Source organism: Bergeriella denitrificans NBRC 102155 (assembly GCF_001592185.1).
In the GTDB taxonomy this organism is placed as follows: Bacteria; Pseudomonadota; Gammaproteobacteria; order Burkholderiales; family Neisseriaceae; genus Neisseria; species Neisseria denitrificans.
Genome location: NZ_BCWL01000003.1, coordinates 1 through 54,678, shown reverse-complemented (window position 1 = coordinate 54,678; position 54,678 = coordinate 1). Strand labels below are relative to the sequence as shown.

62 protein-coding genes and 2 pseudogenes (1 of these 64 only partly in view) are annotated in these 54,678 nt (G+C 57.4%); 57 read left to right on the top strand and 7 right to left on the bottom strand.

Annotated features, from left to right (window positions below):
- The 22 genes and pseudogenes from BDE01S_RS00980 to BDE01S_RS00885 all read left to right on the top strand — a co-directional run.
- Window positions 1–381 carry the 3' portion of a hypothetical protein gene (locus tag BDE01S_RS00980; protein WP_066076028.1) on the top strand. 102 nt of this gene lie to the left of the window's left edge, so 381 of the gene's 483 nt are visible here — the last part of the coding sequence; its start codon lies off the left edge, out of view; it ends in the stop codon at window positions 379–381.
- Between the two features lie 118 nt (window positions 382–499).
- Window positions 500–2,431, top strand: a pseudogene (locus BDE01S_RS00975) (transposase); the annotation flags it as partial.
- Window positions 2,432–3,337, top strand: coding sequence for an AAA family ATPase (locus BDE01S_RS00970; protein ID WP_066076021.1), 906 nt, complete (start codon window positions 2,432–2,434; stop codon window positions 3,335–3,337).
- Window positions 3,338–3,401: 64 nt separating this feature from the next.
- On the top strand, window positions 3,402–3,629 hold the full coding sequence (locus BDE01S_RS00965; RefSeq protein ID WP_066076018.1) for a hypothetical protein: 228 nt from the start codon (window positions 3,402–3,404) through the stop codon (window positions 3,627–3,629).
- Window positions 3,616–3,855 carry a hypothetical protein gene (locus BDE01S_RS00960; RefSeq protein ID WP_147283864.1) on the top strand — a complete coding sequence of 80 codons (240 nt, stop codon included), beginning with the start codon at window positions 3,616–3,618 and terminating at the stop codon, window positions 3,853–3,855. The genes BDE01S_RS00965 and BDE01S_RS00960 overlap by 14 nt, the downstream gene beginning before the upstream one ends.
- 149 nt (window positions 3,856–4,004) lie before the next feature.
- Window positions 4,005–4,478: an HI_1489 N-terminal domain-containing protein gene (locus BDE01S_RS00955; RefSeq protein WP_066076046.1), complete on the top strand. Its 474-nt coding sequence runs from the start codon at window positions 4,005–4,007 to the stop codon at window positions 4,476–4,478.
- On the top strand, window positions 4,475–4,876 hold the full coding sequence (locus tag BDE01S_RS00950) for a hypothetical protein (RefSeq protein WP_066076012.1): 402 nt from the start codon (window positions 4,475–4,477) through the stop codon (window positions 4,874–4,876). The genes BDE01S_RS00955 and BDE01S_RS00950 overlap by 4 nt, the downstream gene beginning before the upstream one ends.
- Window positions 4,869–5,402 carry a host-nuclease inhibitor Gam family protein gene (locus BDE01S_RS00945; RefSeq protein ID WP_066076009.1) on the top strand — a complete coding sequence of 178 codons (534 nt, stop codon included), beginning with the start codon at window positions 4,869–4,871 and terminating at the stop codon, window positions 5,400–5,402. The genes BDE01S_RS00950 and BDE01S_RS00945 overlap by 8 nt, the downstream gene beginning before the upstream one ends.
- Before the next feature lie 186 nt (window positions 5,403–5,588).
- Window positions 5,589–6,314 carry a hypothetical protein gene (locus tag BDE01S_RS00940; protein WP_066076006.1) on the top strand — a complete coding sequence of 242 codons (726 nt, stop codon included), beginning with the start codon at window positions 5,589–5,591 and terminating at the stop codon, window positions 6,312–6,314.
- Between the two features lie 248 nt (window positions 6,315–6,562).
- Window positions 6,563–7,162 (top strand): antA/AntB antirepressor family protein, encoded by a 600-nt coding sequence (locus BDE01S_RS00935; protein ID WP_255265788.1) that lies wholly within the window; start codon window positions 6,563–6,565, stop codon window positions 7,160–7,162.
- Between the two features lie 3 nt (window positions 7,163–7,165).
- Window positions 7,166–7,411, top strand: a complete 246-nt coding sequence (locus BDE01S_RS00930) for a hypothetical protein (protein ID WP_066076000.1) — start codon at window positions 7,166–7,168, stop codon at window positions 7,409–7,411.
- 128 nt (window positions 7,412–7,539) lie between these two features.
- Window positions 7,540–7,995: a gp16 family protein gene (locus tag BDE01S_RS00925; protein ID WP_066075997.1), complete on the top strand. Its 456-nt coding sequence runs from the start codon at window positions 7,540–7,542 to the stop codon at window positions 7,993–7,995.
- Window positions 7,961–8,389 carry a Mor transcription activator family protein gene (locus BDE01S_RS00920; protein WP_066075994.1) on the top strand — a complete coding sequence of 143 codons (429 nt, stop codon included), beginning with the start codon at window positions 7,961–7,963 and terminating at the stop codon, window positions 8,387–8,389. Before BDE01S_RS00925 ends, BDE01S_RS00920 begins: the two co-directional genes overlap by 35 nt.
- 157 nt (window positions 8,390–8,546) lie before the next feature.
- Window positions 8,547–9,032, top strand: a pseudogene (locus BDE01S_RS00915) (glycoside hydrolase family 108 protein); the annotation flags it as partial.
- Between the two features lie 154 nt (window positions 9,033–9,186).
- Window positions 9,187–9,345: a hypothetical protein gene (locus BDE01S_RS11205; protein ID WP_156472588.1), complete on the top strand. Its 159-nt coding sequence runs from the start codon at window positions 9,187–9,189 to the stop codon at window positions 9,343–9,345.
- On the top strand, window positions 9,342–9,596 hold the full coding sequence (locus tag BDE01S_RS00910) for a hypothetical protein (RefSeq protein WP_066075991.1): 255 nt from the start codon (window positions 9,342–9,344) through the stop codon (window positions 9,594–9,596). The genes BDE01S_RS11205 and BDE01S_RS00910 overlap by 4 nt, the downstream gene beginning before the upstream one ends.
- Window positions 9,583–9,984, top strand: coding sequence for a hypothetical protein (locus tag BDE01S_RS00905; RefSeq protein ID WP_147283865.1), 402 nt, complete (start codon window positions 9,583–9,585; stop codon window positions 9,982–9,984). The genes BDE01S_RS00910 and BDE01S_RS00905 overlap by 14 nt, the downstream gene beginning before the upstream one ends.
- A 1-nt stretch (window position 9,985) precedes the next feature.
- Window positions 9,986–10,171, top strand: coding sequence for a hypothetical protein (locus BDE01S_RS11010; RefSeq protein WP_245934282.1), 186 nt, complete (start codon window positions 9,986–9,988; stop codon window positions 10,169–10,171).
- Window positions 10,168–10,500, top strand: coding sequence for a hypothetical protein (locus tag BDE01S_RS00900; RefSeq protein ID WP_066075985.1), 333 nt, complete (start codon window positions 10,168–10,170; stop codon window positions 10,498–10,500). Before BDE01S_RS11010 ends, BDE01S_RS00900 begins: the two co-directional genes overlap by 4 nt.
- Window position 10,501: 1 nt before the next feature.
- Window positions 10,502–10,786: a hypothetical protein gene (locus tag BDE01S_RS00895; protein WP_082790378.1), complete on the top strand. Its 285-nt coding sequence runs from the start codon at window positions 10,502–10,504 to the stop codon at window positions 10,784–10,786.
- Window positions 10,783–11,007, top strand: coding sequence for a hypothetical protein (locus BDE01S_RS00890; RefSeq protein ID WP_066075982.1), 225 nt, complete (start codon window positions 10,783–10,785; stop codon window positions 11,005–11,007). The genes BDE01S_RS00895 and BDE01S_RS00890 overlap by 4 nt, the downstream gene beginning before the upstream one ends.
- Before the next feature lie 2 nt (window positions 11,008–11,009).
- Entirely contained in the window at window positions 11,010–11,516 is a 507-nt protein-coding gene (locus tag BDE01S_RS00885; protein ID WP_066075979.1) for a DUF1804 family protein, read from the top strand.
- On the opposite strand, the gene BDE01S_RS00880 is transcribed toward BDE01S_RS00885, so the two are convergent.
- Window positions 11,513–11,704, bottom strand: coding sequence for a hypothetical protein (locus BDE01S_RS00880; RefSeq protein WP_066075976.1), 192 nt, complete (start codon window positions 11,702–11,704; stop codon window positions 11,513–11,515). The genes BDE01S_RS00885 and BDE01S_RS00880 overlap by 4 nt on opposite strands.
- Before the next feature lie 12 nt (window positions 11,705–11,716).
- Entirely contained in the window at window positions 11,717–12,205 is a 489-nt protein-coding gene (locus BDE01S_RS00875) for a hypothetical protein (protein ID WP_066075973.1), read from the bottom strand.
- Window positions 12,206–12,223: 18 nt separating this feature from the next.
- Between BDE01S_RS00875 and terL the strand changes: the two genes are divergently transcribed.
- The 24 genes from terL (at window position 12,224) to BDE01S_RS00760 (ending at window position 34,361) form a co-directional block, all read left to right on the top strand.
- Window positions 12,224–13,858 carry a phage terminase large subunit gene (gene terL / locus BDE01S_RS00870; protein ID WP_066075970.1) on the top strand — a complete coding sequence of 545 codons (1,635 nt, stop codon included), beginning with the start codon at window positions 12,224–12,226 and terminating at the stop codon, window positions 13,856–13,858.
- Window positions 13,858–15,423: a phage portal protein family protein gene (locus BDE01S_RS00865; RefSeq protein ID WP_066076041.1), complete on the top strand. Its 1,566-nt coding sequence runs from the start codon at window positions 13,858–13,860 to the stop codon at window positions 15,421–15,423. Before terL ends, BDE01S_RS00865 begins: the two co-directional genes overlap by 1 nt.
- A complete protein-coding gene (locus tag BDE01S_RS00860; protein ID WP_066075967.1) occupies window positions 15,410–16,702 on the top strand; it encodes a phage minor head protein in 1,293 nt (430 codons plus the stop codon). Before BDE01S_RS00865 ends, BDE01S_RS00860 begins: the two co-directional genes overlap by 14 nt.
- A 143-nt stretch (window positions 16,703–16,845) precedes the next feature.
- On the top strand, window positions 16,846–17,265 hold the full coding sequence (locus BDE01S_RS00855) for a phage virion morphogenesis protein (protein ID WP_066075964.1): 420 nt from the start codon (window positions 16,846–16,848) through the stop codon (window positions 17,263–17,265).
- A 254-nt stretch (window positions 17,266–17,519) separates the two neighbouring features.
- The gene (locus BDE01S_RS00850) at window positions 17,520–18,590 is read left to right on the top strand and encodes a phage protease (RefSeq protein WP_066075961.1); all 1,071 of its coding nucleotides are present in this window, start codon (window positions 17,520–17,522) and stop codon (window positions 18,588–18,590) included.
- Entirely contained in the window at window positions 18,590–19,498 is a 909-nt protein-coding gene (locus BDE01S_RS00845) for a Mu-like prophage major head subunit gpT family protein (protein ID WP_066075958.1), read from the top strand. Before BDE01S_RS00850 ends, BDE01S_RS00845 begins: the two co-directional genes overlap by 1 nt.
- A gap of 63 nt (window positions 19,499–19,561) precedes the next feature.
- Window positions 19,562–19,981, top strand: coding sequence for a hypothetical protein (locus BDE01S_RS00840; protein ID WP_066075955.1), 420 nt, complete (start codon window positions 19,562–19,564; stop codon window positions 19,979–19,981).
- Entirely contained in the window at window positions 19,981–20,424 is a 444-nt protein-coding gene (locus BDE01S_RS00835; RefSeq protein ID WP_066075953.1) for a gp436 family protein, read from the top strand. The genes BDE01S_RS00840 and BDE01S_RS00835 overlap by 1 nt, the downstream gene beginning before the upstream one ends.
- A complete protein-coding gene (locus BDE01S_RS00830) occupies window positions 20,396–21,043 on the top strand; it encodes a phage protein Gp37 (protein WP_066075950.1) in 648 nt (215 codons plus the stop codon). Before BDE01S_RS00835 ends, BDE01S_RS00830 begins: the two co-directional genes overlap by 29 nt.
- A complete protein-coding gene (locus BDE01S_RS00825) occupies window positions 21,040–21,240 on the top strand; it encodes a DUF2635 domain-containing protein (protein ID WP_082790377.1) in 201 nt (66 codons plus the stop codon). Before BDE01S_RS00830 ends, BDE01S_RS00825 begins: the two co-directional genes overlap by 4 nt.
- Window positions 21,230–22,642, top strand: coding sequence for a phage tail sheath subtilisin-like domain-containing protein (locus BDE01S_RS00820; RefSeq protein WP_066075947.1), 1,413 nt, complete (start codon window positions 21,230–21,232; stop codon window positions 22,640–22,642). Before BDE01S_RS00825 ends, BDE01S_RS00820 begins: the two co-directional genes overlap by 11 nt.
- Before the next feature lie 47 nt (window positions 22,643–22,689).
- Entirely contained in the window at window positions 22,690–23,067 is a 378-nt protein-coding gene (locus BDE01S_RS00815) for a phage tail protein (protein WP_066075944.1), read from the top strand.
- A gap of 4 nt (window positions 23,068–23,071) precedes the next feature.
- Window positions 23,072–23,452: a hypothetical protein gene (locus BDE01S_RS00810; RefSeq protein ID WP_066075942.1), complete on the top strand. Its 381-nt coding sequence runs from the start codon at window positions 23,072–23,074 to the stop codon at window positions 23,450–23,452.
- A 32-nt stretch (window positions 23,453–23,484) separates the two neighbouring features.
- The gene (locus BDE01S_RS11400) at window positions 23,485–23,646 is read left to right on the top strand and encodes a hypothetical protein (protein WP_169798077.1); all 162 of its coding nucleotides are present in this window, start codon (window positions 23,485–23,487) and stop codon (window positions 23,644–23,646) included.
- Window positions 23,647–23,832: 186 nt separating this feature from the next.
- Complete coding sequence (locus BDE01S_RS00805; RefSeq protein WP_066075935.1) at window positions 23,833–26,160, top strand: phage tail tape measure protein; 2,328 nt, start codon at window positions 23,833–23,835, stop codon at window positions 26,158–26,160.
- On the top strand, window positions 26,157–27,488 hold the full coding sequence (locus BDE01S_RS00800) for a DNA circularization protein (RefSeq protein WP_066075932.1): 1,332 nt from the start codon (window positions 26,157–26,159) through the stop codon (window positions 27,486–27,488). Before BDE01S_RS00805 ends, BDE01S_RS00800 begins: the two co-directional genes overlap by 4 nt.
- The gene (locus BDE01S_RS00795) at window positions 27,472–28,644 is read left to right on the top strand and encodes a phage baseplate assembly protein (RefSeq protein WP_066075929.1); all 1,173 of its coding nucleotides are present in this window, start codon (window positions 27,472–27,474) and stop codon (window positions 28,642–28,644) included. Before BDE01S_RS00800 ends, BDE01S_RS00795 begins: the two co-directional genes overlap by 17 nt.
- Window positions 28,641–29,285 carry a phage baseplate assembly protein V gene (locus BDE01S_RS00790; RefSeq protein WP_066075927.1) on the top strand — a complete coding sequence of 215 codons (645 nt, stop codon included), beginning with the start codon at window positions 28,641–28,643 and terminating at the stop codon, window positions 29,283–29,285. The genes BDE01S_RS00795 and BDE01S_RS00790 overlap by 4 nt, the downstream gene beginning before the upstream one ends.
- 119 nt (window positions 29,286–29,404) lie before the next feature.
- Entirely contained in the window at window positions 29,405–29,752 is a 348-nt protein-coding gene (locus BDE01S_RS00785) for a phage GP46 family protein (protein ID WP_066075924.1), read from the top strand.
- 13 nt (window positions 29,753–29,765) lie between these two features.
- Entirely contained in the window at window positions 29,766–30,815 is a 1,050-nt protein-coding gene (locus tag BDE01S_RS00780) for a baseplate J/gp47 family protein (protein ID WP_066075920.1), read from the top strand.
- Window positions 30,815–31,387, top strand: a complete 573-nt coding sequence (locus BDE01S_RS00775) for a YmfQ family protein (RefSeq protein WP_066075917.1) — start codon at window positions 30,815–30,817, stop codon at window positions 31,385–31,387. The genes BDE01S_RS00780 and BDE01S_RS00775 overlap by 1 nt, the downstream gene beginning before the upstream one ends.
- Window positions 31,380–33,119 (top strand): phage tail protein, encoded by a 1,740-nt coding sequence (locus tag BDE01S_RS11510; RefSeq protein ID WP_066075913.1) that lies wholly within the window; start codon window positions 31,380–31,382, stop codon window positions 33,117–33,119. The genes BDE01S_RS00775 and BDE01S_RS11510 overlap by 8 nt, the downstream gene beginning before the upstream one ends.
- Before the next feature lie 35 nt (window positions 33,120–33,154).
- The gene (locus BDE01S_RS00765) at window positions 33,155–33,895 is read left to right on the top strand and encodes an HI_1402-related protein (protein ID WP_066075907.1); all 741 of its coding nucleotides are present in this window, start codon (window positions 33,155–33,157) and stop codon (window positions 33,893–33,895) included.
- Between the two features lie 10 nt (window positions 33,896–33,905).
- Window positions 33,906–34,361: a hypothetical protein gene (locus BDE01S_RS00760; RefSeq protein WP_066075905.1), complete on the top strand. Its 456-nt coding sequence runs from the start codon at window positions 33,906–33,908 to the stop codon at window positions 34,359–34,361.
- 171 nt (window positions 34,362–34,532) lie between these two features.
- Here BDE01S_RS00760 and BDE01S_RS00755 read toward each other — a convergent pair whose 3' ends face one another.
- A complete protein-coding gene (locus BDE01S_RS00755; RefSeq protein WP_066075902.1) occupies window positions 34,533–34,913 on the bottom strand; it encodes a YkvA family protein in 381 nt (126 codons plus the stop codon).
- Window positions 34,914–35,541: 628 nt separating this feature from the next.
- On the opposite strand from BDE01S_RS00755, the gene sdhC reads away from it, so the two are divergent.
- From sdhC to lpdA, 10 genes are all read left to right on the top strand, one after another.
- Complete coding sequence (sdhC, locus tag BDE01S_RS00750; protein ID WP_066075900.1) at window positions 35,542–35,919, top strand: succinate dehydrogenase, cytochrome b556 subunit; 378 nt, start codon at window positions 35,542–35,544, stop codon at window positions 35,917–35,919.
- Complete coding sequence (gene sdhD, locus BDE01S_RS00745) at window positions 35,913–36,254, top strand: succinate dehydrogenase, hydrophobic membrane anchor protein (protein ID WP_066075897.1); 342 nt, start codon at window positions 35,913–35,915, stop codon at window positions 36,252–36,254. Before sdhC ends, sdhD begins: the two co-directional genes overlap by 7 nt.
- A 5-nt stretch (window positions 36,255–36,259) precedes the next feature.
- A complete protein-coding gene (sdhA, locus tag BDE01S_RS00740; RefSeq protein ID WP_066075894.1) occupies window positions 36,260–38,023 on the top strand; it encodes a succinate dehydrogenase flavoprotein subunit in 1,764 nt (587 codons plus the stop codon).
- A 141-nt stretch (window positions 38,024–38,164) separates the two neighbouring features.
- A complete protein-coding gene (locus BDE01S_RS00735; protein ID WP_066075891.1) occupies window positions 38,165–38,872 on the top strand; it encodes a succinate dehydrogenase iron-sulfur subunit in 708 nt (235 codons plus the stop codon).
- 3 nt (window positions 38,873–38,875) lie between these two features.
- Window positions 38,876–39,124: an FAD assembly factor SdhE gene (locus tag BDE01S_RS00730; protein ID WP_066075888.1), complete on the top strand. Its 249-nt coding sequence runs from the start codon at window positions 38,876–38,878 to the stop codon at window positions 39,122–39,124.
- Window positions 39,125–39,250: 126 nt separating this feature from the next.
- Complete coding sequence (gene gltA / locus BDE01S_RS00725) at window positions 39,251–40,531, top strand: citrate synthase (protein ID WP_066075883.1); 1,281 nt, start codon at window positions 39,251–39,253, stop codon at window positions 40,529–40,531.
- A 284-nt stretch (window positions 40,532–40,815) separates the two neighbouring features.
- On the top strand, window positions 40,816–43,644 hold the full coding sequence (locus BDE01S_RS00720) for a 2-oxoglutarate dehydrogenase E1 component (RefSeq protein WP_066076034.1): 2,829 nt from the start codon (window positions 40,816–40,818) through the stop codon (window positions 43,642–43,644).
- 85 nt (window positions 43,645–43,729) lie between these two features.
- Entirely contained in the window at window positions 43,730–44,917 is a 1,188-nt protein-coding gene (gene odhB / locus BDE01S_RS00715) for a 2-oxoglutarate dehydrogenase complex dihydrolipoyllysine-residue succinyltransferase (protein ID WP_066075880.1), read from the top strand.
- Between the two features lie 281 nt (window positions 44,918–45,198).
- Window positions 45,199–46,029 carry a hypothetical protein gene (locus BDE01S_RS00710; protein ID WP_147283866.1) on the top strand — a complete coding sequence of 277 codons (831 nt, stop codon included), beginning with the start codon at window positions 45,199–45,201 and terminating at the stop codon, window positions 46,027–46,029.
- Window positions 46,030–46,127: 98 nt separating this feature from the next.
- Window positions 46,128–47,561 (top strand): dihydrolipoyl dehydrogenase, encoded by a 1,434-nt coding sequence (lpdA, locus tag BDE01S_RS00705; protein ID WP_066075873.1) that lies wholly within the window; start codon window positions 46,128–46,130, stop codon window positions 47,559–47,561.
- Between the two features lie 87 nt (window positions 47,562–47,648).
- Here lpdA and BDE01S_RS00700 read toward each other — a convergent pair whose 3' ends face one another.
- Window positions 47,649–48,497 carry an MBL fold metallo-hydrolase gene (locus BDE01S_RS00700; RefSeq protein WP_066075869.1) on the bottom strand — a complete coding sequence of 283 codons (849 nt, stop codon included), beginning with the start codon at window positions 48,495–48,497 and terminating at the stop codon, window positions 47,649–47,651.
- Between the two features lie 133 nt (window positions 48,498–48,630).
- Between BDE01S_RS00700 and BDE01S_RS00695 the strand changes: the two genes are divergently transcribed.
- Entirely contained in the window at window positions 48,631–49,569 is a 939-nt protein-coding gene (locus tag BDE01S_RS00695) for a GlxA family transcriptional regulator (RefSeq protein WP_066075866.1), read from the top strand.
- Between the two features lie 401 nt (window positions 49,570–49,970).
- Here BDE01S_RS00695 and BDE01S_RS00690 read toward each other — a convergent pair whose 3' ends face one another.
- The 3 genes from BDE01S_RS00690 to BDE01S_RS00680 form a co-directional block, all read right to left on the bottom strand.
- A complete protein-coding gene (locus tag BDE01S_RS00690; protein ID WP_066075863.1) occupies window positions 49,971–50,954 on the bottom strand; it encodes a siderophore ABC transporter substrate-binding protein in 984 nt (327 codons plus the stop codon).
- 4 nt (window positions 50,955–50,958) lie between these two features.
- Entirely contained in the window at window positions 50,959–51,990 is a 1,032-nt protein-coding gene (locus tag BDE01S_RS00685) for an alpha/beta hydrolase (RefSeq protein ID WP_082790376.1), read from the bottom strand.
- A 356-nt stretch (window positions 51,991–52,346) separates the two neighbouring features.
- Window positions 52,347–54,533, bottom strand: a complete 2,187-nt coding sequence (locus BDE01S_RS00680) for a FepA family TonB-dependent siderophore receptor (protein ID WP_066075861.1) — start codon at window positions 54,531–54,533, stop codon at window positions 52,347–52,349.
- Window positions 54,534–54,678 lie beyond the last annotated feature (145 nt).

Genomic DNA, 54,678 nt, shown 5'->3' with positions numbered 1-54,678 from the left:
GATCTGATGGGCGTTGAACTTAAAACTTATTACCGGTGGCTGCTTGAAAACAGCATCCCACTCAACCGGATAGCGCAATTTGAGGCGCTTGCAGGCTGCCATTATGTGAGCGAATACCTGTGCATCATGGGGGGAAACCGTGTTGTGATTAATATTCCGCGCGGCCGAAAAGGCAGTGCGAGAAATATGGCTGCAGTGAATACTCAGGCAGCTGATGCGCTGGCAAAACTGGCGAAATGGTATGAAGACGGCAGCGGCGTGGACGAAACTATCGAAGCATTAAGTAATTTATTGGCAGTTTTGGCCTATCAGCGCGAAAACTTAAAGTTGGCTCAAACCCCTGAACTCTGTTTTGGAGGCCAAGATGAGGACGACGAATAACCTGCTCTCGGCCGCCGATTTGGCAAGCATGAATCTGGCTTGTCTGCCCGCCACCCGGCAAGCGGTTGAGCACCGCGCAAAAAAGCAAGGTTGGCCGGTTGAGTGGCAAGATGGTATTGGCCGGGGCGGAAAAAAACGGATGTATCCGCTTACCGGATTGCCGCCTGAAATCCAAACCGCCATCCGCGAAAAACAGGCGGCGGAAATTTTGAGCCGGGCGGATCAGTTGCCGGTGGCGGTGGTTGGGAATCCGCCGGCGGCCAAGCCCAAAAAGCTCGGGGTGGCGCTGCGGCGTGAAGCGCAGCTGATGATCCCGCTGGACGACCTGATGAAAGGATACACCCAGAAGCAGAAAGACTGCGCCCATGCGCGGATGGCGTTGGCATCGGCGGTGCTGCATATCCACCGTGTGGCCGGTTTGGCGCTTAAGCCTGCGATTGCGCTCTTGATTGAACGCATCGAAACGGGCACGGCGGATGCGGTGTTGGTGGCGGCGGTGCCGCTGGCCAATGCCCGCAGCGGCGGCAAGGCTAAATTATCTGCCCGCTCGCTGATGGGCTGGGTGCAGGATTATAAACACGGGCAGACCCCCGCCGAGCGTCTGGCGCTGCTGGCACCGAAGACCACCAAGCAGGAAACGCCGATTATGGCCTACGGCTGGCTGCCGCACTTTGCCAAGGTGCACTGTATCCCGAGCGCACCGTCTTTGTCGGAATCGTATCGGGTGTTTGCGGCGGCCTGGCAGCGCGAGCAGCGGCCGGAGCAGCTGCCCACGCTGCGGCAAGTAACCCGGGTGTGGGGCAAGCTGCCGATGATTATGCAGGAGCGCGGCCGCAAGACGGGCGCGGCGTATAAGGCGATTTTGCCCTATGTTAAGCGCGATTGGGATGCGCTTAATCCCAATGATGTGTGGATCGGCGACGGCCACAGCTTTAAGGCCAAGGTGGCGCATCCGCTGCACGGGCGGCCGTTTAAGCCCGAGGTTACTGTGTTGATTGACGGCTGCAGCAGGATGGTGATGGGGTTTTCGGTGTCGCTCGCGGAAAGCTGCGTGGCGGTGGCCGACGGGCTGCGGATCGGCATCAAGCATTTTGGTGTGCCGCTGATGTATTACTCGGATAACGGCGCCGGCCAGACCGGCAAGACGATTGACCATGAGATCACCGGCCTCACCGCCCGTTTGGGTATCCACCATGAGACGGGCTTGCCCGGCAATCCGCAAGGGCGCGGCATTATCGAGCGCTGGTGGCAGGACAATCTGATTGCGCTGGCGCGGCAATATGAGACCTTTGTCGGCGCGGGCATGGACAGCAGCACGCAGTCGCTGATTTACCGCAAGATGGAGAGCGCTTTTAACGCGCTGGATAAGGGCAAGGCGCTGACCGATGAGCAGCAGCGCTATCTGCAAAAGCTGCCCAGCTGGAGCCGGTTTATCGCCGATGTTGCGGCCTGTATCGATGCCTACAACGCGCGGCCGCACTCGGAATTGCCGAAAAAAGCCGACGGCAGCCGCTACACGCCGGCGGAATACCGCGACAAGCGGCTCGCAGACGGCGGAATCACACCGGATTACCTGAGCCAACAGGAGCTGGATATGCTGTTTATGCCGCAGGAGATCCGCAAGGTGCAGCGCGGCTGGATTGATTTGTTTACCAATCAATATTTTAGCGAGGATCTGGCGCAATACCACAAAGACGAGGTGCGCGTGGCTTATGACTTGGACGATGCACAAACCGTGGTGGTGTATGACTTGGACGGCAAGTTTTTGACCAAGGCCAAACTCAACGGCAATAAGCGCTCGGCCTTTCCGCTCTCGCGGCGGGATCAGTTGGCCGAACAGCGCGCACAAGGCCGGATCAAGCGCTCGGAACAGGCGATTGCTTTGGCCAAAGCGGAGCTTAATCCCGCACTGGAGCAGGCGGCGGCGCTGGATGAATTGTTTGGGGCGCAATGGCGGCAGGCATCGGGCAGCGATGTGTTGATGAGCCGGCCATTGGTGGCAAGAGATGACGATATTGTGTTGTTTAAAACCGATTTGGAGGAAGAATAAATGGACCAAAAACTGCATGAGCAATTTGTCGAGCATTATCAAAAGAGCGGCTTGAGCCAAAGCCAGTTGGCGCGCGCGGTTACCGTGGCGCCGGCGGCGATCAATATGTATCTCGGCAAGAAATACCAAAAATACGGCGGCAATCTCAATACGATCGAAGCCAAGATCCGCGATTATCTGGAACGGGTGGCGGCCAACAGCGCGCGGGCGCAGCTGCATCAGGTGTTTGTGCCGACCAAGACGGCGCGCCGCATCCATGAAGTGATGAATGATGTGCATCATGATTGCGAGGTGGCGGTGATCTACGGCCAGGCGGGCTTGGGCAAAACCATGGCGGTGCGCGAATACTGCCGCGAAAATCCGACCGCGATCCTGATTGAGACCAATCCGAGCTACACCGCGCAGGTGTTGATGCGCAAGATTGCGGCGGCGGTGCGCGTGCCGACATCGGGCACGCTCAACGAGGTGTTTGAGGCGGTGGCCGAGCGCCTGCGCGACTCCAAACGGCTGCTGGTGGTGGACGAAGCGGAAAACCTGCCCCTGCGCGCTCTTGAACTGCTGCGCCGTCTGCATGATGAGACCGATATCGGGCTGGTGTTAAGCGGTATGCCGCGCCTGATTGTCAATCTGCGCGGCAAGCGCGGCGAGCTGGTGCAGCTTTATAGCCGGGTGAGCATTGCGGTGGCGCTGGGCGACACTTTGCCGGATGCCGAGTTGGACAAAATCGCCCGCGCCGCCCTGCCGTCGGCCGATGATGAGACGGTGGCGGCGCTGGTTAAGGAGAGCGGCGGCAATACGCGCCGGCTCAATAAGCTGATGCTCGGCGTGGTGCGCAGCGCGGATAAATTGCAGATGCCGATACAGGCGGGGATTGTCAAAAAATACAGCACGGTGTTGATCCGCTGATGGCCGGCTTATATTTTTTTGCCTTTTGAAAATTATAAGCTATTGAAATATAAGGAATTGCAAAATGGAAATGCTGATTGAGAAAGCCTGGCATTGGGCGGGCGCGCTGTTGGCGGTGTTGGCGGTAGCGCTGTTTCAGACGGCCTGCGAGCCGCAGCCGGTGGCGGCGGTGGCCGTGTCGATGCGGCCGGCGGCAGACGATGCGGCTCAAGCCGATGCCGCTTGGCGCAAGGCATACGGCGCGATGAGCGACGATGAGCGTATGCGCGGGGTGGTGTATGAGCCTGAGTAATCTTTTAGGCAGCGCGAAGTGCTGTGTGCAATGCGGCGAGTTGCGCGGGCTGGGGAGCTTTTTGGTGGACGGCCAAGTGCGCGATGTGTGCGGCGAGTGCCGAACCCGGGCGAAAAAAGAGATGGATAAGGTCAGGCAGCCCAGCTATGCGCTGGCTAAAGACGACTGGCCGCCGATGCCGGAAATCCTGAAAAACCAATACTGGAGGAGCCATGCAAACGATTAGGCGCAGGCAGACGGCCTGCTGGCAGCGGCGCAATGCCACACATTGGATGAACCGCCTGCAGCGACGGCGGGCGGCGGTAAGAGCGATACAGCAACGGTTTGGAAAAGGCGCCATCACGATGGGGGATGGGCGGATGATTGGAGCGCGAGATGAACACCAAATGCCCTAACTGCGGTGCAATCAACAGTTTAGACAGCCTGCTGGCCAATGCCGAATCTGCCGAGCTGCTGCGGCTGCTGGCCGATTTAAGCGATTTGGGCGCGCTGGCGCTGCGCTATCTGGGGCTGTTTCGTCCGGCCAAAAGCCAGCTCTCGTTTGCCCGCGCCGCCAAGCTGCTGGCCGAGATTGTGCCGGCGATCCGCGCCGGCGAGATCTGCCGTGACGGCGTGGTCTGCTCCGCACCGCCCGAGGCTTGGCAGCATGGTTTTCGAGCGGCGCTTGAGGCGCGTGATACAGGCCGTCTGAAACTGCCGCTTAAATCGCACGGCTATCTCTACGAGATTATCAGCCAATGGCGGCCGGAAAAGGCTTTGCCGGAACCGGCAAACCGATTGCAGGACAAGGCGGCCAAGCCCAGCCAGACGCTGCGCTCCGCCGCCAAACTTGAGGAGTTGAGACGATGAGCAAACTGCCTGCCCCGCTTTACAACGAGCTGCTGGACGGCCTGCAGTTGATGCTGGCGCTGCGCTTAAGCGGCGCGCCGGCGGCCGATACGGTGGCGGCGACGGCCACTGCCTGGGAAATGGCCTTGAGCCATGGCCGAGCGTGGGATGAGGCGGCCGATCAGGGGCGTTTTCAGACGGCCTTTAGGCAGATGGCCGCCGAAATGACTTGGTGGCCGGCGCCCGCCGATTTGCTGGAGCGGCTGCCTCCGCGCCCGCCGCCGGTGCAGTTGGCGCATCACTACCACCCCACAGCAGCGCAGCGCGAAGCCGCTGCCGAAGTCATCCGACAATGCCGCCAAGTGCTGGCGGCGAAAAGAATCCATCAACCCGACCAAAAGGAAAATCAAAATGGCTAAAACCAAAACCCGCATTAAACAGCCGGCGATTGCCGCTGCCCAAGACCGCGCCGAAGTGACCGCGCATATCCGCCGAATTGGCGACTTGCAGCGCGAAGTCAAACGCCTGGAAACCGAGGCAGGCGATAAAAAAGCCGCCATCGAAGAAGAGTATGCCGCGCTGGCCGCGCCGTACTGCCAAGAAATCCTGGCCTTATCGGAGAGCGTGGCTGCCTATTGCGAGGCGCATAAAGACGAGCTGACCGAACAAGGCAAGACCAAAACGGTGGATTTTGTGACGGGGCTGGTTAAATGGCGTATCCGCCCGCCGAGCGTTAAGGTTACCGGCGTGGCCGCCGTGCTGGCCTGGCTGAAAGACAAGACCGCCTACGCCCAGTTTGTGCGCACCAAGCACGAGATCGATAAAGACGCGATCCTCAATCAAAAAGAGCGCTTTGCCGACGGCCAAGTGCCGGGGATTAAGATTGTGTCGGGGGTGGAGGATTTTGTGATCGAGCCGACGGAGCAGGAATTGGCAGGTGTCTGACATCCAATAGTCGTAGGTCGGGCATTGATGCCCGACGCAACACACCGCAATTCTGTCGGGCATCAATGCCCGACCTACACCGCCTGAAACCCCAAATCCAAGCGGATTGTACGCAGCCCGCTTCAGTTTGGCGTTTTGCCCTATAATGAATGCCTTGAATGACATTTGCGTGAATTGGAGAAGGTCATGAAAGCGATTCAAGGGCTGTTTATGCTTTTAGGTGTGCTGCTGATGTTGTTGGTGAAATGCTTCGAGTGGCTAAGCGCGTATCGGAAACATCGAAAAGCGAAACCGCAAACAGAGCAGTGCAAGCAAGCAGAGCAGCAGCGCAAGCAAGCGGAGATTGCCGCATGGCAGGCTGATTTGCATGCCAAAGCCAATGCAATCAGGCAGTCAAAGCAAGAGCAGAAAGAGCGCACGGCTGCTGAGTGCGCGCAGAAATGCGAAACACTGAGCGGCTATCTGGAAGTGAGGCAAGCGCTTTATCATGAAGTGTTGGGTCTTTTGAATATTTTTTCCGGCAATTACCGGATGGATCCGGATACCCGGACACAACAAGTGATTTGGGAGTCGGTAAAAATCATTTTGGAAAGCAAAAATGCCAAAACGATAGAGTCGCGCATCAATGTGATCCAACAGTACTCTGAAAGTCTAGGCTATCCTGTTGTGGATGACTATGTGTTTAAGATATTGCATACCCATGGTTTCTTAGTTCAGATTGCCGCTTTGCAGGACAAAAAGGAAAGCTATAAAACCCAAGCCGCCAAAAACAAAGCGGATACGAAGATGGAAGAGCTTTTCGAGCAGGCGCTTAGCGCAGAGACGGTTTACCGGCAGCCTTTGCAGGAGTTCCGGCTGCTGTGCAAACAGCAGGATACCGAAGCGCTTGCCAATCTCGGGATTTTGCCGTAAAGTAAAAAAAGGTGCTCAAAACACCTTGATTACTGTACGGATATAACGCCCCGATAGTGCGCATTTTTTACGCCTATCAATTACAGATGGCCTGATTAAGGCCTTCTGTATCCCAGCCTATGGCCGGGCGTGCGAGGAATACAATACCTGCCCTGCAGGGAATAACTCCGCCGCTTACAGTACGGTTTTGAGCACCCGGCCGCCCTTTTCGGGCAATTCTCAAATTTCCTATCAAAAAGGATACTGTAATGAACTCCCAATTAATCCCTACTGTTTCCGGTCAACTTGACGGTCAAACTCAAGCGCTTGTTGATGCACGCGAATTGCATGATTTTTTAGGTGTAGAAACCCAGTTTAAAGACTGGATTAAACGTCGGATTGCTGATTATGGATTTGTCGAAAATGTAGATTTTTCTTGCTGCTCAAATTTGAGCAGCGGAGAAAATCAAAGACTTAGGGGATTTTTCGGCGGGCATAACCGCATTGACTATCTGATCTCCCTCGACATGGCAAAAGAGCTCTGCATGGTCGAACGCAACGACAAAGGCCGCCAAGCTCGCCGTTACTTTATCGAAATGGAAAAACAGGCCAAAGCCATTCCCGATGCCGTGCTGTGGCGGATTGACGCGCTCGAAGACGCCTATTTCCAAGCCGCGCCTGAAATGCTCAGTCTGCTGCGCTACCGCAATATGGGTCTGAACCTGACCGAAATCGGCAAACTGTTGGACTTAAACCCCGGCGCGGTGTCCTACCGCCTGAAAAAGCTGAATGATTTGGGCTTTGTGCAGTATCAGGCCAATCCGCAAATCGGCCGTTATGCCCAACAATCGTTGTCTTTGGAGGGCTGAATCATGGCACAGCAAACCTATACCCTGACTTTCAGCGACGACGATCTGAAACATCTGGATATTGCCTACTTTACGCTGAATTATCTGGCCGGTACCGGCGCTGATTTGGACCTTATTCAGGGCGGTTTGGCAGCACTTACCGAAACTGCCTGCCAGCATCTCGAACATTTGTACGGCGCCATGTATACCGCTGCCTGCGAAGCCCATTGCCGGCCCGGGCAGACAGGCGGATCGGCAAAGGCCGCTTAGTTCTCTCTGATGTCCGAAGGCCGTCTGAATTTTCAGACGGCCTTTTTGTTATCTTTTGTAAAGTGTTTGACAGTTTTTTAAGCCGAAATATCATTTAGGCTATTGATATAAATTAAATAAACAGCAAAATGAAACCGTCGGACACCCGCAAAAAAATGATCGCCAAAATCAAGATCGGCCAGAAAGAGCTGGCCATGGCCGAGCAGGACTACCGCGCCATGCTGCTGCGCGTGACCGGTAAAAGCAGTTGTGCGCTGTTGAGCGAGGGTGAGTTGGAGCGGGTGTTGCGCGAGCTGGGGCGGCTGGGGTTTGCCTCGCAATCGGCAGGCCGTCGGCCGCTGCGCCGTGTGGCGGCCAAGCCGCTGATGGGTAAGATCGAGGCGCTGTTGCTGGATAACGGCTGGACTTGGGCTTATGCCAACGGCACGGCCAAGCGGATGTTCGGGGTGGAGCGGGTCGAGTATTTGGATAACGAGCGCCTGCATAAGGTGGCGGCGGCTTTGCAGATTGCGGCCAACCGCAAGCGTAAAAACAAGGGAGGAGACGGCGATGGAGATCGGACGCGCGGAACATCTGCTGCCTGAGTCGGTGGCGGATATTGTGGCGGTGATCGGCCTGGAGGCCACCGCCGATTTGGTGGCCGCAATCGGCGGCTGCCGGTTTAAGTTTGGGCGCGGGGTGCGGGATACGCCGCGTTTGCGCCTGCTGTTTTCGGTGATCGGCGAGGCCAAAACTTATGATCTGCTGCGGGTGTACGGCGGCGAGGAGCTGTATCTGCCGCGCTGCGACAAGGCGTTGCGCGCTTTGCGCAATGAGCAGTTTAAGGCCGAGTATCTGGATTTAACCGAAAAACAGGGTTTGAGCGGCGTGATGGCGATCAGCCGGCTTTGCCCTCGCTATAAGATATCCGACCGCACGGCTTATACGATTTTGCGCAGCAAAACCGAGCCTGTGACGCAGCAGCGCACATTATTCTGACGCCTCCAGACTTGCCGCCCGATCCGGGCGGTTTTTTTGCGCCTGTTTCAGACGGCCTGCAGGGGCTGAAACCCGTCCACTGCCTTGCTGCGGCGCGGAAAAAATACAATTAAAGCCTGTTTAAGGTGTATCTGGATTGACGTGACACGGGGCAAATATGAGTTTTGAGCAATTTATCGACCGCGTTTTGGCGCACGAGGGTGGCTATGTCAACCACCCGCGCGACCCGGGCGGCGAGACCAATTGGGGCATCACGCGCCGCACGGCGCAGGCCAACGGCTACACGGGCGCGATGCGCGAGATGACGCGTGTGCAGGCGGTGGCGATTTATCGTCGGGCGTTTTGGCTGCGCTACGGCTTGGACAAGATGCCGCCGGCGGTGGCCTATCAGGTGTTTGATGCGGCGGTCAACCACGGCTGGGGCAATGCCGCCCGCTTTTTGCAGCGCGCGCTGGATGTGGCCGATGACGGCCGTGTCGGCCCGGTGACGCTGGCGGCTTTGGCCAAGGCCGATGCGGCGGATGTGGTGTACCGCTTTTTGGCCGAGCGGCTGGTGTTTTATACCAAGCTCTCCACCTACCCCACCTTCGGGCGCGGCTGGCTGCGTCGCGTGGCGCACAATTTGTGCTATGCGGCGGTGGATACGGGGCATCCGCGCGCGCTGGATGTGGCCGAGAGCATTGAGCGCTTTGTGCAGAGCAATAAGCAGTTTGGCGCCCAGCAAGTGGCCGGCGCACGCTCTTATGTGGCGCGGTTGCACGGTTTGACGGGAGGTGCGGCCAATGGGATTGCCTAAAGTGATTGCCGCTGCCGCGCTGACGGTGGCGTTGCGCGATTTGTCGGTGCGCTGGCAGGTGGCAGACAAGTTATGCGCTGCGGGCTTTCCGGCCGTCAGCCGCAAATCAGGGGTGGCGGCCGCCAAACGTGCGGCTAAAAAGCGAAAGGCAAAAAAATGAAACTGATTAAATGGCTCTCGGGGCTGGTGTCCAACCCCGCCACCGGCCAAATTTCGCACACCAAGCTGTGGGCCAATGTGGCGGCGTTGGCGATGACGATTAAGTTTGCCGGCACGAGCGATGCGCCCGAATGGCTGTGGTGGGCTTATGGCGCGATGGTGGGCGGCTATGCGCTGATCAAGCGCGGCATTGCCGCCGTGCCGCAGGTGGCGCAGATCGCGCAAGGCAAGGAGCGCGATGATGCCGCTTAACTGGATTAAGCCGCTGGCGCGGGTGCTGCTGGTGGCGGCTGCGGTGTTGGCGGTGTATTTCGGCGGGCGCCATGACGGCCAACGTCTGGCGGCGGCCGAAGCCGAAAAGCAAATGGCCGTTATGCACGCGGCCGCTTTGGCAGTGGAGCAGGATTACGCGGCCAAGCTCGCCGATGCGGCGGCCGAAAAGCAGAAATGGTATGACTTTGCCCAAAAGCAAAGCGTGGATTTGGCGGCGGCGCTGCAGCAATTGGATGCAGCCGAGGCCGCAAACAAAAAGGAAATCCCCAATGCGATCAAACAAGACAATGCCGGCGCTGTGCCTTATGGCGGCCTTGGCGACAACAGCCTGCGGCTCTACCGCAAATCCCTCGGCTACTCCGATTAAAGTGATTGAGACTCCGGCGATGCCGCCGCTGCCCGCTGCGCTGCTGGTGCCGCCGTTGCGCCCCGCACCGCCGGCAAGCGGCACGCCGCAGGCGCTGTTGGAGCACGCGGCCGAGTTTGGCCGTTATGTGGGGGCGCTTGAGCAGCAAAACGCCGCCTGGCGCACATGGGCGGGAGGCATCAAATGAGGTACCGCGATTTGGTGCAGCGCGTGATTGCGGCCAAGCACGCCGATTTGGAGCTGGGCTTGAGCCGCGCCCGCGAGCAGGAGGGGTTTGTGCTGCTGGTGTCGCAGCTGCTCGAGAGCACCTGCTGGCCCTACACCGTGCGCATGGACAACCGTTTTGCCGTTACCTTTGTGATGTCGCGCGGCAAGGTGCAATTTGAGCACCAAATCCGCGCGGTGTGGCAGACGCTGGCCGCGCGCTATGAGGTGTACCGCACCGGCGATGCGGTTGAGGTGTGCAGCTGCCGGCCGGACGGCTACAGTTGCCGCGTGGTGTTTGAGGAGGAGTGAGATGGGCGGAGTGACCCCGATCACGGTGGAGTATGTGTTTGGGCTGGTGGTGTCGTTTCTGATCGCTTTGCTGTGGTATTGGGTTAAGTCGATTTCAGACGGCCTGAAAGAGGCACGCGACGAGCGCGACGAACTGCGCGGCATGGTGCATCAGGTCAAAATCGACTACGCCACCAAGGCCGATGCGCGCGCCGATGCGCGCCAAGTGATGGATGCGTTGGGGCGGCTGGAAAACAAAGTGGACAAGCTGGCCGACAAGCTGGACAGAAAGGCAGACAAAGCATGAACCAAGATCCGATTTTGGCGGCGCTGGCCCGCATCGAAGCCAAGCAGGATATGTGTTTGGAAAATCAACAGATTATGGAAGAAGGGCTACAGAAAATCCGCACCGAAACCCGCCGTATTTCGGCGGCCACCGGCGCGGCGGCCGGCGGTGTGGCCGGTGCGGTATCGGGCGGCCTGGTGGCCGCCGGCGTGGCCTTGATCAAGGCTAAACTGGGGCTGTAACCATGGCGCACCCGAAAGAGACCCGCGAGCGATTGCGCCAGCTCTATATCAGCGGCCAGCAGACGCTGGAGACGGCGGCGATTGTGTGCCAAGTGCCGCAGGCCACCGCGCGCGCGTGGAAACGCACGGCCAAAGAAAAAGGCGACGATTGGGACAAACTGCGCGCTGCCTACACGCTGGCCGGTGGTGGTATTGAAGACCTGAGCCGCGCGATGTTGGCCGGTTTTATGGTGCAGTACAACAGCACCATGACGATGTTGCAGGATACGTCGGTGGAAGATTTAACGCCGTCCGAACGCGCCAAAATGCTGGCGAGCTTGGCCGATGCGTTTACCAAAACCGTGGCCGCCAATGCGCGCGTGATGCCGGAAACATCGAAGCTGGCAACGGCGTTGGAGCTGATTGAAATGCTGATGGCGTTTGTGCAAGAAAAACACCCCAAACATCTGGCCGCGTTTGTGGAAGTGCTGGAGCCGTTTGGGGCGGAGGTGGAGAAGCGGTTTGGTTAGTGGGGTTGTGCGGTAAACGTATCATCAGGATGTTTGCTGGCAATCCCAAGTCCAACCATTTTATTTAAATGGCTGGTTAACTTTTCCAGCGAAATTTTAAAGCCTTGCTCTTGCAATAAACCCTGTATTTCAGACGGCGTATGCTTTCCGCTCTCAAGAATTTTATGCAGCGAGTAGTCAATATTCATATTGTCTTTTCCTTATAAATTTTGTAGCAGGCTGATGATTTGCGGAGATGTTACAGCGTCAATGGCTTTTTCCGTGAATTTGGCCAACGCGGCATCTCCCATTTTGCCTACCAGGCTCTTAAGACGGCTTTTTTCTGTAGGGGTAATGTTATCGGCTTGTTCGATTTTGGCTGTCAATAAGTCTTGGATGGTGTCGCTGTGCAGTTTGACGGTGACGACGCCGAGAATGGCGGAGAGTCCGCCGTCATCAGCCAAAAAGTCAAAAGCCTTTTGTGTTGGTTGGGCTGTTTGCCAAAGTATGTCGGGGATATCGGTGCCTATGTAAAGCGCCTTGTTGCAACTTAAAAGATCATGCATTTCAAGATACAAGATATTCCCGACCGCTTCGGATTTACCGTATGTTTGGATTAACTCATTGTAAAAATCATTAGATGGTTCCGCCGGATAGTGGTGCGTTAAATGCTGCAGGATGCTGTTTTGCATTTTTCTATTGATTTCCATTGGTGCTCCTGAGTCAAGATGAAAACAAAAGAATTTTTAAAGTCGCTTGCCAGTTTGGCCGCCAATCTGCGCCAAGTGATCGAGTCCGAAGTCGAGGGCTTCGACCCGTCGCCGGCGGCGGTGGCGGCTCGGCGGGCAAAGGTGTTTGATCCGGTAGATGGTTACGAATATTTTGTCAACACCTACTTTCCGCATTATGTGCGCAGCCAGCACAAATCGCAATTGCATACCTATCTGTTTGCGCGCCTGCCCGAGATCCTGCGCCAGCCTGACGGCCAGCATGACGCGATTGCCGCGCCGCGCGGCGAGGCCAAGTCCACGCTGGTAACGCAGCTGTTTAGTCTGTGGTGCATTGTGACGGGGCAAAAACACTATATCGTGATTGTGATGGACAGCATCGACCAAGCCTATCCGATGCTGGAAGCCATTAAGGCGGAGCTTGAATTTAACCCGCGTTTAAAAACCGATTTTGCCGATGCCTGCGGTCAAGGCCGCGTGTGGCAGGCGGGCACGATTGTGACCGCCAACGATATAAAGGTGCAGGTGGCAGGCTCGGGCAAAAAACTGCGCGGCCTACGCCACGGCCCCTACCGCCCCGACCTGACCATCCTTGACGACATCGAGAACGACGAGCAGGTGCGCAACCCGGATCAGCGGGATAAGGTCAACGGCTGGCTGACCAAAACCGTGCTGCCGCTTGGCGGCGTGGGGCAAAAATACGATGTGGTGTACATCGGCACGATTTTGCACTACGACAGCGTACTCAACCGCACGCTGAATAATCCGTTTTGGCGCAGCATCAAATTTAAAGCCATGCTGCAATGGCCCGACCGCATGGATTTGTGGGACGAATGGGAGGCGGTGCTGCGCAATCACGGCAAGGCCGGCGCGGCAATGGCCGACGGGTTTTACCAAGCCCATAAAGCCGAGATGGACGCCGGCGCGCAAACCAGCTGGGCGGCGCGCGGTGTGTTGGCGCTGATGCAGATCCGCGCCCGCGACGGCCATGCCACATTTGACAGCGAGTATCAAAACGACCCCGTCAGCGGCGATGATGCGCCGTTTAATAAAGCATTGCAGTTTTGGAGCGAACTGCCGGGCGATTTGGTGTATTTCGGCGCGCTCGACCCGTCGCTTGGCAAGGCCGGCGCTAGCCGCGACCCGAGTGCGATTGTGGTCGGCGGCTATCAGCGCACCACCGGCAAACTCTATATTGTTGAGGCGCAAATCAAAAAGCGCCTGCCGGATTTGATTATTGAGGATGTGATCCGCCTGCAGCAGCAATACCGCTGCAAGCTGTGGTTTGTCGAGACGGTGCAGTTTCAGGAGTTTTTGTACAGCGAGCTGGTCAAACGCAGCGCGGCGCGCGGCATACCGGTGCCGGCGCGTGCGGTTAAGCCGATTGCCGACAAGTTGTTGCGGATCGAGACGCTGCAGCCGCATATGGCCAACGGCCTGATTTTGCTGCACGCCGGCCAATCGACGCTGGAGCAGCAGTTCAGGCATTTTCCGAAGGCCGACCATGACGACGGCCCGGATGCGGTGCAGATGCTTTGGGCGGGCGCGGTCAGCAATGCCGCGCCGATCGAGTGGATCAGCACCGCTGATGACGACTTTGACGACTCCGACATTAAGAGCAAGTGGGCAAGATGATGGCCAAAAAAAACAAAAGCGACAAAATCAAGCTGCCGCGCGGCAGCCAGACAATGGATGCGCGCATCACCGCCAACGGCCGGGTGATCGCCGACCATCCGAGCAACCAAATCACGCCGGCCAAGATGCGGGCGTTGTTTGATGATGCCGAAAACGGCGATATCACCGCCCAGCACGAGCTGTTTGCCGATATCGAGGAGCGCGACAGCGCCATTGCCGCCGCCTTGGGTACGCGTAAGCTGGCCCTGCTCGGCTTGGATTGGCGGGTAACGCCGCCGCGCAATCCGAGCGCGGCCGAGGAGCAGTGGGCGGCCGCCGCCGTCGAGCTGATCGGCGGCATCGGCAATTTTGAGGATCTGCTGATGGATCTGCTTGATGCCGTCGGCCACGGCTTTGCCGCGCTGGAGGTCAGATGGGCGTTTTCAGACGGCCTGTATTGCCCGGAGGGCTTTGAGCACAAGCCGCAGTCTTGGTTTAAGTGGGATAAAGACGACAATCTGCTTATCAAAACGCCCGATCATCCGATGGGCGAGCCGCTGTGGCCGATGGGCTGGGTGGTGCACCGCCACAAAAACCGCTCCGGCCAGGCGGCGCGCAACGGCTTGTTCCGCTCGCTGGCGTGGCTGTATATGTTTAAGCATTATGCGGTGCACGACTTTGCCGAGTTTTTGGAGCTCTACGGTATGCCGATCCGAATCGGCAAATACGGCGCAGGCGCAACAGAAAAAGAAAAGCGCACCCTGCTGCGTGCGGTGGCCGAGATCGGCCACAACGCCGCCGGCATTATGCCCGACGGCATGCAGATCGAGCTGCATCAGGCCGCCGCCGGCACGACGGCTGGCTCAAATCCGTTTATGACCATGGCCGAGTGGTGCGAAAAATCGGCCGCGCGGCTGATCTTGGGGCAAACGCTGACCAGCGGCGCCGACGGACAGGCCAGCACCAATGCTTTGGGTCGGGTGCATAATGAGGTGCGCCGCGATTTGCTGGTATCCGATGCCAACCGCCTGGCGCAAACCATCACCCGCCAAATCATCCAACCTTATCTGCAAGTTAATTTTGCCGCATTTGACCCGCGCCGCTGCCCGACGTTTGAGTTTGATACGCGCGAAACCGCCGATTTGGCGGTGTTTGCCGATGCACTGCCCAAGTTGGTGGATGTCGGCGTGCAGATCCCGGAGACCTGGGCGCGCGACAAGCTGGCAATCCCCGATGTACAGGATGGCGAGGCGGTGCTGTCGCGTGCGCTGCCTGACAATCCGGTCAACCGTGCCGCGCTGGCCGCGCTCTCGGCCAAGCTGCCGACGGCCAAGCCCGCCTCCAAAACCCAACTGCTGTTAGACGGCGTGCTGGACGAGGCCTTGGAGCAGCCCGATTTTAATGCGCAGTTAAATCCGGTTTTGCGGCAGGCGGTGGCGGCGGTAATGGCCTGCGACAGCTATGCCGATGCCGATGCCGCGCTCACGGCGCTGTATCCGCAGCTGGACAACCGCAGCCTGCAGCAATACCTGCAGCAGGCCTTGTATTTGAGCGATTTGTTGGGACAGGCCGATGCCGCAGATTAATTTTGCCTTGGGGCTCAAGCCGGAAAAGGCGATTGAGTGGCTCAAGCTCAAAGGCGTGAGCGCCAAGAGCTACCGCCACCTGACGCCGTCTGAAATCGCCAAGGTGTACACCATTGCCCGGATGAGCGATTTGGATATGCTCAACGACATCAAGCAGTCGATGCTGGCCGCCGCCGACAAGGGGCAGTCTTTTGCCGATTGGAAAAAGGGTCTGCTCAACCACTTGGCCGCGCGCGGCTGGCTGCACCCAAACGGCCACAACGGGCAGGACATCATCGACCCCAAGACGGGCGAGGTGTTCGGCGCACCGCGCCGTCTGGACAATATCTACCGCACCAATATGCAAAGCGCCTATATGGCCGCTCAATATCAAACATACATGGCCAATATCGACAACCGGCCTTATTGGCAGTACGACGCGGTGATGGACAGCCGCACCCGCCCCGCCCATGCGGCGATGGACGGCCTGGTGTACCGCTACGACGATCCGTTTTGGGCAACGTTTTATCCGCCAAACGGCTACCGCTGCCGCTGCTCGGTGACCGCTTTGAGCGAGCGCGATATCGAGCGCGGCGGCTATATTGTCGGCCGCTCCACGCCCGAGAATCTGGCGGAAACGCAGAAGATTTACAACAAAAAAGGCGACAGCTATCCGACAACGGCCTATGTGGCGCCGGACGGCAGCAAGATTACCCCCGATCGCGGCTTTGGCTACAACGCCGGCCGCATGAATTACCGGCCGGATTTGGACAATTACGACCGCGCCCTAGCGCACCAGTTTGCCAAGGCGGAAATGAGCGGGCCTGAGTTTCGGGCGGCGTTTAGGCAACTGCACGATGAGTTTTATCAGGTAAAAGCGCGATTGGGGATTGATGGCAAGCCCGACAAGGCGCAGAAAGTCAAGATACAGAACACGCTATCTAGGGAGCTGAAATTTGCAGCGGGTATTTTGTCTCCCGAGGCACAGGCAGTGACGGGCATGACAAAAAGAACGGTTTGGCTGTCGGACAGTACGCTGGTTAAACAGGTGGATAGTCGTGAGGGGCAAAATTTTGGTGAGGAATATTACACATTCTTGCCGGATGTCATTGCGCAGCCTGACTATATTTTTCCGAGCAAACATCACGGCAAGCAAAGTTATTTGCTGATAGCGCAAGTGGACGGTAAGAAATTGATGGCTGTTGTGAAATATCTTCCGAGACAGCAAGAGATTTTTTTAGACAGTTTCCGCGTAATTGGGCAGGATGAGCTGAACAGCTATTTGAAGCGGAATAAATAAAACAGTCATCAGGCAAGTCTGCCGCTAGCTTGCACACGCTCATTTTGATTTTGGGCACCAACCCCAATTCACAGGGAATTGCAAAAAGGCTGCGGTAGGCAGGTTCACCGCTTTTCTGATGACTGTTTAATAATGATCATATCATGATTGAAATCCAAATCAACAATTTATTTGTCGTACAAAACCAGATTGAACGGCTGGGGCGCGGTTTGGACGACAACCGCTATCTGCTGATGCGGCGCTTGTCCGGCACCATGCACGCGGCGGTGATGACCAATTTCCGCCAGGGCGGCCGCCCCAAATGGCTGGGGCTGAAATACCGCAACGGCAAGCCGCTGGTCGATACCGGCGCTTTGCGCGGCAGCATCACTGAGTTGGCGGACAACGACACCGCCCTGGTCGGCACCAATCTGGTGTATGCCGCCATCCACAATTTTGGCGGCATGGCCGGGCGCGGCAAAAAGGTGCGCATTCCGCAACGCGAATTTTTAACGCTGACGGGGCAGGATAAGCAGGATTTGATGGACGATGTGCAGGATTATTTTGCCGGCCTGATCGGCTGATTTTTAAAAACGGCTCAAAAACGCGCTTTTTAGCGCGCTTTGCATTTGGGGTAAGCAAAGGTATTGTCGAGCCGATAAACGCGCTCTGGCGTTTTCAACGGGGCATCAGGGGCGGTTTTAAAATGTGATGTGCAAACCGGATGTGCGGCGGCCGCTTGGCCGCCTTTTTTTGCGCCCCGAATCGGTCTGAAACACCTCCCCTGCGCCCGCTGCCGGCGGCGGCTGCACAATAAGACCATTGTGAGAGAGTTGCCATGTCCAAAAAAGCATCCCAAACCAAACTGACTCTGGCTGCGTGCAGCTTTGAGGTGCAGCCGCGTGACGGCCGCATCCAGCTTTTGCCCTACGGTGAGTTCCGGGCGATTGACGGCCGCCCCTTTGACGCGCCGGCCTGGTATCTGACCGAGGATAACGGCCGTGATGTGGTCGATCTGGCCAATGCCGCGCGCAATCAGCTGGTGGTCGATTACGAGCACCAGACCCTGCACAAGGAGAAAAACGGCCAGCCCGCCCCTGCCGCCGGCTGGATGCGCTGGCTGGAGTTTACGCCCAAAGGCCTGTTTGCCGATGTGGAGTGGACGGATAAAGCCGCCGCTGCGATTGCGGCCAAGGAATACCGTTATATCTCTGCGGTGTTTAGCTACGACACCAAAGGCTATGTGCGCAAAATCTACCATGCCGCGCTGACCAATTACCCGGCGCTCGACGGCATGGACGAAGTGTTGGCGGCAGCGTCGGCACAGTTTTTAAACCCTGAAACGGAGCAAAACCCGATGAAAGAGTTGTTGCAACAACTGTTCGGCCTGCCGCAGGCGACCGAAGACGAGCTGACGGCGGCATTGACTGCGCTGTTGCAAGCCAAACCGCAAGGCGTTGCCTTGTCTGCCGACATCTTTAAAGAGTTGGCCGACAAAGACAGCCGGATCGCAGCCTTGTCTGCCCTGCCGGCCGCCCAGCCTGACCCGACGCAGTTTGCGCCGGTGGCGCTGGTGCAGGAGCTGCAAAGCCAGCTGGCCGCGCTGACTGCCGAGCGCACTGCCGACAAAGGTGCCGAGCTGATTGCCGCCGCGCTGGCCGCCGGCAAACTGCTGCCCGCGCAAAAGGAGTGGGCGGAGAGCGTACTCAAGCAAGACGGCGGCTTGGCGTTTTTGAGCAGCTATATCGACAACGCGCAGCCCGTGGCCGCGCTGACCGGCACGCAGACAGGCGGCAAGGCGGCCGAAACCGTGGTGGCGCTGACGGCCGAAGAAGCGGCTGCTGCCAAAATGCTCGGTATGAGCCATGCCGAGTTTGCCAAAATCAAAACCGAAAAGGACGATAAATAATGGATAAATCAGCCATTTTAACCGCCATCACAGCGGCTTTCCGCAAGGAATTTATGAACGGCTTGGCTGCGGTTAAGCCGTCGTACACCGCCATTGCTATGATCGTGCCGTCAACCACCGCCATCAACACTTATGCGTGGCTCGGTAAGTTTCCGAAGATGCGTGAGTGGGTGGGCGAGCGCCAGATCGAAAAAATGGGCAAAGAGGCCATGAGTCTGGCTAATAAAAAGTTTGAAGCCACTGTGGGCGTGGAACGCACCGACATCGAAGATGATCAGGTTGGTATGTACCGCCCGATGATGGCCGCGATGGGCGAATCCGCCGCCGCGCTGCCGGATGATTTGGTGTGGGGTCTGCTCAAGCAAGGCAAAACCACCACCTGCTACGACGGCCAATACTTTTTTGACACCGACCACCCCGTAAACAGCAAAACCGACGGCACCGGCAGCAACACGCCCACCGCCAACATCACCACCGGCAGCGATGAAGATGTGCCGAGCTGGTATGTGATTGACGACACCAAAACGCTCAAGCCGCTGGTATTCCAAAGCCGCACGGAGCCCGAATTTGAGACCAAGTTTGATCCCGCCAAATCGGACAAAGTGTTTATGGAAGACGTTTACCTTTACGGCTCGCGCCGCCGCTGCGCCGCCGGCTTCGGCTTGTGGCAACTGGCGCATTTGGCCGAAAAAACCGCGCTGACAAAAGCCAACTTGGAAAAAATCATCGTCAAGATGCAGCGCGTCGAGGCCAACGGCGGCTACAAGCTCGACGTCAAGCCCAGCCTCCTGGTAGTGCCGCCCGAGCTGGAGGGCGTGGCGCGCGAATTGTTGGAGGCCGACAAAATCGACGGCACCACCAACACCTTTAAAGGCCGTCTGAAGCTGCATGTGTCGGTGCATCTGTAACCTTTAACGGTTTCAGACGGCCTTTAAGAGCAGTTTAAAGGCCGTCTGAAACGGGAGACCAATATGGCAAAAAACACCAAACCCACCGAAACCCAAGCGCCCGTGCCCGAGGAAAAGACCGAAGCGTTAAGCGCGCAGGAGCTGGCGACGGCCGTTAAGGATCAGGCTGCGGATGTGCAGGCCGAATTGGCCGCTGCACGCGCCGAAATCGACGAGCTGACCGCCAAGCTGACCGATGCCGAAGACGAAAAAGAAGCCTTGGCGCGAGAATTGCGCGCGCTGCGCAGTCAGGCGGACAAAGCCGATAAAAAAGCCGACAGCCGCGAGGCGCTGTTGGTGCGCGCAGCCAAAGGCAAAGAGCTGTGGCGCGGCGGCGTGTTGTTTACCGACCAATGGCAGACCGTGAAACGCGCCGAAGTGGGCGAAACCGCTTGGGCACGCATCACCGGCGAGCCGGCGCTTGAGCGCAAAGAGGCCGAGTAATGGCTTACGCCACCGTGGCCGATATGGTTGACCGCTTCGGCGATCTCGAGATGATCGAGATGACCGACCGCCATCACAGCGGCGCGGTCAATCAGGAGGTGGCCGCTGTTGCCCTGGCGGATGCCAGCGCCGAAATCGATGCCTATCTGGGGCGCTTTGCGCGGCCGTTTGAGGAGGTGCCGCCCATCCTTAAGCGTCTGTGCTGCGACATTGCCCGCTACCGGCTGACTGCCGCCAACGGGGTGTTGATCACCGAGGAGATCCGCAACCGCTATCAAATCGATGTGCTCAACCTGCTCAAGGCGCTGGCCAAAGGCGATTTGCAGCTGGGCGCGGACGGCAGCGATGACGGACAGGCGGCTACTGCCGACAGCGGCGTGATGTTTACCAATGCCAAAAACAGGATCTTTGCCCGTGATAACCCGGATCGAGCAGCAGATTAGCGACCGCCTGCGGCGCGGATTGGGCCGTTTGGTGCGGACGGTCAAAAGCTATAACGGCGAGTTGGACGATTTGCCGGCCAGCATCCACACCCTGCCTGCGGTGTGGGTAACCTACGGCGGCAGCCGGATTGACACACCGTCCGCCGGTCAGCGCCGCTATCAGGATCAGGCCGAGTTTGTGGTGATGTGTGCCACGCGCAGTCTGCGCAGCGAGCAGTCGCTGCGGCAAGGCGGTGTGGATTGGCGCGAGATCGGCAGTAACGACTTGATTTATGCGGTGCGCCGCCTGCTCGACGGGCAGCGTTTGGGTTTGGCCGACAGTCGCGGCCTTATGCCCAAGGCCGTGCGGCCGATTGTCAAAAACACTTTGGTGCAGGCGGCGACATTGAGCGTGGTGGCCGTGGAATACACCTTGCGATTTGACAGCTGCCCCTTGGATAACGACCGCTATCCCGAGCGCACCGATGACCCTGCGCACCCCGATTATCTGTTTACCAAATATCAGGGCGAGCTCTCCGAGCCGTGGCCGTGGTTTGAGGTGATGGACGGATTGATTTTTGACCCGGCAAGCGGCGCAAACGTGCCGCTTGAGCTGGATTTGAGAAAGGATAAGGCATGAGCCTGATTAGCGTTAAGGCGGCAAACGGCCTGCGTGTGCCGCTGGAGGGTAACCCCCACGAATACATCGGCCAAGAGCCGGTGCAGGTGGACGGCGAGAGTCTGTATTACCGCCGTTTGCTGGCCGACGGCGATTTGCTGCCGGTAAGCGGCCGTCTGAAAACCCCGAAATCCCAAGGAGCAAGTCATGGCGACTGAGCATATCTCGTTTGACACCATTCCGGGCAGCCTGCGTGTGCCCGGCCAATACATCGAATTTAATACCCGCACCGCCGTGCAGGGTCTGCCGCAAAACCCGCAGAAAGTGCTGCTGCTCGCGCCGATGAACGGCGGCAGCCAGCCGCCTCTGACGCCGGTGCAGCTTTACAGCGATGCGCAGGCGGGCGATCTGTTCGGCCGTGGCTCTTGGGCGCAGCTGATGGTGCGCCAGGCGTTTGGCAATAACGCCTATCTGGATTTAACCGTCATCGGCCTGCCCGACCATGATTCCGGCGTGGCCGCTACCGGCCGCATCACGCTGGCCGGCACGGTGGCAACCGCTGCGGCGGTGTCGGTGAGCATCGGCGGCCAGTCGGTCAGTGTGGCGGCGCAAGGCGGTGAGCAGGCGTCTGCAGTGGCCGCGCGCCTGCAGGCGGCAATCAACCATGCCGCGCTGCCAGTCAGCGCAGCGGTATCCGACGGCGTGCTGTCACTCACTGCCCGCTGCAAAGGCGAGATCGGTAACGAGGTTGCCTTGTCCGCCGATGCCGGCAACAGCGGCTTGAGCATCGAGGTGTCGGCTATGGCGCAGGGTGCGGTCAATGCGGATATTGCGCCCGCTTTGGCCAAAGTGGCCGGCCGCCAATACCACATCATCGTCTGCCCGTTTGCGGACGATGCTAATCTCAAGGCGTTGTCCAACCATATCGGCCAGGTATCCAACGCCATCGAGCAGCGCGGCTGCATCGGCGTGATCGGCCACCGCAGCACCATGACGGCAGGCGCGGCCATGACCGCCAAGCTCAACGACGGCCGCATTACCTGCGCCTGGTATAAGGGCGCGGCCGAGGCCAATGCTATTTTGGCCGCCGGTTATGCGGCGGTGCTGGCGGCCGAAGAAGACCCGGCGCGCCCGCTCAACACGCTGGAGATTAAGGGTTTGGGCATCACCGCTGATGCTGACTGGCCGCTGTTTAACGAGTGCAACAGCGCGCTTTATAACGGCCTGACCCCGTTAACCGTGGTGGCGGGCAAGGTGCAGATTATGCGCGCGGTATCGACCTACACCAAATCGGCCGCCAACGTTGACGACCCGTCTTTGCTCGACATCACCACCATCCGCACGCTGGATTATGTGCGCCGCTCGGTTAAGGAACGCATCGCGCTGCGTTTCCCGCGCGACAAGCTCTCCGACCGTTTGCTGCCCAAAATCCGCAGCGAGATTTTGGATGTGCTCTACAAATTGGAGCAGGCCGAAATCATCGAAAACGTCGAGGCCAACAAAGCCAAGCTCTTGGTGGCACGCAGCCTGCAGGATGCCAACCGCGCCAATGCGGTTATCCCGGCTGATGTGGTCAACGGCCTGCACATTTTTGCCGGCCGCATCGACCTGATTCTTTAACCCCGGGCGGCCGAAAGGCCGTCTGAAAACCAACCGAAAGGGACATTATGAGCGATGCAACCTACGCCGGCGCCGTGATCATGGAGGTTAACGGCCGCGATATCGAGATCATCAGCATCAAGCCGCAAACCACCACCGGCCGAAAACCCGTAAAAACCATGAACCGCGCCGGCCGCGTGCTGGGCTACGCCGACGGCGTGACCGAGCACAAACTGAGCGTGACTGCCGCCATCCCGATTGACGGCACCGCCATCGATTGGGATAACATCACCAAGGCCAAAATTACCATCTACCCCATCAACAAAGAGGACAAGCGCGTGTCGTATATCGATTGCTTTACGATCGAGACCAGCGAGCAGTACGAGGCCGATAACGAGGCGCGCATCGATATTGAGATGGGCGCCTTGGATAAAGTAGTGGAGTAAGCGTATGCACACATTTGATCTGACATGGGGCCTGCCCCATAACGGCCGCACCTGCCGCCGTGCCGTGCTCCGCCCACTGACCATCGGCGGCGAGCTGGCCGCCATCGCCGAAATCGACGAGCTGCCGCCTTTGGCCGACGATGCTGCCGCGAGCGCCCAAACCGAGCGCGGCGTGCGTGAAACGCTGATTTACTGGTCGCACCAAATCAGCATCGAGGGCGTGCCGCCTGATGTGCTGACCGCCGATTATCTGATGGATAATCTGGTGAGCGAGGATTACAAGCAAATCCTCGGCGAAATGGCGATACTGGTAAAAAAATCCACCGCCGCTTCGGACGGCCACGCGCCGGACGAAACGGCGGCGCAAGCGGAAACTGGCGCTTAAGCCATAAAAACTACCGGCAGTCGGTGATTCTGATGGCCAAAGCCGGCATCGGCGCGGCCGAAGTGCGGGAAATGTGCCATGCCGAGCTGGCGGCCTGGTTTGACGATATCCTGCAGAGCCTTGGGGTTAAGCGGCCGTCAGCCGGCGGCGAGGGCATGATTATTTCCCGCCGTCAGTCCAAGCCGCAGGATTAGGCCGTCTGAAAAATGATTTGGCTTTGGCCTTGATCTTGGGCGCGTGCGACGGCCAGTCGGCGCGGATAATAAACAGTTGTCGGCATCAAAAGGGATGTAGGGGCTGAAACCCTTTAAATCCTGTTTCAGACGGCCTTTAAGCCATAATTAACCGTGAGTTAATGTGAGCTTAGAGGCCGATTTTTTATGTCTAGTGCAAATATGAAGCTGGTTCTGTCCCTGACCGGACGGGATGACGGCGCAGTCAAGTTGTTGCGCGAAACCGAGCGGCAGCTGCTTAAAAGCAAACTGTCCCGCGAGCAGTTGGCGCGCAGCAACCGACCTTATGAGGCGGCTGGCATCCGCTCGGAGCGGGCGATCCAGCGCGAAATTTTACAAACGCAGGCGGCATTCCGCCGTTTGGCGCGCAGCGGCACGGCCTCGCAAAATGATTTGCAGCGCGCGGCGGTGGCCACTAAAAACCGTATCCGCGAGCTGACCGCCGAACTGAATCAGGGAATTGAGGCGCAAGGCCGCTGGGGCAAGGGCTTGCAGGCGGTCGGCCGTGTCGGTGCCGGCGTGCTTGCCGGCAGTATGGCGGCTTACGGCGTGCTTAAGCCGGCAATGGATGACAAAAAGCAGGTCAACGCCAATATCAACCAAGTGGCACGCCAGGCGTTTATCGAGGATGAGAGCAAATCTGCCGAGTGGATTGCCACGCAGGGCGCGGAGCAAGTTAAGAGTCTGGCCTTAGAGCTGATCCGGGCCAATGGCGGTAATCACGATTCGGCGCTGGGTATGATTAGCGCCATGATGACCAACGGCATGAGTTTTAATGAGGTTAAGTCTGACGCGCAAACCTCTTATGCTGCCATGATGGCCGCCAGCGAAAACGGCCAATACAACCCCGACGACACCGCGAAAATCATGAAAGTGTTTAAGGATGCGGGGTTTAACGGCAAAGATTTGGGATTGGCCTTTGAAAAGGCTTTGCAGTCTGGCTTGGACGGCAACTTTGAAATTGCCGATATGGTGCGCGAGTTACCTGCTCTGCTGCCGATGGCGCAGCAGGCCGGCCTGACGGGGATGCAGGGATTGGAGTATCTGCTGGCGATGCTGCAGTCGTCGGCCAATAAATCGGGCAGCACCGGCGAGGCGGCAACGGATGTCCGTAATGCGCTGAGTAAAACCTTGTCGGCGGATACTGTGAAACGGCTGAAGGATCTGGAAAATCCCAACAGCCCCGGCAAGGGTATTGATTGGGAGGGATCGGTTTTAAGGGGTAAGGCCAACGGCGAAAACGCGGTGCAGGTGCTGACCCGTCTTGTTGATCAAATGTTGGCCAAAGACCAAGAGTTTGCCGCCTACAAGGCTAAAGCCGATGCCGGCGATAAAACCGCTCTCGACCAAATGAACATCATGCGCGGCTTTGTGCTGTCTAAAGTCATGCCCGACCTGCAGGCCAAAAACGGCCTGCTGGCTGCCTCCGATAAGGAGCAGATGGATATCTACATGAAATCTCTGGCTGGCGTTACCCCCGATAACGGCAAGGTCGACCGGCTCAACGAAGCGCGGATGATGACCGATGCGGCGCAGCAGGAGCGGGATAAGTCCATCGCCATGCTGACGGAGAGTATGACTGAGCCGCTGATCGCGTTTGAGACCGGTATCGCCGGGCTGTCCGCCGAATTTCCGAATACCACCCTGGCCTTGCAGGCGCTGGCGGCGGCGGCAACGGCTGCGGCCGTGGCGCAGGGCGCCATGGCCGTTTTATCGCGCGGCGGCGGTAAGGGTGTGGCCGGTGCGGTGAGTGCCGGTGCGGCGGGGGTCGGCCGTGCGGCGGCGGGTGCGGGTAAGCTTGCCGGCCGTGCCGCGCCGGTGTTGGCGGTGGGCATGGGTGTGCTGGATGCCGTCAATATTGAGCGGCGCAGCGATTTGAGCCGCGCCGAGAAGAATGCCGCGCAGGTGAGCAATGCCGGCGAGACCGGCGGCGGTTTGGCCGGTGCGCTGGCGGGCGGCAAGTTGGGTGCGATGATCGGCACGGCCATTGCGCCGGGTATTGGCACGGCGGTGGGTGCGGCTTTGGGCAGTATCGGCGGTGGGTTGCTCGGCACCTTTGCCGGCGGCTGGCTGGCCGGCAAGATCAACGGCGCCGGTGAGTCGGCGCGCAACCGGGTGCCCGAGGCGGCCAAGCCGGCTCCGCTGCAGCCTGCGGCCAAGCCTGCGCCTTTGGCGGCGGCCGCGCCTCCCGCCCCGCCGAAAGCGGTGGAGCCGCCGGAAAAACTCACGCCGGTTATCGCGGCGCAGACCACCGCCTACCAAACAGCCATTACCGCGCAAACGGCGCAATACCAAGCGGCGGTGGCGGCCGATACCGCGGCGGTAACGTCTGCGCTCTCCGCCATCAACGGCGTTTTGGCCGAGTTGAATCAAACCATCAACAACAATATGACGGTGCACCTTGATGGTCGTGTGATTGCCAACGAGGTATCCCGCCATCAGGTGGCCATGTTTGGCCGGGGAGCGGCGCAATGAGCAGTTGGCATACGATTTTACAAGACGCTTCTTACAAGGGCGTCGGCTTTGAGGTGATGGCGCTCGACGAGAGCAACGGCAAGGCGCTGGTCGAGCACGCGCGGGCGTTTACCCAGGGTGTCGAGTTGGAGGATATGGGCACCAGCGGCCGCCAGGTGCAGGTGTCGGCGGTGTTTTACGGCAAGCAATACAGCAGCCGTCTGCTGCGGCTGCTGGAGGCACTCGAAGAGCCGGGCGCCGGGGTGTTGGTGCATCCGGTTTGGGGGCGCCTGAACAATATGCTGGCCGCGTCGTGGAGCTACCGCCATGACGCGGAAAACGTGGATTACGCCACCATCGATGTGACCTTTCGCGAGGCGGCCGAAGCGCAAAAAATCTTTGTTTTTGAAAACCATTTTCTGATGGCGCTCGAGCGGCTGATTGCGCGGATCGATGCCTACCGCATGGCGGCGGTGGGGATGATTGATGCGCTGCTGGCCATGCGCCAGGGGTGCTCTGCGCTGTGGGGGAGCGCTTTGGGCTTGTGGAGCACGCTGCGCGGTGTGTTTGCGGCGGTGCGCCAGTTGTTGCAGGCGGATGCACGGCAATATCCCGATCATGCCGCAGGAGTTTACCGCTCGGAGAATTTTGCCGCCGATGCGGCGGCGGTGTTTGCCGATTTGGAGCGGATGTGCCGCGCGGGGATTGCGGCGACGGCCGCCGTGCAGGCCGACGGAGTGGCGCAGGCCGACAGCCGCAGCGTGCGTCTGCGCTTTGATGCGGCCTTGGATTTGGTTGATGCGCTGTCTGAACTGCCGCGTCAGGTGCTGGCTGGCAGCAATACTGCCCTGCGGCTGCAGCGCATCACTTATGCCCAGTCGCAGGCGGTGGCGCAGATGCTGCGTTTGTGCACACTGTCGTCGCTAATTTCGGTTGGCCAAATCCTGATTGAGACCTACGGCGAGGAGATGACGGCGCCGGAGTTAATGTATATCAACCGCGTTTTGCGCCAACGGGTGCAGCGCGAGATTGATGCGCTGCGCCAGTCGCTCGCCGCAGCCCGTGCCGTGTCGGCGGCCGAGGCCGATAGGCTGTATCCCTTGGTGCACCAATGCAGCGAGACTTTACGCGAGTGTGCCGGCCAGGTTAACGAGTTGGTGCGTGCGGCGATCAACCGTAAGCCGCCGCTGATTGTGCGGCCGTCGCCGTTATCGGGCACAGTGCATCAGTTGGCGTTTGCGCTTTATGGCGACATCGGCCGCGCGCCGGAATTGGTGCGCCTCAATCCGCATATCACGCATCCGTCGTTTATCCGACAAGGAGTATTGATTAATGGCTACGCACGATAAGCCCTATCCCTACGGCAACACAGTGGTGGTGCGGATTGGCGGTCAGGAGCACCGCGACTGGCTCTCTTACGATATAGACAGCGATTTTTTGATCCCTGCCGATGGCTTTGATTTTGAGTTGGGCCTGCCTGAGGGGCAGGAGGTGCCGGATTTGAGCGGCGAGCAATGCGAGGTGGTGGTCAACGGCGAGACGGTATTGACCGGCATTATCGGCAGCCAGCACCACGACAAAAGCAAAGGCAGTCGCAGCCTGCGCCTGAGCGGCCGCGATTTGGCCGGCCTGCTGGTGGATTGCTCCGCACCGCAGCTTAATGTTAAGGGCATGACGGTGCTGGATGCGGCCAAAAAGCTGGTCGAGCCGTGGCCGCAGATCAAGCAGGTGGTGCTGCGCGCGGAAAAAAACGACACGCTGGATAAGATCGATATCGAGCCGGGCGAGAGTGTGTGGCAGGCACTCACCCATTTGGCTAACTCGGTCGGCCTGCATCCTTGGATGGAGCCGGACGGCACCTTGGTGGTCGGCGGCGCGGATTATGCCGGCGAGCCTGTGGCCACCTTGTGCTGGAGCCGTCATGACAAGCGGCGCAATGTGGAGCGTGTCAGCATTGAGCGCGACAGCGACAACCGCTACAGTGAGGTTACCTTTTTGGCGCAGTCCCACGGCCGCAGCGGCAACAGTGCCAAGCACGATCTCAAATGGGTGCATACCGACCCGACCATGACCCTGCATAAGCCCAAAACGGTGGTGGTGTCGGATGCCGATAATCTGGATGCGCTGCAGCGACAGGCCAAAAAGCAGTTGGCCGATTGGCGGCTGGAGGGCTTTACGCTCAACATCACGGTGGGCGATCACAAAACCGATTCCGGTAAGCTGTGGCAGCCCGGTCAGCGCGTGCACGTGATCGATGAGGAGGACGGCATTGATGCCATCTACTATCTGATGGGGCGGCGCTTTAATTTAAGCCGCTCGGGCGGCACTACCACCGAGCTGCGGCTCAAAGAGGACGGTGTGTGGACGCCCGATGCCTACCCCAAAAAAGCCGAGGCCGCCAGACGGCGCACCGGCCGCAAAAAAGGCGTAACCGACAAGCGCAAAACGGGCGGCCGCGCCAAATCACCGGCCCGCAAAACCAGAGAAACGGCGGTGTTTGAATGAGTTTGAGCAAGTTGGCTAAAAAGACCAAAGCCGTGGCCGCCGGGGTGGGCGATGCGGTAAGGCAGGCATTTCGCGGCAAAATCGCCTTGGTATCGGCGGGCGAGCCGGTGCAGCGCGTGCAGTTGAGTGCGCTGGCCGACGAGACGCTGCAAGATGTGGAGCACCTGCAGCAATTCGGCTTTACCAGCCACCCGCCGGAGGGCACGGAGGCCGTGATTATCCCCTTGGGCGGCGCGACCTCGCACGGCGTGATTGTTGCCACCGAGCACGGCAACTACCGCGTCAAGGGTTTGGCGGGAGGCGAAGTGGCGGTGTACGACCAGTCGGGCAGCAGCATCACGCTCAAGCAGGGGCGGCTTATTAAGATCGATTGCGACAAGCTGGAGATCGCCGCGCCGGGCGGTGTGAAGATTGACGCGCCAAATGTCCAATGCACGGCGCAGCTGACCGCCCAAGGTCAGATCAACGGCAACGGCGGCATGGCCGTGCAAGGCGGCAGCGGTGCGAAATTTACCGGCGCTATCGAGCACACCGGCGATTTTGCCAACAAGGGCAAAATCAGCAACAACGGTGTGGACATCGGTGCCGGCCACAAACACAGCGAGACCAACGGCGCGGAAACCGGCGGAGTTGTCGGGTAGTTGTTTGGCCGTTTGCAGGCAGCCTTAGGGCTGCTTTTTTTGCGCCTGTTTTCAGACGGCCTAAGGGTGTGAAGCGCGTACTCTTCGGGCGGCCGCCTGAAAAACGCAACAATCGCGTTATGGATAAAGAGTTAAACCCGCTCACTGGCGATTACACCGGCCGCACCATCGATACCCTGCAAAACGCCGTCTATATCCGGCTGCGCACCCCTTTAGGCACTTGGTGGGCAGATCGTACCGTCGGCTCGCTGCTGCATTTGCTCGAGCGCGAAAAAGACGTGGCGCGGGTGGCGCAGCTGGCCGAGCAGTATGCGCAAGAGGCTTTACAGCCGATTGTCGACAGCGGCCGCGCCGAGCGCATCGATGTGGCGGCGGAGCAGCCGCACAACGGCAGCCTGATACTGCGCATCCGCGTGCAGACGGCCGCCGGCGGGTTTGACTACCGGCACAAAGTGCCTGTGATTTAAAGGTGGTTTAAAGATGTTTCAAACGCCGACTTTTGAGGAGATCCGCGAGGCGATTTTGCGTGATACGCGCTCGCTTGATCCGACGGCCGACACCAGCGCCGACAGCGACCATTTTGTGCACGCGAGCCGATTGGCCAGCTGCGCTGTCGGCCAGTATGCCCATCAGGTTTGGGTGGTTCGCCAGATTTTCCCCGACACGGCCGATACCGAGTATCTCGAGCGCCACGCATCCTTGCGCGGCCTGCGCCGCCGCAGCCCAACCACGGCCGCAGGCGTGGCCGTGTTGTTTGGTAATGGCGGTGCCCAAGTGCCGGCCGGGCTGCAAATCAAGCAAGGCAACCGTTTTTACCGCACCACTGCCGCCGGTCAAATAGCGGGAGACGGCCAAGTCAGTGTAGCCATTACCGCCGATGACGCCGGCGAATCCTACAACGTAAGCGATGCATCGGCGCAGCTGATGGCACCGCCTGCCGGCGTGTCGGCCGACTGCCGCATCAGCGCGGCGGGCGGAACCGATGCCGAGAGCGATGCCTCGCTTTTGGCGCGCCTGCTGGAGATCATCCGCCGCCCGCCCGCCGGCGGCAACCGCCACGACTACAAAAACTGGGCGCTCAGCGTGGACGGCGTGACCAGCGCCTATGTTTACCCGCTGCGGCGGGGACTGGGGACGGTCGATATCGCCATCACATCCGCCGGCGGCGTGCCGAGTGATGAGATTGTGCAGGCGGTGCAGGCCTATATCGACGAGATGCGGCCGGTAACTGCCAAAAGCAGCCTGGTGCTCAAGCCTGATGTCACAAACGTGCCGGTGGCCGTGCAGGTTAAGGTTGATGGTATGGATTTGCAGGAGGCGCAAAGCCGCATCGAGGCGGCGCTGCTTGAGTATTTTGATGCCTTGATCCCCGGAGACGGCCTGATTGTGTCGCAGATCGAGGCGGTGATTAGCAATGTGGGCAATATTACCGACCGCCGTGTGTCCAGCCCGTCGGCCAACCGCGATGCCGATACGGTCAGCCGTATCGAGTGGTTTAAGCTCGGCCGCGTTACCGTGAGTCTGATGTGATGGATTACACCCAAACCCTACTGGGCTTGCTGCCGCCCGTGTCTTATGCGCCCAATGCCGGCCGCGTGCGCTCGCAGGCGCAAACCGACGGCCGCGTGCTTAATGCGGTGGCCGAGTCGGCCGCGCAGACGCTGGGTGCGGCTGATCCGCGCACGGCAGGTAATGCCCTGGCCGACTGGGAGCGCGTGCTCGGCCTGGACGGCACGGGCAAGCCCTATCAGCAGCGGCTGGCCGAGGTGCTGGCCAAGATCAACGCTACCGGCGGCTTGAGTATCCCGTACTTTATCCGCCTGGCCGAGGCGGCCGGCTACCGCATCAGCATTGAGGAGCCGCAGCCCTTTCGGGCGGGCGAAAACCGCGCCGGTGACCGCATCGCGCCCGAAGACATTATCTGGTCGTGGCGGGTCAATGTTGAGGGCAATAGCCAACAGGTTTGGCTGTTCCGCGCCGGCGCATCGGCCGCAGGCGGGCGGCTGTCGGAATACGCCGATGCGGTGATTGAGAGCATTTTTGAGGATTTAAAACCCGCCCACACCTGGGTGGGCTTTGCATACGGAGCAGACAATGCGTGAGATTAATACCCAAGACAAGCGCTTTATTGACGGCAACGGCCGCGACGTATTGGGCACGGTGGTAACGGCCGATTGGCTCAATGCCGTGCAGGACGAGCTGACCGGTCTGGTGCGCGGCTTCGGCGCGCAGGTTGCGCCGGGCACGCCGAATCAGATCTATCAACTGGTCAGCACGGCGCTTAATTCGATGGCCAGCAACAGAGTCATCATCAATGCCGGTAGCGGCATAATCGGCGGCGGGGATTTGACGAGCAGCCGTATGCTGTCGCTGGGCATACCCTCGACCTTGACCGACAAGACAACCAACGCCACTACGAGCAACTCCCACACGCATGAGTTGGCCCGGGCCAGTACGACGGCGGCGGGTATTGTGCGTCTTAACGATACACTCACGAGCACGGCCACCGATCAGGCGCTGACGGCGGCGCAGGGCAAGGCGCTTAATGAGGCCAAGCTTAACGTCGGCGCGCTCAAGTACACTCATAAAGCCGTGCCTGGCGCCGCGACTGTTTACACATTGGATTTTGGCAACAAGCAAAGCCTGATCGATTTGATGGGCAGCGATTATGTAGGCTACGGCCATTTTGAGACCACCCTGCACAACTCATCGACAAGTCACACCCTTATAAACGCACCGCTTGACGGCGTGCGGAGCGCCCTGCATCTCACGCTGTATTTGATGGGCGCCCACTCATTTATGGAGGTCGTCTATTTATCGTCCGGGCGCCGCTTTTATTCGATTTTTAATTTTGGGCAGGAGTCTTGGGCTCCTGCGTGGATCGAGCTTATCAGCACACGTCGTCTGACCGATGCGGCCAACGTTGACGACTCGACCATCGCGGCATCGGCCCGCGCGCTTAAGCTGGTGGCCGATGGCGCGGCGTCAGCCAGCACCGTCATCACTGCCGGTAACGGCTTAACCGGCGGCGGCACTCTGGGCGCCAACCGTACCATCACTCTCGGCACACCCGGCACCATCACCGGCACAACTGGCAACACCACCACTACTACCAGTCACACCCACGCCATTCAGTGGGCGACGACCGGCGTGGCCGGCGTTGTCCAGCTCTCCACCGCCACCAACTCGACCGCCACCAACATGGCGGCCACGCCCTCGGCGGTTAAGGCCGCTTACGACCAGGCGGCGGCCAAAGTGACCAACTTAAGCAACGGCACCAATGCGCTCGGCATGCGCTGGGACAACTCGCGCATTTTTGTGCGCGTGGACAACACTGATTTCCCGGTTGCCACAACCGCCGATGTGGCGGCCGCAATGCCGCCTGGCACGGTCATTTATTTTGCGGGTCTTGTGCCGCCTAACGGTTTCCTTAAGTGCAACGGCGCACAGGTATCGCGTGCCACCTATGCCGGCATCTTTGCCGCCATCGGTACCACCTACGGTGCGGGAAACGGCTCAACAACTTTTAACCTGCCCGACCTGCGGGGCGAGTTTATTCGGGGCTACGACGACGGGCGTACCGTGGACAACGGGCGCGTACTGGGTAGCTGGCAAGCAGATGAGCTGCGCTGGCATGACCACATTTACCGCCGTGGGCACCTGTCCAATTCGGTCGCCTGGGAGCGTGTGGAGGCCAGCCGCGACAGAAGCGCATCGCTGTATGACGGCGACGGCCGTTTTGACGACCCCGGCGATCGGGTATCTACGGCGGCGTTCGGCGGCGTCGAAACCCGCCCCCGCAACCTCGCCTTACTCGCCTGTATCAAAATTTAAGGCAGTCTGAAAATCATCAAATTAAAGGATAAAAAATGACACAAATCCAATGGACTAAACCCGTCTGCCAGCTGGATGCAGACGGTCTGTATCTCGGCCCGGCCGAGGCGGATCTTGACGTGCACGCCCGCGACGGCAGCTACTTGGTACCCGGCGGCTGCATCGACACCGCCCCGCCCGAGCCGCGCGACGGCCACGCCGCCCGCTGGACGGGCGAGGCTTGGGAATACATCCCTGATCACCGCGGCAAAACCGCCTACAACATTAATGACGGCAGCGCCGTGCAGATTGAGAGCGTGGGCGAGCTGCCCGCCGAGCTGACCCTTGACCCGCGTCCGAGCGAGGCGCATGAGTGGCGCAAAGGTAGATGGACGCTCAATCAGGCCAAAGCCGCCGAGCTGGCCGCCGCCGAGCTGGAGCAGGCCAAGCGCGACAAACTGCTGGCTCTGAACCAGTCCGCGCAAGACTACATTAATGCCGTCGCTGGCATCGATCTGCTGCCGGACTTTGAGGTGCGCACATGGACTTTGCAGGCGCTCGAGGCCAAAGCCTGGGCGGCCGACCCCAATGCTCCCACACCAACCTTGGACACCATTTCCGCCGCCCGCTCCATCCCTGCTGACATCCTGAAACAAAAAGCGCTTGAAAAAGCGCTGGCTTTTGAGCAACTCACGGCAACGGTAGTCGGTTTCAGACAGGCTATTGAGTCGCAGATCAAGCAAGCGGAAGACATGGACCAGCTGGCGGCGATTGAGTTTGCATTCGGCGGCCGTTAAAGGGGGCTTTATGGTGCGTATTTTCGTTGCTTTTTACCGTGGCCGTAAGAGCGGTTACAGCCCTCAATCGCTACTGTATCGCAGCATCGATTGGCTGATCCGCCGCGCAACGCGCGGCCAGTACAGCCATTGCGAGATCGCCGTTTCTCAAGCCAACGGCCGCTTTATGTGTTATTCCGCCAGCCTGCGCGACGGCGGTGTACGGCGTAAAGCCATGGCGCTACCCACTGATAAATGGGACTTGGTGCCCATTTCAGGCGATCTGCTGCCGTGGGTGGAGGAGTTCTACCGGCACACCCAAGGCCAGCCATACGACCTTGGGGGCGCATTGGGCGTCGTTATCCCGGTGCACCAGCGCCTTAACAAGTGGTTTTGCTCGGAGTGGGTCGGCCACGCTCTAGGGGTTTCCGAGTCGCATCAACTGAGCCCCAACACCTTATTTTCGCGCATCGCGCCCGACCCATAAATGACAAGGCTGCCGGAGTTCTCTCGGCAGCCTTTTTTATGTGGGTTTGAGCAGTATTTAAATTATGTTTAAATACTGATTCGCGGCGCAAAAGCTAATGTCCAATGGTGCAAAAGTTAGCGGCGCGTTACACTTTCGGTTTATTTAATTCAAGTTATTTAACGGATGCGTTCAGCTGTCGCGTCCCAGCAGACGGTTGGTTGCAGAGCGTGCCTGCTCGCGGATATCGTCGGTAAGGTAGGCTTTCATTTGGCTGTACACCAGGGTAATCACGGCGATGTCGTCGCTGAAGCCCAAGGGACCGAGCAGGTCGGGAATGCTGTCGATGGGGCTGAAAAAGTAAACCAGCGCGCCCAGCACAATCATTTTGGCGCGTTTGGGGGGGTGCGGCGATTTCCACAAATAATACAGTGCGTAAAGCTGGCGGACGACGGGTGCGCCCAAGCGTCCGGCAAAGCGGGCGAGCTTGCGTAAAAAGCCGGGTTCGTCCAGCTTTTTGCGGCGGAATTTGGGAATGAACTCTTCGGGAGACGGGCGTTCGTTATCGGTCATGCCAAGCCTTTCGGTCGGGAAAAATGTTGCGGGAAAGGGTCAAACAATCACAAGGGAATACGCCGCCAGTATAGGGTCGAAATATGAAAAGAAACGTCAGTATTGTGCAGTTTCATGCAATCCGGCCGTCTGAAAAATACGCTGCCGTTTTCATACGGCCTGTTGCGGACGGAGCAGGGTGATGACGGCTTGCCGCACGGTTTCATTCATCAGCCGTCAGGCGCAAAAGCGCGGATTTCGGGCATATCGCGCTATCGGCGTGCTGTGCTTGGGTAGGGATTGTTGCGTTTACGCACGCGGGCGCGTGTTGACAGTTTAGGCCGTCTGAAAACGGGCGCTTATGCCCCACGGCGGCTTTTTAATATGGAAACGATGCCGGTGTGCGGGGAAAGATGCGGTTTTATCTGTTTGTATTTTATATATTTTAACGGATTGCATCGGCAGCGGCGGTATAAATGAAGCGGCGGGGCGGGGCGGCGGCTACTGCGACTTTTGTAAAAATTTATTAGATTGTTGACGGATTGGGCTGTTCAGAAGGGCGTAAAGCGTGTAAATTATAGGGTGTAATTCGGTGTAGCCGTATGCCGCGCCGGTTTTGAGAAGAAAATAATGACAGAGGAACAGACTTATGGCTGCCAAAGCACGTCCAGTCCATTTGGATCTGACCAAGATCCGCCAGCCGATTCCGGCTATTGTCTCCATTCTGCACCGTATCAGCGGTGTGCTGCTGTTCATCGCCCTGCCGCTGCTGCTGGGCTTGCTCGCCGCCTCTTTAGACCGCGAGTCGGTGTTTGAATCTTATCTGCAATTCATTGCCAATCCGATTGTGAAGCTCGGCCTGATTGTTCTGCTGTGGGCGTTTCTGCACCATGCGTGTGCGGGTACGCGCTTCCTGTTTTTGGACGCGCACAAAGGTTTGGATTTGAAAACCGCGCGTCTGACGGCCAAAATCGTATTGGCCTGTTCGCTGACTTTGACCGTAGTGATTGGAGCATTGTTATGGTAGATCGTAAATTGGCCGGTGCCCATTACGGCTTGAAGGACTGGGCTGCGCAACGCGTTACCGCAGTGGTGATGCTGGTTTATACCGTTGCTTTGGTGGTGTTCCTGCTGCTGCTGCCGAACGAACACGGCGCATGGCAGGCGTTTTGGAATAATGCGTGGGTGAAACTCTTTACCCAAATTACCTTTGTGGCGCTCTTCCTGCACGCTTGGGTCGGCATCCGCGATTTGTGGATGGACTATGTGAAGCCGTTCGGTATCCGTTTGTGTCTGCAGGCTGCAACCATCGTATGGTTGGTGGCGTGCTTGGTTTATTCTGTTAAAGTGATTTGGGGGTAAGTAGTATGGGATATCCTGTCCGTAAGTTTGATGCCGTGATTGTCGGCGGTGGTGGTGCAGGTTTGCGTGCTGCTCTCCAATTATCCAAATCCGGCTTGAATTGTGCCGTATTGTCCAAAGTCTTTCCGACCCGTTCGCACACCGTGGCGGCTCAAGGCGGTATTTCCGCTTCTTTGGGTAACGTGCAGGAAGACCGTTGGGACTGGCACATGTACGATACCGTAAAAGGTTCGGACTGGCTGGGCGACCAAGATGCGATTGAATTTATGTGCCGCGCGGCGCCGGAAGCCGTGATTGAGCTGGAACACATGGGCATGCCTTTTGACCGCGTGGAAAGCGGCAAAATCTACCAGCGTCCGTTTGGCGGCCATACTGCCGAACACGGTAAGCGCGCGGTAGAGCGTGCTTGTGCCGTGGCCGACCGTACCGGCCATGCCATGCTGCATACGCTGTACCAGCAAAACGTCCGCGCCAATACCCAATTCTTTGTGGAATGGACTGCGCTTGATTTGATTCGTAATGAAGACGGCGATGTGGTCGGCGTAACCGCGATGGAAATGGAAAGCGGCGAAGTCTATATTTTCCACGCCAAAGCAGTGTTGTTCGCCACCGGCGGCGCAGGCCGTATCTATGCTTCTTCCACCAATGCCTTTATGAATACCGGCGACGGCTTGGGTATTTGCGCCCGCGCGGGTATTCCGTTGGAAGATATGGAATTCTGGCAATTCCACCCGACCGGTGTGGCCGGTGCCGGCGTATTGATTACCGAAGGTGTGCGCGGCGAGGGCGGTATTTTGCTGAACGCCGACGGCGAGCGTTTTATGGAACGTTATGCACCGACCGTAAAAGATTTGGCTTCCCGCGACGTGGTTTCCCGTGCAATGGCGATGGAAATTTACGAAGGTCGCGGCTGCGGTAAAAACAAAGACCATGTGTTGCTGAAAATCGACCATATCGGTGCGGAAAAAATTATGGAAAAACTGCCGGGTATCCGCGAGATTTCCATTCAGTTTGCCGGTATCGACCCGATTAAAGATCCGATTCCGGTCGTGCCGACTACCCACTATATGATGGGCGGTATTCCGACTAATTACTTGGGCGAAGTGATTGTGCCGCAAGGCGATGAATATGAAGTGCCGGTTAAAGGTCTGTATGCGGCGGGCGAATGTGCCTGCGCGTCCGTACACGGTGCCAACCGTTTGGGTACGAACTCTCTGCTCGACTTGGTGGTCTTCGGTAAGTCGGCCGGCGACAGTATGATTAAGTACATCCGCGAACAAGACGGCTGGAAAGCGCTGCCGGAAAATGCCGGCGAGCTGACCCGCCAACGCTTGGAGCGTCTGGACAATCAAACCGACGGCGAGAATGTCGATGCGCTGCGCCGCGAGCTGCAACGCTCCGTACAGCTGCACGCGGGCGTATTCCGTACCGATGAGATTTTGAGCAAAGGCGTCAAAGAAGTGATGGCGATTGCCGAGCGCGTGAAGAAAACCGAAATCAAAGACAAGAGCAAGGTTTGGAATACTGCGCGTATCGAGGCTTTGGAGCTGGATAACCTGATTGAGGTAGCTAAAGCGACGTTGGTGTCTGCCGAAGCGCGTAAAGAGTCGCGCGGCGCCCATGCTTCCGACGACCACCCTGAGCGTGATGATGAAAACTGGATGAAACACACCCTGTATCATCCGCTGACCAATACGCTGACATACAAGCCGGTACACACCAAACCGTTGACCGTTGACTATATCGAGCCGGCCAAACGCGTTTACTGATATATCGGTATGTCTGTTTTCAGACGGCCTGAGTGGCATCATTCAGCAGGCCGTCTGAAAAATATCAGAACAACACATAATCTCTATCGGCAACTTTAGAATACTGATATATAAGTTGCTTGTGAGAAAGGAACACTTCTCATGGAAAAAGTAAGTTTTGAAATTTACCGCTACAATCCGGATGTCGATGACAAGCCGTATATGCAGAAATACGAGTTGGAAATCGAGCCGACCGATGTGAAGCTGCTGGATGCGCTGGTGAAACTCAAAGCGCAGGACGATACACTGTCTTTCCGCCGCTCCTGCCGCGAAGGTATCTGCGGTTCGGACGGTGTGAACATCAACGGTAAAAACGGCCTGGCCTGTTTGACCGATATTCGCGGCTTGAAGCAGCCGGTGCAAATCCGCCCGCTGCCGGGTTTGCCCGTCGTGCGCGATTTGATTGTGGATATGACCCAGTTTTTCAAACAGTATCATTCCATCAAGCCGTATGTGGTGAACGATACCCCGATTGATGCCGACAAAGAGCGTCTGCAAACCCAAGAAGAGCGCAAAGAGCTGGACGGCCTGTACGAATGTATTTTGTGTGCCTGCTGCTCGACTTCCTGCCCGTCTTTCTGGTGGAACCCCGATAAATTCGTCGGCCCGTCCGGTTTGCTGAATGCCTACCGCTTTATTGCAGACAGCCGCGATACCATCACCAACGAGCGTTTGGACAATCTGAACGACCCGTACCGTCTGTTCCGCTGCCATACCATTATGAACTGCGTCGATGTGTGTCCGAAGCACTTGAACCCGACCCGTGCAATCGGTAAGATTAAAGAAATCATGCTGAAGCGGGCTGTTTAAAAAATGATGGTATTTGATGATACTGCAAAGCGGAAAATCCGCTTTCAAACCCGCCGGGGATTGCTGGAGCTGGATTTAATCTTCGGCCGGTTTATGGAAAAAGAATTCGAGCAGCTGAATCATCAGGAATTGACCGAATTTGTCGAAATTCTTGAGTTTCAGGACCAAGAGCTGCTGGCGCTGATTAACGGCCACAAGCAGACCGAAAAAAAACACTTGGTGCCCATGCTCGAACGAATCAGGCAGGCATAAATATAAAGCAGGTATGCCCGACTTTATATTGCAGGCCGTCTGAAAACAAGACAGTGCCGCGCGGCGCCATTCCGGATGGCCGCCGTGCGGTAACGTAAAAGCCCCATTTTGCAAAGGAGCAAGAGAATGTCTAATACAGTCAAACTTCATACCTCAAACCAAGAATTGGAATTGCCGGTATTGAAAGCCAGTATCGGCCACGATGTGGTGGATATCCGCAATCTGACCAAATCCACCGGCCTGTTTTCATTCGACCCGGGCTTCGTGTCCACCGCAAGTTGCGAATCCAAAATTACCTATATCGACGGTGATGAGGGGCTGTTGTATTACCGTGGTTATCCGATTGAGCAACTGGCGGAAAAATCCGATTATCTCGAAGTATGCTATCTGCTGATTTACGGCGAGCTGCCGACTGCGGAACAGAAAAAAGAATTTGAAGACGTGGTCAGCCACCACACCATGGTGCACGAGCAGCTGACATGGTTCTTCCGCGGTTTCCGCCGCGATGCACACCCGATGGCGATGATGGTGGGTGTGGTCGGTGCATTGTCCGCCTTCTACCAAGACAGCTTGGACATTACCGATCCTGAACACCGTAAAGTTGCCATTTACCGCCTGATTTCCAAAATTCCGACGATTGCGGCCATGTGTTACCGTTACTCCAACGGTCTGCCGTTCAATTATCCGAAAAACAACCTGAATTATGCCGAAAACTTCCTGCACATGATGTTTGCCACACCGTGTGAGGAATACAAGCCGAACCCGGTATTGGCGCGCGCGCTGGACCGCATTTTCGTATTGCACGCCGACCACGAGCAAAACGCCTCTACTTCGACCGTGCGCTTGGCCGGCTCTTCAGGTGCCAATCCGTTTGCCTGTATCGCTGCGGGTATCGCCTGCTTGTGGGGCGCGTCTCACGGCGGTGCGAACGAAGCCGTGCTGAATATGCTGGACGAAATCGGCGACGTTTCCAATGTAGAAGCCTACATGGAAGGCGTGAAGCAGCGCAAATACCGCCTGATGGGCTTCGGCCACCGCGTGTACCGCAACATGGATCCGCGCGCTAACATCATGCGTGAAACCTGCTACGAAGTGCTGAAAGAATTAGGTTTGGAAGACAGCCCGAAATTCAAGCTGGCGATGGAGTTGGAGCAAATCGCGCTGAAAGACCCGTTCTTTGTTGAGCGCAAGCTGTATCCGAACGTTGATTTCTACTCCGGTATCGTGTTGTCGGCTTTGGGTATTCCGACCGAAATGTTTACCGTTATCTTCGCTTTGGCGCGCAGCGTGGGTTGGATTTCCCATTGGCACGAGATGATCGGCGATCCTTCGCTGAAAATCGGCCGTCCGCGCCAGCTTTATACCGGTGCGGAACGCCGCGATTTCGTTCCTGTTGAAAAACGATAAGATATGAACGATTGATAAAAACAACCCGTCCGATAGCTGCAAAAAGTTGTCGGACGGGTTATTTTTATATCGGATTCCGGCTGAAAAGTAGTTGGATGTAGTATGTCAGGCTGATTGATTTTGTGAGAAATCATTTAGTTTGCAAAAAGTTTGGAATTCGGAAAGTAATTTGTGCTGAAATGGGGTAGAATAAAAACCGTATTTTTCAGACGGCCTTGTTTGTGCCGGAAGAAAAGCCGCTGTACACCCCTTTTTATTTATACATTAAAGAAAAGAGCAACGCCATGATGGACGATAAACTCAATTTCTCCTATCTGTTTGGCTCGAATGCCCCTTATATCGAGGAGCTGTACGAGAGCTTCTTGGAAAACCCTAATTCCGTAGATGAGAACTGGAAGCAGTATTTTGCCGATTTGGCCAAGCAGCCGGGTGCCGTCAATGTTGATGTCGCACACGCGCCGATTCGCGAATCGTTTGCCAACTTGGCAAAAAGCCGGGCAACGGCCGCCATCGCCGGCGGACTTGACGAAACGATGATGAAGAAACAGGTCGGCGTATTGCGCCTGATTTCTGCTTACCGTATCCAGGGTGTGGACGCGGCGCAGCTCGATCCGTTGAAACGTATCCCGCCGCAAAATGTCGATGCCCTGAATCCCAAGTTTCACGGTTTGTCTGATGCCGATATGGCGGTGCAGTTCAATATCGGTTACGGCGATTTTTCCGGCGGCGGCAAGATGGCGCTGTCCGACATCGTCAATAATCTGAAGCAGACTTATTGCGGTCATTTGGCATTGGAATACATGCATATTCCGAATACCGAAGAGCGTCTTTGGATTCGCAACTATTTTGAGAGCGTGCTTTCTACGCCGCGTTTCGATGCGGAGCAAAAACGCAGAATTCTGAAAGAACTGACCGCTTCCGAAACTTTGGAACGCTATCTGCATACCAAATACGTCGGCCAAAAACGTTTTGGTATCGAGGGCGGCGAAAGCGTGATTGCCGGTCTGAACTACTTGATTCAACACGCCGGTAAAGACGGTGTGGAAGAAGTCATTATCGGTATGGCGCACCGGGGCCGTCTGAATGTATTGGTGAACACGCTGGGTAAGAAGCCGGGCGATTTGTTTGCCGAATTCGAAGGTCGTGCCGAAATCAAGCTGCCGAGCGGCGATGTGAAGTACCACATGGGTTTCAGCTCTGATATTGCTACCCCCAACGGTCCGATGCACGTTTCGCTGGCATTCAACCCGTCGCATTTGGAAATCGTGAATCCGGTGGTAGAAGGTTCTGCCCGCGCCAAGCAAAAACGCTTGGGTGAAAACGGCCGCGAGAAAGTATTGCCGGTATTGATTCACGGCGACTCTGCCTTTATCGGTTTGGGTGTCAACCAAGCCACATTCAACCTTTCCAAAACACGCGGTTACACCACCGGCGGTACGGTTCATATCGTGGTCAACAACCAAATCGGTTTCACCACTTCCGATGTTCGAGATACCCGCTCGACCGTACACTGTACCGACATCGCCAAAATGGTGGCGGCTCCGGTGATTCATGTCAACGGCGACGACCCTGAACGCGTATGCTTTGCTATCCAGGCAGCATTAGACTACCGCAAAACATTCGGCAAAGACATCGTGATTGACGTTGTGTGCTTCCGTAAATGGGGTCACAACGAGGGCGACGATCCGACCCTGACCCAGCCGATGATGTACAAAAAAGTCAGCAAGCACCCGGGCGTGCGCGCCATGTATGTCGAGCAGTTGGTGAAAGAAGGCGTGGTAACGGCGCAAGAGGCTGACGGTTTGGTGCAGGCTTACCGTGATGCCTTGGATAAAGGCGAGCACGTCGAGCAGACCACATTGAGCAACTTCCAACGCACCAGTATCGATTGGAGCAAGTACCAAGGCCAAGACTGGCGCGAAGATGTGGAAACCGGCATTCCGGCTGCCGACATTCAGCGTTTGGCAGAGAAATTTACCGCCGTACCGGAAGGCTTTGCGCTGCACCCGACCGCCAAACGCGTGATTGAAGCGCGTAAAGGCATGGCCAAAGGCGAGCAGCCCATCGACTGGGGTATGGCGGAAACCATCGCTTATGCCAACCTGCTGACCAAAGGTGCGGGCGTGCGTATTTCCGGCGAAGACTCCGGCCGCGGCACATTCTCGCACCGCCACGCCGTATTGCACGATCAAAACCGCGAACGTTGGGACGACGGTTCATACGTTCCCCTGATGAATATGGGCGAGGGTACGGCCGATTTCCTGGTGATTGATTCGATTTTGAACGAAGAAGCGGTTATGGCCTACGAATACGGCTTTGCCTGCTCCGCACCGGACAAACTGACTATTTGGGAAGCGCAGTTCGGCGACTTTGCCAACGGCGCGCAAGTGGTGATTGACCAATTCTTATCGTCAGGCGAAACCAAATGGGGTCGTTTGTGCGGTTTGACCACCATCCTGCCGCACGGTTACGACGGCCAAGGCCCCGAGCACTCTTCAGGCCGTGTAGAACGTTGGCTGCAGCTGTGCGCCGAAAACAATATGCAAATCATCATGCCGTCTGAAGCGTCGCAAATGTTCCACCTGCTGCAACGCCAGGTATTGAGCTCTTACCGCAAGCCGCTGGTGATTTTCATGTCCAAACGCCTGTTGCGTTTCAAAGATGCGATGAGCCCGCTGGAAAACTTCACCGAAGGCTCGCGCTTCCGCGCGGTAATCGGCGATACCGCCGAACGCGCAGACAACAGCAGCGTGAAACGCGTGATTCTGTGTTCCGGTCAGGTTTACTACGATTTGGCAGCAGGCCGCGCCGAGCGCAAGCTGGAAAACGATGTGGCGATTGTCCGCGTCGAGCAGCTTTATCCGTTCCCGGATGCCGAAGTGAAAGCGGAATTGGCGAAATATCCGAATGCGAAATCCGTGGTTTGGGCGCAAGAAGAGCCGCAAAACCAAGGTGCGTTCTACCAAATCCGCCACCGCATCGAAGGCGTCATCGGCGAAGATCAAAAACTGACCTACGCCGGCCGTCCGAGCAGCGCTTCGCCTGCAGTGGGCTACATGAGCAAACACGTTGCCCAGCTGAAACAATTGGTTGAAGACGCATTGTCCGTCTAATCTTGAGGAGAGGCAGCCCGCATGAGGGCGGGCTGCCGCCAAACACATCACAGGCCGTCTGAAACGGCCATACGGAGACATAAAAATGATTATCGAAGTAAAAGTACCTATGCTGTCTGAAAGCGTATCCGAAGGCACGCTGTTGGAATGGAAAAAACAAGTCGGCGAAGCGGTCGGCCGCGACGAGATTCTGATCGATATCGAAACCGATAAAGTCGTATTGGAAGTGCCTGCACCGCAAGCGGGCGTATTGGTGGAAATCGTGGCGCAAAACGGCGAAACCGTAGCCGCCGATCAGATTTTGGCGCGTATCGACACGGCCGCTACCGCCGCTGCGCCTGCACCTGCCGCAGAAGCCGCTCCGGCTGCCGAAGCTGCGCCCGCTGCCGCCGGTCAAGCTGCCGCCATGCCCGCCGCCGCGAAACTGGCTGCGGAAACCGGTGTGGATGTCAACAGCCTGCAAGGTTCCGGCCGAGACGGCCGCGTGCTGAAAGAAGACGTGCAAAACGCGGCTTCCCAAGCTGCCGCCCCTGCCGCTGCGGCTAAAGCGGCTGCACCTGTACCGGCCGGCGCGCGCCCTGAGCAACGCGTACCGATGAGCCGCCTGCGTGCCCGCGTGGCCGAGCGCCTGCTGGCTTCGCAACAGGAAAACGCCATTTTGACGACATTCAATGAAGTCAATATGAAGCCTGTGATGGACTTGCGTGCCAAATATAAAGACAAGTTTGAAAAAGAACACGGCGTGAAGTTGGGCTTTATGTCTTTCTTCGTCAAAGCCGCTGTTGCCGCGCTGAAAAAATATCCGGTGGTCAATGCCTCTGTTGACGGTAACGACATCGTTTACCACGGCTACTTCGACATCGGTATCGCCGTAGGCAGCCCGCGCGGCTTGGTTGTGCCGATTCTGCGCGATGCCGACCAAATGAGCATTGCCGATATTGAAAAAGCCATCGTGGATTACGCTGTAAAAGCCAAAGACGGCAAAATCGCGCTGGAAGACTTGACCGGCGGTACATTCAGCATTACCAACGGCGGTACGTTCGGCTCGATGATGTCCACCCCGATTATCAACCCGCCGCAATCTGCGATTTTGGGTATGCACGCCACTAAAGAGCGCGCCGTGGTTGAAAACGGCCAAGTTGTGGTACGTCCGATGATGTATCTGGCCTTGTCTTACGACCACCGTATCATCGACGGCCGTGAAGCCGTGTTGACTTTGGTAGCGATTAAAGACGCGTTGGAAGATCCGGCACGCTTGCTGCTTGATTTGTAATTGATTTTTCAGACGGCCTTGGTGCGGATGCATGCCTAAGGCCGTCTGAATATTTCAGATAGGCAGATATAGTCGAAGATAAGAAGAATGAGACAAGGCGCAGCAACGCCGTATCATTCTGTGTTCTACGACTATATATTGCTCAGTGCCATAAAATAAGGACTTTTCAGATGCTGATACGCAGATTAATGTGTCCGGTTTGAAGTGTGCTTTATTTTGTGTCATTGCTTTCCGTTTTCTCAAGTTTATGGCTGCCCGCAAGGCGCTTTGGGAGAAGTAAAATGAAAACAATCGTAACGATGGCTGCTGCAGCCGTGTTGTTGTCGGCATGTGCGGCAACGGGTATGGAAAAAGCGGATTTTTCAGACAGCAAGGCCATCAGCTATGCCGATGCTGCCCGTGTGGATCGTGCTGCGGAAAGAGCCGTAGCGCGTCCGGCTGCCGGGCAGGCCGTGTTTTATTTCGATCACGAAGGGAAGCTGCAGGATAAGGCAGTATCGGGCGGCTTTTCGCGCAAAGTGCTGGGGCAGACCCAAGACGGTTTGAGCGTGGTACAGGATTTTTATGCCGACGGACGCAAGCAGACCAATGCGTTTGTATTGGCAAAAGACGAAAAGGCCGATAATTTTATCGATACCCGCGCGCAATACGGCGTCGCCAATTCTTACCTGCCGAGCGGGGAGTTGGCGGGCAGCCGGCTGTTTCGCGACGGACGGGCGGTACAAAGCAATGTTTACCGCAACGGCAAGCTGTTCATCACGACTTTCGGCGGCAAAAATCCCGATAAGGTCACGGTGTGGTACGGCAACGGCGGTAAAAATCTGGAAATGACCGCAGCCGATACGGCTCAGCCGGCTATCCGCCTGTATTATGAAAACGGGCAGCTTGCGGCCGAACGCGGCATCGACAGCCAAACCGGTGAAACCTACCATAGCCTCTGGACTGAAGACGGGCAGGAGTTGAACCAGTCCGCCCCGATTGAGCAGCGGCTGCAACCGCTGCTGATGTGGTTGAAAGTCATCAAAGAAATCGAGAAAACCGAGTATCTTCATCAAGGTCTGCTGACGCTGCCCGTGCGGGAAGAGGCGTTGCCGGTTGAAACTAAAGAGTAATTTTTCAGACGGCTGACAGGCCGTCTGAAAACAAAGCCATCCGGCGGTCGGGCAGCTTGCCGCGCACCGCTATCAAACAAGTCAGAAAGGAAAGAGATATGTCTCAATATGATGTAGTCGTTATCGGCGCCGGCCCCGGCGGATATGTGGCCGCCATCCGCGCCGCGCAACTGGGTTTCAAAACCGCCTGTATCGATGCGGGCGTGAATAAAGCGGGCGACGCCCCCGCGCTGGGCGGTACCTGCCTGAACGTGGGCTGTATCCCTTCCAAAGCGCTGCTGCAGTCTTCCGAGCATTTCCACGCCGCGCAACACGATTTTGCCGAGCACGGCATTACCGTGGGCGATTTGAAATTTGATGCGGCCAAAATGATTGAGCGAAAAGACGCCATCGTGACCAAGCTGACCGGCGGCGTGAAATTCCTGTTCCAAAAAAACAAAGTGGACAGCCTGCACGGCGTGGGTTCGTTTAAAGGCAAAAACGGCGATGCCTACCAAATCGAAGTGGACAACAAAGGCGAAAAAAGCGTGGTGGAAGCCAAGCACGTTATCGTTGCCACCGGCTCCGTACCGCGCCCGCTGCCGCAAGTTGCCATCGATAATGTCAACGTATTGGACAACGAAGGCGCGCTGAACCTGACCGAAGTACCGAAAAAACTGGGTGTCATCGGCTCGGGCGTTATCGGTTTGGAAATGGGTTCGGTATGGAACCGCGTTGGTTCGGAAGTGTCCATTCTGGAAGCCGCGCCGACATTCCTGGCCGCTGCCGACCAGCAAATCGCCAAAGAAGCCTTCAAATACTTCACCAAAGAGCAGGGCTTGGCCATTGAGCTGGGCGTGAAAATCGGCGACATCAAAGACACCGGCAACGGCGTCAGCGTACAGTTTGAAACCGCCAAAGGCGAAGCCAAAACCGAAACCTTCGACAAACTGATTGTCGCCATCGGCCGTATTCCGAACACCAACGGTCTGAACACCGAAGCGGTCGGCTTGGAAAAAGATGAGCGCGGCTTTGTGAAAGTGGACGGTGACTGCCGCACCAACCTGCCCAACGTATGGGCCATCGGTGACGTGGTGCGCGGCCCGATGCTGGCGCACAAAGCCAGCGACGAAGGCGTGGCCGTGGCCGAGCGCATTGCCGGTCAGAAACCGCACATCGATTTCAACAGCGTACCGTTTGTGATTTACACCGATCCGGAAATCGCATGGGTCGGCAAAACCGAAGAGCAGCTCAAAGCCGAAGGTGTGGAATACAAAAAAGGCACATCCGGTTTCGGCGCAAACGGCCGCGCCTTGGCGATGGGTAAAGCCAAAGGCACCATCAAAGTGTTGGCCGACGCCAAAACCGACCGTATTTTGGGCGTACACATGATCGGGCCGGTTGTGAGCGAATTGGTGTCCGAAGGCGTGACCGGTATCGAGTTCTCCGCCAGCAGCGAAGACATCGCCCGCATTATCCACGCGCACCCGACATTGTCGGAAGTACTGCACGAAGCGGCTTTGGCTGCGGACAAACGTGCGCTGCACGGTTGACTGCAAACCGCTAATAGCGTGAAATAAGGCAAGGCCGTCTGAAAATCCGTATGGGTTTTCAGACGGCCTTTTATCATGATCGGCTGATTAATATTTCAACACTTCGCCTTCTTTCGGCACTGCAACCCGTTTGCCCAATCCGTTGGCTTTCACGTAACCGCGCATATCTTTGCTGCTGACGGTAGCATGGTTGACCGCATCCATATGCACGGTAACGATGGCGGCATTCGGTGCGGTTTTTGCCATTTTGCCCACGTCTTCCGTACCCATGATGATGCCGCCGTCCATGTTTTGCAAACGTGCTTTGCCGGTGTTCATCACGATAATTTCGGGGCGGTATTGCTGCAAGGCGTAATCGACGTGGTGGTTCCACAGCGTATCGCCGACGATGTACAGCGTTTTTTCGTCCGGCGCTTGGAACACCACGCCCATCGCATCGCCTAACAATTCCGCCAGTTGCGGTACGCCGTACATTTGATCCGTACCGTGCTGGCCGCCGGTTTTGCTCAGGCGCACGTTTTTGAACTCAGTATTGCGGCCGACAACGCGCACGTCTTTAAAACCTTGGCTGCGGATGATTTTGGCATCATCGGCATTTTGTACGAATACCGGCAAATCTTTCGGCAGCAGTTTTTGTGCCGCTTCGTCCCAATGGTCGGGATGGGTGTGGGTAACAATCACGGCTTCCACGCCGTTGATGACTTCGGCGGGCGGTTGTTTCATTTGAATCAGCGGATTGCGCAGCCGGCTGTTAACCGTGCCCTCAAAGCCCGCGTATGCGCCTTTTGGGGCAAGATACGGGTCAACCAGAAAAGTTGTACCGCCGTAGTTGATTTTGGCGGTGGCATTGCGGATGTGCTGATAGCCCACTTCGGCCATTGCGGGCGCAGCGGCGAGCAGGGCGGCGGTAAAGAGGACAGATTTATTCAATTTCATGTTTTTTCCTTGCATGGCGTGAATCAATGAAACGCATTTTATGCAGAGCAAGGCCGTCTGAAAATTGACTTTCAGTTCAAAAAGCGTAAGAATCGGGTCATTGTTTCAGACGGACTGAATTTTAAAAAACATCATGCTGAAAACCGCCTTGCTGCTGTATCCCGACATCAATCCCTTTCATTTTTCCGTACCGTATATGGCGTTTCAAGAAGCGGCGGAAGACGGCCTGTTTGACGTGAAAATCATCACGCCTACCGGCAAGCCGCTGAAAAACAATATGATCCAACCGAAAATCGACGGCGGTTTGGCGTTGCTGCACGAATGCGACATCATCGTGATTCCCGGCTGGGCTGATGCCGATACCCGCCCCGATGCGGCAACGGTGCACGCACTGCAAACGGCCTCGCAGCGCGGCGCGTATCTGGTCGGCCTTTGCTACGGCACATACGCGCTGGCCTATGCAGGCGTGCTCGACGGCAAAAAGGCCGCCACGCATTGGCTGGGCGGAGACGATTTCAGCCGCCGTTTTCCCGCCGTCTCGCTCGACATTAACTCGATTTATGTGGAAGACGGCAACATCATCACTTCGGCGGGTACGGCGGCGGCGCTGGACTGCTGCCTTTACATCATCTGTAAATTCTACGGCGTGAAAGCCGCTAATAAAGCCGCGCGGGTTTTGGTTGTACCGCCGCAGCGCGAGGGCGGACAGGCGCAGTTTATCGAACAGCCGCTGGTGCAATCGACGAAAGACCGGCAAATCAATACCTTGTTAAACGGTTTGCGCGATACGCTGCACCTGCCGCACAGCATAGACAGCGCTGCCGCGCAAACCGCCATGAGCCGCAGCACGTTTACCCGCCATTTTAAAAAAGCCACGGGAGCGACGTTTCTCGACTGGCTGCATAAAGAACGCCTGCAACGCAGCTTAGACTTGTTGGAAAACACTTCGCTGACCATCGACCAAATCGCCGAACGCTGCGGTTTTCAGAATACCGTTTCCTTCCGCACGCAGTTTTACCGTTATTATCAGGTGCAACCGAATGTATGGCGCAAGCACTTCGGCGGAGTGTAAAAGGGCGATAGGCCGTCTGAAAATGTGCATATGGCTAGATAATTTAATAATTAATGAGGTGGCTGAGCACAGTCAAAGCCGCAAGCAGGGCTTCGACTGCGCTCAGCCATCTGTATGCAAAATAATGGTTTCTGGCGATAGCGTTTTTCAGACGGCCTTTTTATCAAGATGGAACGGTGGTCAGGCGTTTTCCGTGTTGTCTGAAGGGAAACCATACTGAGACACTTAGGCTGCCTATCTTAGGGCAGGATTATGCAGCTAATGGCGGCTATAAGGATTTTGTTCTTAGGTGTTTGATTATATTGTGGTTTTGTTATTTGCTACATATTAAACCAAACTGAAATAAAAAAAGCCGTCTGAAAATCCAGATTTTCAGACGGCTTTTTTTCACTTCATCAGATTTACTTGGCGGCGTTAAACGCATCCGTAACCTGTTTGGTCGCATTCAGCAGCTCTTGTGCGCCGCCGGCGGCCAGATAGGTTTCCGGTACGAGATAGACGATTTGGCCTTTTTTCGCAGCGGTAGTGTCGGCTACCAGCGGGTTATCCAACACGTCTTTGGCTGCCGTGCCTTCTTCGCCGATGGCGGCGGAGCGGTCTAATACAAACAGCCAATCCGGATTTTTCTCTTTGATGTATTCAAAGGTCACAGGTTGGCCGTGGCTGCCTTCTTTGATTTCCGTATCCGCTGCGGGGATGCCGATGTCGGTGTGCAGCCAGCCGCCCAGGCGGGAGAGCGGGCCGTAGGCGGACATTTTGCCGCCGTTCACCAAAATCACCAAGCCGTTGCCTTTACCTGCTGCGGCTTGTTTGGCGGCTTCGAATGAGGTGTCGATTTCGGCATTCAGTTTTTCGGCTTCCGCCTCTTTACCGAATACTTTGCCGAACGCGGTGATGCGTTCTTTGGCGCTGTCTTTCAGATTTTTGGTGTCGGCGGTCATTTCGATGGTCGGCGCGATGGCGTTGAGCTGGTCAAACGCTTTGGCGGCGCGGCTGCCGATGATAATCAGCTGCGGCTTGTAGGCATGGAGCGCTTCGTAGTTCGGCTCGAACAGCGTGCCGGCTTTGACGGCGTCTTTGATGGCGTCTTGGGTGTAAGTCAGGCGGGACTGATCGACGGATGCGCCGATGGGTACGCCCAGCTTGCTCAGGGTGTCAATCATGCCCAAATCGTACACGGCGATGCGCTCGGGTTTGAGCGGTACGGTTGCTTCGCCGCGCGTGGTGGCGATGGTGACGGTTTCGCCGGCGATTTCATGCTGGTGCGCGGCGGCTGATGCGGCGGGCGCGTTTTCGGCCGGTTTGCCGGCGGCATTTTCAGACGGCTTGCAGGCAGCCAGGGAGAGGGCGGCGCACAGGGCGAGCGTCAGACGGGTGTATTTCATTCGTTCATCCTTTTGACATGGGAATTATTATCTTTTGCATTTTGGCACAAGATGGGGAAGGTGGCAAGTGCGGCGGGTTCGGACTGGCTTGTCCGAATGCTTTTAAGGTGTCGGTAAACGATGCGCCCAGTAATGCGCCGTGGTTTAAATCGGGATAGCGGCGGTAACGGGCGGATACGGCTTCCAATGCGTCCAATTCTTCTGCCAGCTTGCACGGGTTGGCATTGGCGGCTGCTGCGGCCTGCTGCCGCTTGGCGGTTTTTTGCCGCGCAGCTTCGGTAAGGGCTGTTTTTGCAGACGGGCTGCCGCTTTGGTCGATGCGGATATGCCGGCCCTGTAGGGCTTGAGGCTGTCTGAACCATGTTTCAAACCGTCTGAGGAAAGAGCCGTGTTGAAACCATAAGGCGGGGTCGGCGGCGATATACCGGTCAAAGGCTTGCGGCTCGCGCATTAGTGTATATAAAACAAACAGGCCGCCGTAGGAATGTCCCCATAAGGCTTGTTGTTGCGTGTTTAAAGGTGCAAGCCGTGCGACTTGCGGACGGATTTCCTGTTGCAGCAGCGTGAGAAACGCTTCCGCGCCGCCGTTGCGCCGTTCGGGATGCAGCAGGTCGGGTACGGGACTGCCGTCGGGCAGGGGCGGGGTGTAGTCGTAGGAGCGGGCGGCAGGGTTCAGACGCAGATCGGTGTCGTAGCCGATGAGTACCAAAACCGGCGGACGGTTCAGACTGCGGAGCAGGTCTCTGCTTAAAAGGCCGGTCAGGGCATTGCCGTCGAGTGCATACAGAACCGGATAGCCCGCTGCGGGCGGCGGGCTTTCGGGGATGCCGACAAACACGCGGTAATGGCGTTTGCCGTCGGCAGAAATGAACGGCAGGGTGCGGAAACGGTAGCCGTTGTCCGGTGCATACAGCGGAGCGGTATCGGTTTTCAGGCTCAAATCAGGTGCGGCAGCGGCAGGCAGGGCAAGCAGGAGGGCGCACAGCAGCAATACAATCGGTTTCGGTATGTGGCTGATTATTTTATGGTTATTCATGGTTTTCAGACGGTCTTCCGTAATGTGCTGATTTAAAACAGCCTGAGGTTCGGCTTAGGTTTCGCTTTTTCAGACGGCGGATTACAGGCTAAGCCCGGCCTGAAACCTTTGCAAAACCGCCGCCTGCGGCGCATTTGAAGCGTTGTGCGCTGCTCGCGCGCTTGCCTATCCATATGATATGTCTGCGCTTGCTGTGCTGCTGCGCCTTGAACTGCATCCGCATTCGGCAATTTTGCAAAGGTTTCAGCCTGCGTGTGGCGAATTTCACGATATGGGCGATGTATGGGAAACGGAATAAGGCAAGCCGGCGGTAAAAGGCCGTCTGAAAACGGATATTTTCAGACGGCCTTGCGGGTTTAGAACGATGCTTTCAGGCTGCCGTAGAATGCGCGGCCGTGTTGGTTGTAGGTGCGCGCGCCTTCGCCGCTGCGGTAGAGCTGTTTGTTGCCGATGTTGCTGATGCCGGTGCGGACGTGGATGCGTTTGTTCCAGTTGTAGCCGGCGTTGACGCCCCAGATGCCGTAGCTGCCGATTTCTTCATTGCTCAGGCCGTCTATGCTTTCGGTGCGGTTGATGGCGACTTGGCGGGGTTTGGTACGGCCGTAGTGGGTGAAGGTCAGGTTGGCGTCCCATTTTTCAGACGGCGTCCAAGCCAGCGTGCTGTTGATGGTGTGCTTGGGCGTGAGTGAAAGCGGGTTGCCTTGGTAATCTTCGGACTTGGCCATGTAGGTAAAGTTGTTGTGCCATTTCAGTTTGTCGTGCAGGGGGACGACCAGGTTGCCTTCTACGCCGGAAATGGTGGCTTTGGGCGAGTTGGTCCACGGCAGCAGGGGATTGCCGAGACTGCTGACGGCCAGCGGGGTGTCGCCGATGACGATTTTGTTTTTGTAGGCGTTGTGGAAGTAGGTGGCGGAAGCCTGCCAGCCGTTGCGTTTGAATTCTACGCCCAGTTCTTTGTTCCAGCTGGTTTCGGCTTTCAGGTTTTCGTTACCTGCGTAGTAGCAGCGTACGTTGGCGGCGGCATTGATGGGGCAGCCGTTGCCTCGGGTGTAGAGGATGAATTCGGGGTTGCTCTGGTACAGGTTGGGTGCTTTGTAGGCGCGTGCGATGCCGCCTTTTACCGTCCAGTTTTCGCCGATTTGCTGCGAGAAGTTCAGGCCGGGGCTCCAGTTGTGCCCGCTTTTGCTGTTGTGGTCGAAACGCAGGGTGGGAATCAGGCGGGTGCTGTCGGTCAGGCTGATGTTGTCTTCGAGATAAACGGCCCAGTTGCGTTGCGAGGCTTTGCTGCCGCGGGTGGCGGAAATGCCGCCGAATACGTCGGTTGTGCCGCGGTCGGTGAAGCCTTGGCGGTTGGAAGCGGCGTCGTCAAGACGGCTGTCGGTAAATTCCGTGCCGACGGTGAGGACGTGGGGAACGCCCCAGGTAAAGGGAATGTAGGCTTCGCTGCTGAGGCGCAGGTTTTTCAGGTCGCTGTCGGTATAGGTGTCGCCGGTGTAGCTGCCTTCGGGGCCGCCGGCCAGGGCTTCGGGCAGGCGGCTGTTGGTGGTGCGGTCGTAGCTGACGATGTTTTTGGTGTCGCCCCATTCCCATGTGCCGTCATGTGTTAAGGCGAATTCGGAGCGGTATAGGCGGGCGGTTTCGGCATTGCTGTCGGCCAGGCGGTTGATCAGGGCGGCGTTGCTCGGGTGCAATACGCTGTTTTGGGTGTCGCCGTTGTAGATGTTGCCTTGGCGGCTGAAGCTGCTGTCGAAGGTCAGGCTTTGCGCCGGGCTGATGCGCCAGTGCAGGCGGCCTGCGATGTCTTTGTTGCGCACGCCCTCTACGCCGGCGGAGGCGAGGCTGCCGTTGTTGGCGGCGGCGTTGATGTCGCGTGCGTCGGCGTCGGTTTTATTGTAGTTGCCGTAGATGCGGAAGGAGAGGGTGTCTTTGATAATCGGGCCGCTGAGGTTGAAGCCGACGCGGTTGGTCGCGCCTTCTTTGCTGTCTTGGGGCTGGTTGGTGTAGTAGTTGACCGAGCCTTTGAATTCGTTGCTGACTTTTTTGGTGACGATGTTGACGACGCCGCCGGCCGCGCCTGAGCCGTAACGGGCGGCGGCGGGGCCGCGCAATACGCTGATGGATTCGATTTCTTCAACGGGTACCCAGTTGGAGTCGCCGCGGGTGTTGCGTTCGCCGCGCATGCTGATGCGTTCGGCGTTGCGGGAGGTGACGGGGCGGCCGTCAATGAGAATCAGGGTGTTTTCCGGCCCCATGCCGCGGATGTCGATTTGGCGTTTGTTGCCGCGCTGGCCGGTGGCGGTGTTGCCGGTCAGGTTGATGCCGGGCATGGTGCGCACAATGTCGGCAATGTCGTTGACCGCGCCGCTGCGTTCGATGTCTTGTGCGGTGATTTTGGATACGCCGAGGGACTGTTGGAGCTGGCGTTCGGCGGTAACGTGTACGGTTTCCAGCTCGACATTATCGGCTGCGCCGTCGGCGGCGTGGGCAAACGCGCTGCCGAGCAGCAGGGGCAATACGGCAAGGCGGAAGGTAGGGCGGTGCATATCGGGTCTCCGGTTTGATGTATGTTTGCTTAATATTTTACAAATAAGAACTATTACTATTATTTTATTGTGCAGGAATTTGCAATTTTTGTAAACCGTCTTAACATTAAAAAAGTTGGCGGGCGGGTGTGTGTAGGGAAATATA

Bases quoted from the DNA above. Each gene is read 5' to 3' on its own strand.
- BDE01S_RS00970 (WP_066076021.1), top strand. From the start codon at position 2,432: ATGGACCAAAAACTGCATGAGCAATTTGTCGAGCATTATCAAAAGAGC.
- BDE01S_RS00965 (WP_066076018.1), top strand. From the start codon at position 3,402: ATGGAAATGCTGATTGAGAAAGCCTGGCATTGGGCGGGCGCGCTGTTG.
- BDE01S_RS00960 (WP_147283864.1), top strand. From the start codon at position 3,616: ATGAGCCTGAGTAATCTTTTAGGCAGCGCGAAGTGCTGTGTGCAATGC.
- BDE01S_RS00955 (WP_066076046.1), top strand. From the start codon at position 4,005: ATGAACACCAAATGCCCTAACTGCGGTGCAATCAACAGTTTAGACAGC.
- BDE01S_RS00950 (WP_066076012.1), top strand. From the start codon at position 4,475: ATGAGCAAACTGCCTGCCCCGCTTTACAACGAGCTGCTGGACGGCCTG.
- BDE01S_RS00945 (WP_066076009.1), top strand. From the start codon at position 4,869: ATGGCTAAAACCAAAACCCGCATTAAACAGCCGGCGATTGCCGCTGCC.
- BDE01S_RS00940 (WP_066076006.1), top strand. From the start codon at position 5,589: ATGAAAGCGATTCAAGGGCTGTTTATGCTTTTAGGTGTGCTGCTGATG.
- BDE01S_RS00935 (WP_255265788.1), top strand. From the start codon at position 6,563: ATGAACTCCCAATTAATCCCTACTGTTTCCGGTCAACTTGACGGTCAA.
- BDE01S_RS00930 (WP_066076000.1), top strand. From the start codon at position 7,166: ATGGCACAGCAAACCTATACCCTGACTTTCAGCGACGACGATCTGAAA.
- BDE01S_RS00925 (WP_066075997.1), top strand. From the start codon at position 7,540: ATGAAACCGTCGGACACCCGCAAAAAAATGATCGCCAAAATCAAGATC.
- BDE01S_RS00920 (WP_066075994.1), top strand. From the start codon at position 7,961: ATGGAGATCGGACGCGCGGAACATCTGCTGCCTGAGTCGGTGGCGGAT.
- BDE01S_RS00910 (WP_066075991.1), top strand. From the start codon at position 9,342: ATGAAACTGATTAAATGGCTCTCGGGGCTGGTGTCCAACCCCGCCACC.
- BDE01S_RS00905 (WP_147283865.1), top strand. From the start codon at position 9,583: ATGATGCCGCTTAACTGGATTAAGCCGCTGGCGCGGGTGCTGCTGGTG.
- BDE01S_RS00900 (WP_066075985.1), top strand. From the start codon at position 10,168: ATGAGGTACCGCGATTTGGTGCAGCGCGTGATTGCGGCCAAGCACGCC.
- BDE01S_RS00895 (WP_082790378.1), top strand. From the start codon at position 10,502: ATGGGCGGAGTGACCCCGATCACGGTGGAGTATGTGTTTGGGCTGGTG.
- BDE01S_RS00890 (WP_066075982.1), top strand. From the start codon at position 10,783: ATGAACCAAGATCCGATTTTGGCGGCGCTGGCCCGCATCGAAGCCAAG.
- BDE01S_RS00885 (WP_066075979.1), top strand. From the start codon at position 11,010: ATGGCGCACCCGAAAGAGACCCGCGAGCGATTGCGCCAGCTCTATATC.
- BDE01S_RS00880 (WP_066075976.1), bottom strand. From the start codon at position 11,704: ATGAATATTGACTACTCGCTGCATAAAATTCTTGAGAGCGGAAAGCAT.
- BDE01S_RS00875 (WP_066075973.1), bottom strand. From the start codon at position 12,205: ATGGAAATCAATAGAAAAATGCAAAACAGCATCCTGCAGCATTTAACG.
- terL (WP_066075970.1), top strand. From the start codon at position 12,224: ATGAAAACAAAAGAATTTTTAAAGTCGCTTGCCAGTTTGGCCGCCAAT.
- BDE01S_RS00865 (WP_066076041.1), top strand. From the start codon at position 13,858: ATGGCCAAAAAAAACAAAAGCGACAAAATCAAGCTGCCGCGCGGCAGC.
- BDE01S_RS00860 (WP_066075967.1), top strand. From the start codon at position 15,410: ATGCCGCAGATTAATTTTGCCTTGGGGCTCAAGCCGGAAAAGGCGATT.
- BDE01S_RS00855 (WP_066075964.1), top strand. From the start codon at position 16,846: ATGATTGAAATCCAAATCAACAATTTATTTGTCGTACAAAACCAGATT.
- BDE01S_RS00850 (WP_066075961.1), top strand. From the start codon at position 17,520: ATGTCCAAAAAAGCATCCCAAACCAAACTGACTCTGGCTGCGTGCAGC.
- BDE01S_RS00845 (WP_066075958.1), top strand. From the start codon at position 18,590: ATGGATAAATCAGCCATTTTAACCGCCATCACAGCGGCTTTCCGCAAG.
- BDE01S_RS00840 (WP_066075955.1), top strand. From the start codon at position 19,562: ATGGCAAAAAACACCAAACCCACCGAAACCCAAGCGCCCGTGCCCGAG.
- BDE01S_RS00835 (WP_066075953.1), top strand. From the start codon at position 19,981: ATGGCTTACGCCACCGTGGCCGATATGGTTGACCGCTTCGGCGATCTC.
- BDE01S_RS00825 (WP_082790377.1), top strand. From the start codon at position 21,040: ATGAGCCTGATTAGCGTTAAGGCGGCAAACGGCCTGCGTGTGCCGCTG.
- BDE01S_RS00820 (WP_066075947.1), top strand. From the start codon at position 21,230: ATGGCGACTGAGCATATCTCGTTTGACACCATTCCGGGCAGCCTGCGT.
- BDE01S_RS00815 (WP_066075944.1), top strand. From the start codon at position 22,690: ATGAGCGATGCAACCTACGCCGGCGCCGTGATCATGGAGGTTAACGGC.
- BDE01S_RS00810 (WP_066075942.1), top strand. From the start codon at position 23,072: ATGCACACATTTGATCTGACATGGGGCCTGCCCCATAACGGCCGCACC.
- BDE01S_RS11400 (WP_169798077.1), top strand. From the start codon at position 23,485: ATGGCCAAAGCCGGCATCGGCGCGGCCGAAGTGCGGGAAATGTGCCAT.
- BDE01S_RS00805 (WP_066075935.1), top strand. From the start codon at position 23,833: ATGTCTAGTGCAAATATGAAGCTGGTTCTGTCCCTGACCGGACGGGAT.
- BDE01S_RS00800 (WP_066075932.1), top strand. From the start codon at position 26,157: ATGAGCAGTTGGCATACGATTTTACAAGACGCTTCTTACAAGGGCGTC.
- BDE01S_RS00795 (WP_066075929.1), top strand. From the start codon at position 27,472: ATGGCTACGCACGATAAGCCCTATCCCTACGGCAACACAGTGGTGGTG.
- BDE01S_RS00790 (WP_066075927.1), top strand. From the start codon at position 28,641: ATGAGTTTGAGCAAGTTGGCTAAAAAGACCAAAGCCGTGGCCGCCGGG.
- BDE01S_RS00785 (WP_066075924.1), top strand. From the start codon at position 29,405: ATGGATAAAGAGTTAAACCCGCTCACTGGCGATTACACCGGCCGCACC.
- BDE01S_RS00780 (WP_066075920.1), top strand. From the start codon at position 29,766: ATGTTTCAAACGCCGACTTTTGAGGAGATCCGCGAGGCGATTTTGCGT.
- BDE01S_RS00775 (WP_066075917.1), top strand. From the start codon at position 30,815: ATGGATTACACCCAAACCCTACTGGGCTTGCTGCCGCCCGTGTCTTAT.
- BDE01S_RS11510 (WP_066075913.1), top strand. From the start codon at position 31,380: ATGCGTGAGATTAATACCCAAGACAAGCGCTTTATTGACGGCAACGGC.
- BDE01S_RS00765 (WP_066075907.1), top strand. From the start codon at position 33,155: ATGACACAAATCCAATGGACTAAACCCGTCTGCCAGCTGGATGCAGAC.
- BDE01S_RS00760 (WP_066075905.1), top strand. From the start codon at position 33,906: ATGGTGCGTATTTTCGTTGCTTTTTACCGTGGCCGTAAGAGCGGTTAC.
- BDE01S_RS00755 (WP_066075902.1), bottom strand. From the start codon at position 34,913: ATGACCGATAACGAACGCCCGTCTCCCGAAGAGTTCATTCCCAAATTC.
- sdhC (WP_066075900.1), top strand. From the start codon at position 35,542: ATGGCTGCCAAAGCACGTCCAGTCCATTTGGATCTGACCAAGATCCGC.
- sdhD (WP_066075897.1), top strand. From the start codon at position 35,913: ATGGTAGATCGTAAATTGGCCGGTGCCCATTACGGCTTGAAGGACTGG.
- sdhA (WP_066075894.1), top strand. From the start codon at position 36,260: ATGGGATATCCTGTCCGTAAGTTTGATGCCGTGATTGTCGGCGGTGGT.
- BDE01S_RS00735 (WP_066075891.1), top strand. From the start codon at position 38,165: ATGGAAAAAGTAAGTTTTGAAATTTACCGCTACAATCCGGATGTCGAT.
- BDE01S_RS00730 (WP_066075888.1), top strand. From the start codon at position 38,876: ATGATGGTATTTGATGATACTGCAAAGCGGAAAATCCGCTTTCAAACC.
- gltA (WP_066075883.1), top strand. From the start codon at position 39,251: ATGTCTAATACAGTCAAACTTCATACCTCAAACCAAGAATTGGAATTG.
- BDE01S_RS00720 (WP_066076034.1), top strand. From the start codon at position 40,816: ATGATGGACGATAAACTCAATTTCTCCTATCTGTTTGGCTCGAATGCC.
- odhB (WP_066075880.1), top strand. From the start codon at position 43,730: ATGATTATCGAAGTAAAAGTACCTATGCTGTCTGAAAGCGTATCCGAA.
- BDE01S_RS00710 (WP_147283866.1), top strand. From the start codon at position 45,199: ATGAAAACAATCGTAACGATGGCTGCTGCAGCCGTGTTGTTGTCGGCA.
- lpdA (WP_066075873.1), top strand. From the start codon at position 46,128: ATGTCTCAATATGATGTAGTCGTTATCGGCGCCGGCCCCGGCGGATAT.
- BDE01S_RS00700 (WP_066075869.1), bottom strand. From the start codon at position 48,497: ATGAAATTGAATAAATCTGTCCTCTTTACCGCCGCCCTGCTCGCCGCT.
- BDE01S_RS00695 (WP_066075866.1), top strand. From the start codon at position 48,631: ATGCTGAAAACCGCCTTGCTGCTGTATCCCGACATCAATCCCTTTCAT.
- BDE01S_RS00690 (WP_066075863.1), bottom strand. From the start codon at position 50,954: ATGAAATACACCCGTCTGACGCTCGCCCTGTGCGCCGCCCTCTCCCTG.
- BDE01S_RS00685 (WP_082790376.1), bottom strand. From the start codon at position 51,990: ATGAATAACCATAAAATAATCAGCCACATACCGAAACCGATTGTATTG.
- BDE01S_RS00680 (WP_066075861.1), bottom strand. From the start codon at position 54,533: ATGCACCGCCCTACCTTCCGCCTTGCCGTATTGCCCCTGCTGCTCGGC.